The sequence below is a fragment of the Chondromyces apiculatus DSM 436 genome (assembly GCF_000601485.1).
Taxonomy (GTDB): Bacteria; Myxococcota_A; Polyangia; order Polyangiales; family Polyangiaceae; genus Chondromyces; species Chondromyces apiculatus.
Map to the genome: position 1 here is coordinate 1 of NZ_ASRX01000067.1, position 57,671 is coordinate 57,671.

At 70.0% G+C, this 57,671-nt stretch carries 46 protein-coding genes and 1 tRNA gene; 16 read left to right on the forward strand and 31 right to left on the reverse strand.

Features of this window, described 5'->3' with window-relative positions; genetic code table 11:
* On the forward strand, positions 1-2,415 hold a 2,415-nt coding region (locus CAP_RS55285; protein ID WP_044248174.1), incomplete at its 5' end, for a MopE-related protein.
* Complete coding sequence (locus tag CAP_RS33060; RefSeq protein ID WP_044248175.1) at positions 2,412-5,297, forward strand: MopE-related protein; 2,886 nt, start codon at positions 2,412-2,414, stop codon at positions 5,295-5,297. The genes CAP_RS55285 and CAP_RS33060, both read left to right, overlap by 4 nt.
* A 108-nt stretch (positions 5,298-5,405) precedes the next feature.
* Here CAP_RS33060 and CAP_RS54305 read toward each other — a convergent pair whose 3' ends face one another.
* The 5 genes from CAP_RS54305 to CAP_RS52795 all read right to left on the reverse strand — a co-directional run bounded on the left by CAP_RS54305 (position 5,406) and on the right by CAP_RS52795 (position 12,409).
* Entirely contained in the window at positions 5,406-6,101 is a 696-nt protein-coding gene (locus CAP_RS54305) for a hypothetical protein (RefSeq protein WP_231511828.1), read from the reverse strand.
* Between the two features lie 45 nt (positions 6,102-6,146).
* Positions 6,147-7,367 carry a choice-of-anchor L domain-containing protein gene (locus CAP_RS33070; protein WP_044248177.1) on the reverse strand — a complete coding sequence of 407 codons (1,221 nt, stop codon included), beginning with the start codon at positions 7,365-7,367 and terminating at the stop codon, positions 6,147-6,149.
* Between the two features lie 498 nt (positions 7,368-7,865).
* Positions 7,866-9,590: an OmpA family protein gene (locus CAP_RS33075; RefSeq protein WP_044248178.1), complete on the reverse strand. Its 1,725-nt coding sequence runs from the start codon at positions 9,588-9,590 to the stop codon at positions 7,866-7,868.
* 419 nt (positions 9,591-10,009) lie between these two features.
* A complete protein-coding gene (locus CAP_RS33080; RefSeq protein WP_156041361.1) occupies positions 10,010-11,824 on the reverse strand; it encodes an IgGFc-binding protein in 1,815 nt (604 codons plus the stop codon).
* A 339-nt stretch (positions 11,825-12,163) separates the two neighbouring features.
* Positions 12,164-12,409: a hypothetical protein gene (locus CAP_RS52795; RefSeq protein WP_197041459.1), complete on the reverse strand. Its 246-nt coding sequence runs from the start codon at positions 12,407-12,409 to the stop codon at positions 12,164-12,166.
* Between the two features lie 29 nt (positions 12,410-12,438).
* Between CAP_RS52795 and CAP_RS33085 the strand changes: the two genes are divergently transcribed.
* Genes CAP_RS33085 through CAP_RS33095 form a run of 3 tightly spaced genes read left to right on the forward strand, consistent with a single transcriptional unit; the run spans position 12,439 to position 15,522 of the window.
* Positions 12,439-13,749: a thymidine phosphorylase gene (locus tag CAP_RS33085; RefSeq protein WP_044248180.1), complete on the forward strand. Its 1,311-nt coding sequence runs from the start codon at positions 12,439-12,441 to the stop codon at positions 13,747-13,749.
* Between the two features lie 10 nt (positions 13,750-13,759).
* The gene (locus CAP_RS33090; RefSeq protein ID WP_044248181.1) at positions 13,760-14,719 is read left to right on the forward strand and encodes a sensor histidine kinase; all 960 of its coding nucleotides are present in this window, start codon (positions 13,760-13,762) and stop codon (positions 14,717-14,719) included.
* The gene (locus CAP_RS33095; RefSeq protein WP_081865522.1) at positions 14,716-15,522 is read left to right on the forward strand and encodes a response regulator transcription factor; all 807 of its coding nucleotides are present in this window, start codon (positions 14,716-14,718) and stop codon (positions 15,520-15,522) included. The genes CAP_RS33090 and CAP_RS33095 overlap by 4 nt, the downstream gene beginning before the upstream one ends.
* Before the next feature lie 169 nt (positions 15,523-15,691).
* Here the strand turns inward: CAP_RS33095 and CAP_RS33100 are convergent, their stop codons facing one another.
* Together CAP_RS33100 and CAP_RS33105 are read right to left on the reverse strand one after the other, a co-directional pair.
* Entirely contained in the window at positions 15,692-16,135 is a 444-nt protein-coding gene (locus CAP_RS33100; protein WP_044248182.1) for a hypothetical protein, read from the reverse strand.
* Between the two features lie 113 nt (positions 16,136-16,248).
* Positions 16,249-16,716, reverse strand: coding sequence for a DUF3293 domain-containing protein (locus tag CAP_RS33105; RefSeq protein WP_044248183.1), 468 nt, complete (start codon positions 16,714-16,716; stop codon positions 16,249-16,251).
* 225 nt (positions 16,717-16,941) lie between these two features.
* Here CAP_RS33105 and CAP_RS33110 point away from each other — a divergent pair, with 225 nt between their 5' ends.
* From CAP_RS33110 to CAP_RS33140, 7 genes are all read left to right on the forward strand, one after another.
* Complete coding sequence (locus tag CAP_RS33110; protein WP_044248185.1) at positions 16,942-17,985, forward strand: ABC transporter ATP-binding protein; 1,044 nt, start codon at positions 16,942-16,944, stop codon at positions 17,983-17,985.
* Complete coding sequence (locus CAP_RS33115; RefSeq protein ID WP_044248186.1) at positions 17,982-18,728, forward strand: ABC transporter permease; 747 nt, start codon at positions 17,982-17,984, stop codon at positions 18,726-18,728. The genes CAP_RS33110 and CAP_RS33115 overlap by 4 nt, the downstream gene beginning before the upstream one ends.
* The gene (locus tag CAP_RS55290) at positions 18,728-20,404 is read left to right on the forward strand and encodes a GldG family protein (RefSeq protein ID WP_044248189.1); all 1,677 of its coding nucleotides are present in this window, start codon (positions 18,728-18,730) and stop codon (positions 20,402-20,404) included. Before CAP_RS33115 ends, CAP_RS55290 begins: the two co-directional genes overlap by 1 nt.
* On the forward strand, positions 20,404-22,719 hold the full coding sequence (locus tag CAP_RS33125) for a DUF4340 domain-containing protein (protein ID WP_044248190.1): 2,316 nt from the start codon (positions 20,404-20,406) through the stop codon (positions 22,717-22,719). Before CAP_RS55290 ends, CAP_RS33125 begins: the two co-directional genes overlap by 1 nt.
* Before the next feature lie 146 nt (positions 22,720-22,865).
* Complete coding sequence (locus CAP_RS33130) at positions 22,866-23,765, forward strand: SH3 domain-containing protein (RefSeq protein WP_044248191.1); 900 nt, start codon at positions 22,866-22,868, stop codon at positions 23,763-23,765.
* A gap of 73 nt (positions 23,766-23,838) precedes the next feature.
* Positions 23,839-24,159 carry a hypothetical protein gene (locus tag CAP_RS33135; RefSeq protein WP_063748789.1) on the forward strand — a complete coding sequence of 107 codons (321 nt, stop codon included), beginning with the start codon at positions 23,839-23,841 and terminating at the stop codon, positions 24,157-24,159.
* A 72-nt stretch (positions 24,160-24,231) separates the two neighbouring features.
* The gene (locus CAP_RS33140) at positions 24,232-24,801 is read left to right on the forward strand and encodes a hypothetical protein (protein WP_044248192.1); all 570 of its coding nucleotides are present in this window, start codon (positions 24,232-24,234) and stop codon (positions 24,799-24,801) included.
* Between the two features lie 47 nt (positions 24,802-24,848).
* Here the strand turns inward: CAP_RS33140 and CAP_RS33145 are convergent, their stop codons facing one another.
* Together CAP_RS33145 and CAP_RS33150 are read right to left on the reverse strand one after the other, a co-directional pair.
* Positions 24,849-25,580 (reverse strand): alpha/beta hydrolase, encoded by a 732-nt coding sequence (locus CAP_RS33145; protein WP_063748790.1) that lies wholly within the window; start codon positions 25,578-25,580, stop codon positions 24,849-24,851.
* A gap of 290 nt (positions 25,581-25,870) precedes the next feature.
* Positions 25,871-26,287: a hypothetical protein gene (locus CAP_RS33150; protein WP_044248194.1), complete on the reverse strand. Its 417-nt coding sequence runs from the start codon at positions 26,285-26,287 to the stop codon at positions 25,871-25,873.
* A 918-nt stretch (positions 26,288-27,205) separates the two neighbouring features.
* Here CAP_RS33150 and CAP_RS33155 point away from each other — a divergent pair.
* Positions 27,206-28,282: a transposase gene (locus CAP_RS33155; RefSeq protein ID WP_044248262.1), complete on the forward strand. Its 1,077-nt coding sequence runs from the start codon at positions 27,206-27,208 to the stop codon at positions 28,280-28,282.
* A 549-nt stretch (positions 28,283-28,831) separates the two neighbouring features.
* Here the strand turns inward: CAP_RS33155 and CAP_RS46075 are convergent.
* From CAP_RS46075 to CAP_RS33250, 18 genes are all read right to left on the reverse strand, one after another.
* A complete protein-coding gene (locus CAP_RS46075) occupies positions 28,832-29,416 on the reverse strand; it encodes an RNA polymerase sigma factor (RefSeq protein WP_052376464.1) in 585 nt (194 codons plus the stop codon).
* Positions 29,413-29,757: a hypothetical protein gene (locus CAP_RS33165; protein WP_044248196.1), complete on the reverse strand. Its 345-nt coding sequence runs from the start codon at positions 29,755-29,757 to the stop codon at positions 29,413-29,415. Before CAP_RS33165 ends, CAP_RS46075 begins: the two co-directional genes overlap by 4 nt.
* The gene (locus tag CAP_RS33170; protein ID WP_081865524.1) at positions 29,754-29,996 is read right to left on the reverse strand and encodes a transcriptional regulator; all 243 of its coding nucleotides are present in this window, start codon (positions 29,994-29,996) and stop codon (positions 29,754-29,756) included. The genes CAP_RS33165 and CAP_RS33170 overlap by 4 nt, the downstream gene beginning before the upstream one ends.
* A gap of 446 nt (positions 29,997-30,442) precedes the next feature.
* Positions 30,443-31,309 carry a hypothetical protein gene (locus CAP_RS33175; RefSeq protein WP_081865526.1) on the reverse strand — a complete coding sequence of 289 codons (867 nt, stop codon included), beginning with the start codon at positions 31,307-31,309 and terminating at the stop codon, positions 30,443-30,445.
* Positions 31,310-31,531: 222 nt separating this feature from the next.
* On the reverse strand, positions 31,532-32,092 hold the full coding sequence (locus tag CAP_RS33180) for a tetratricopeptide repeat protein (protein ID WP_197041461.1): 561 nt from the start codon (positions 32,090-32,092) through the stop codon (positions 31,532-31,534).
* Positions 32,037-33,926, reverse strand: a complete 1,890-nt coding sequence (locus CAP_RS49050; protein WP_197041462.1) for a toll/interleukin-1 receptor domain-containing protein — start codon at positions 33,924-33,926, stop codon at positions 32,037-32,039. The genes CAP_RS33180 and CAP_RS49050 overlap by 56 nt, the downstream gene beginning before the upstream one ends.
* 374 nt (positions 33,927-34,300) lie before the next feature.
* Positions 34,301-35,596, reverse strand: coding sequence for an AAA family ATPase (locus CAP_RS33195; protein WP_044248201.1), 1,296 nt, complete (start codon positions 35,594-35,596; stop codon positions 34,301-34,303).
* Between the two features lie 82 nt (positions 35,597-35,678).
* Positions 35,679-36,809, reverse strand: a complete 1,131-nt coding sequence (locus CAP_RS33200) for a DUF1838 family protein (protein ID WP_052376466.1) — start codon at positions 36,807-36,809, stop codon at positions 35,679-35,681.
* Positions 36,810-36,903: 94 nt separating this feature from the next.
* Positions 36,904-38,109, reverse strand: coding sequence for a hypothetical protein (locus tag CAP_RS52805; RefSeq protein ID WP_197041463.1), 1,206 nt, complete (start codon positions 38,107-38,109; stop codon positions 36,904-36,906).
* A gap of 155 nt (positions 38,110-38,264) precedes the next feature.
* Positions 38,265-38,337, reverse strand: a tRNA-Phe gene (locus CAP_RS33210).
* A 196-nt stretch (positions 38,338-38,533) separates the two neighbouring features.
* On the reverse strand, positions 38,534-39,427 hold the full coding sequence (locus CAP_RS33215) for a hypothetical protein (protein WP_052376467.1): 894 nt from the start codon (positions 39,425-39,427) through the stop codon (positions 38,534-38,536).
* Entirely contained in the window at positions 39,424-41,448 is a 2,025-nt protein-coding gene (locus tag CAP_RS33220; protein WP_044248205.1) for a M1 family metallopeptidase, read from the reverse strand. Before CAP_RS33220 ends, CAP_RS33215 begins: the two co-directional genes overlap by 4 nt.
* A gap of 8 nt (positions 41,449-41,456) precedes the next feature.
* Positions 41,457-42,809: a hypothetical protein gene (locus tag CAP_RS46085; RefSeq protein WP_156041363.1), complete on the reverse strand. Its 1,353-nt coding sequence runs from the start codon at positions 42,807-42,809 to the stop codon at positions 41,457-41,459.
* Positions 42,810-42,836: 27 nt separating this feature from the next.
* Positions 42,837-44,666, reverse strand: a complete 1,830-nt coding sequence (gene dnaK, locus CAP_RS33230; protein ID WP_044248207.1) for a molecular chaperone DnaK — start codon at positions 44,664-44,666, stop codon at positions 42,837-42,839.
* Positions 44,667-45,039: 373 nt separating this feature from the next.
* Positions 45,040-46,920, reverse strand: coding sequence for a DnaJ domain-containing protein (locus tag CAP_RS33235; protein ID WP_044248209.1), 1,881 nt, complete (start codon positions 46,918-46,920; stop codon positions 45,040-45,042).
* A 172-nt stretch (positions 46,921-47,092) separates the two neighbouring features.
* On the reverse strand, positions 47,093-47,716 hold the full coding sequence (locus CAP_RS33240) for a YfgM family protein (RefSeq protein WP_231511829.1): 624 nt from the start codon (positions 47,714-47,716) through the stop codon (positions 47,093-47,095).
* Positions 47,713-48,600, reverse strand: a complete 888-nt coding sequence (locus CAP_RS33245; RefSeq protein WP_044248212.1) for a hypothetical protein — start codon at positions 48,598-48,600, stop codon at positions 47,713-47,715. Before CAP_RS33245 ends, CAP_RS33240 begins: the two co-directional genes overlap by 4 nt.
* Complete coding sequence (locus CAP_RS33250) at positions 48,597-49,235, reverse strand: RNA polymerase sigma factor (protein ID WP_231511830.1); 639 nt, start codon at positions 49,233-49,235, stop codon at positions 48,597-48,599. The genes CAP_RS33245 and CAP_RS33250 overlap by 4 nt, the downstream gene beginning before the upstream one ends.
* 341 nt (positions 49,236-49,576) lie before the next feature.
* Between CAP_RS33250 and CAP_RS33255 the strand changes: the two genes are divergently transcribed.
* The 3 genes from CAP_RS33255 to CAP_RS51270 all read left to right on the forward strand — a co-directional run bounded on the left by CAP_RS33255 (position 49,577) and on the right by CAP_RS51270 (position 53,033).
* Positions 49,577-50,527, forward strand: coding sequence for a rhomboid family intramembrane serine protease (locus tag CAP_RS33255; protein ID WP_052376470.1), 951 nt, complete (start codon positions 49,577-49,579; stop codon positions 50,525-50,527).
* Between the two features lie 175 nt (positions 50,528-50,702).
* A complete protein-coding gene (locus CAP_RS33260; RefSeq protein WP_231511831.1) occupies positions 50,703-51,407 on the forward strand; it encodes a PA14 domain-containing protein in 705 nt (234 codons plus the stop codon).
* A 93-nt stretch (positions 51,408-51,500) separates the two neighbouring features.
* Positions 51,501-53,033: an ADP-ribosylation factor-like protein gene (locus CAP_RS51270; protein WP_044248216.1), complete on the forward strand. Its 1,533-nt coding sequence runs from the start codon at positions 51,501-51,503 to the stop codon at positions 53,031-53,033.
* 10 nt (positions 53,034-53,043) lie between these two features.
* Here CAP_RS51270 and rodA read toward each other — a convergent pair whose 3' ends face one another.
* Genes rodA through mreC form a run of 4 tightly spaced genes read right to left on the reverse strand, consistent with a single transcriptional unit; the run spans position 53,044 to position 57,560 of the window.
* Complete coding sequence (gene rodA / locus CAP_RS33270; RefSeq protein WP_044248218.1) at positions 53,044-54,177, reverse strand: rod shape-determining protein RodA; 1,134 nt, start codon at positions 54,175-54,177, stop codon at positions 53,044-53,046.
* Entirely contained in the window at positions 54,174-56,171 is a 1,998-nt protein-coding gene (mrdA, locus tag CAP_RS33275) for a penicillin-binding protein 2 (protein ID WP_044248219.1), read from the reverse strand. Before mrdA ends, rodA begins: the two co-directional genes overlap by 4 nt.
* On the reverse strand, positions 56,168-56,671 hold the full coding sequence (locus tag CAP_RS33280; RefSeq protein ID WP_231511832.1) for a hypothetical protein: 504 nt from the start codon (positions 56,669-56,671) through the stop codon (positions 56,168-56,170). The genes mrdA and CAP_RS33280 overlap by 4 nt, the downstream gene beginning before the upstream one ends.
* 34 nt (positions 56,672-56,705) lie before the next feature.
* Positions 56,706-57,560 carry a rod shape-determining protein MreC gene (gene mreC, locus CAP_RS33285; RefSeq protein WP_044248222.1) on the reverse strand — a complete coding sequence of 285 codons (855 nt, stop codon included), beginning with the start codon at positions 57,558-57,560 and terminating at the stop codon, positions 56,706-56,708.
* Between the last annotated feature and the right edge of the window lie 111 nt (positions 57,561-57,671).

Genomic DNA, 57,671 nt, shown 5'->3' on the forward strand with positions numbered 1-57,671 from the left:
GCCTGTGGGCTGCCGAGCCCCGCGCACTGCGCCGGGACGGCGACGTGCACGGCGCAGCCGGTGGCGCAGCCTGGAGCGTGCGTGCAAGGCGGCTACGGAGCGTGCAGCAACACCCCGCAGCCCGAGGTGTGCGACGGCGTCGACAACAACTGTGACGGCATCGTCGACAACGAGGTGCCGCCCACCGCCTGCGTGCCGCCAGGGACGCCGCCGGGGCAGGTCTACGGGGGCACCAGCCAGTGCCAGCAGGGGCTGCAGCCTTGCAACGGCGTCTGCCAGGGCTACGTGGGGCCGAGCGTGGGGGAGATCTGCGACGGCATCGACAACGACTGCGACGGGCTGGTCGACGAGGGCCTGACGCTCGGGCAGCAGTGCGGCCTCGCCACGGGCTCCTGCGAGCCCGGCAACGTGGCCTGCGTCAACGGGGCGCTCGTGTGCCAGGGCGGCATCGGACCGCAGCCCGAGGTGTGCGACGGCGCCGACAACGACTGCGATGGCGCCGTCGATGAAGGTCCCCTGACCGATGGGCCGGCGCCGGGACAGGAGAGCTGCTGGGCGCTGCCCGGCAACTGCTGCTCCTGGCCCTCGGGCTCGCCGGTGGTGACCTGGTGCCCGCCGCAAGGAGCGGACTGCACGACCAACGGCACGCTGACCTCGCCCTGCAACCACGGCACCCTCACCTGCAGCGGCGGGGCCTGGCAGTGCCAGGGCGGGCTCGCGCCGTCGCCCGAGGTGTGCGACGGCGTCGACAACAACTGCAACGGCACCCTCGACGACGGCAACATTCCCCAGGTCGGCCTGCCGTGCGGCACCGACATCGGCGAGTGCTCCATGGGCCAGCTCGCGTGCGCCGGCGGGATGCTCGACTGCGTGGGCGATGTCGGGCCCACCAACGAGCTGTGCAACGGCCTCGACGACAACTGCAATGGCCAGGTCGACGACGGCGTGCAATCCGGCATGCCTTGCATGCCCGCCTACGACACCACCCTCTATCCGGGCGACCGCACCGCTTCGCCCTGCACGCTCGGGGTGCAGCTCTGCGATCCCTCCGGCACCACCTGCGTCGGCGGCGTCGGACCTCAGCCCGAGGTCTGCGACGGCATCGACAACGACTGCGACGGCTCCATCGACGAGGTGGGCGCGGCACCCGACGGCGTCTCTGGACAGGGGGTCATCGGTCAGCCCTGCGGCGACACCAGCGGCACCTGCATGCCGGGGACCTGGGCCTGCATCAACGGCAACGTCCAGTGCCTGGGTGGCCAGGTCGCCCAGCCCGAGCAGTGCGACTGCCAGGACAACAACTGCGACGGCTCGGTCGACAACCCGCCTGCGGGCGGCTCGCTCTGCAGCGCCGGCAAGGACTGCGTCCAGGGTGCCAACGGTTGTAGCTGCGCTCCCCAGTGCAGCGGCGAGTTCCCCTGCCCTCCGGGACAGCGCTGCGAGCCCGCCACCGTCAGCCCCTCGGGCGGCATGGCCTACTACTGCCTGCCTGACTACGACGCCATCTGCGGCGACTGCGCCGCAAAGACTGTCACCGGCACCGATGGTCAGGTCCTCTGCGCACCTGCGGGCTCCACCGAGGCCCAGTGCTCTCAGGTCCCAGAGTGCGTCTGCAAGAACCAGAACGGCTGCCGCGAGCCTTGCTTCGGCGTCACCTGCGCCGCTGGCCAGCAGTGCGCCCAGGTCGGCCCCTTCGCGGGCACCTGCACCGCCGACACCACCTGCTGGTCCATCCCCTGCGGCGCCGGCTGCGGCCAGGCCTGCCACAGCGGCACCTGCGTCGACAACCCCTGCGCCGTCACCCCGGCGCCTTGCGGGCCCGACGAGGTCTGCAAGCCCAGCGCCGACTTCACCGACGTCTCCTGCGTCCCCTCCTGCGCCGACGTCACCTGCCCCCAGGGCCAGGCGTGCCATGACGGCGTGTGCATCGACACCTGCACCCCGGCCTGCGACCCCGGTCAGGCCTGCAACACCGCGCAGACTCCCCCCACCTGCACCACCTGCCTGGGACAGTGCCCCAGCGGATGCTGCGATCCGGTCACCGGTCAGTGCGGCGACTGCCCCTGCACCGGCGTCGTCTGCCCCGAGGGACAGACCTGCTCCGACGGGAGCTGCTTTGACACCAGCTCAGGGCCGGGCACCGGCGGCGCCGGCGGCACCGGCGGCAGCGGCGGCAGCGGCACCACCTCCAGCAGCACCGGCACCCAGGGCGGCGTCGGTGGCGACGAAGGCGGCGTCTGGGGCCTGCCCACCGGTGGCGGCGGTTGCAGCTGCGAGGTCGGACCGGGCGCGCGCTCCAGCAACGCCTGGGGCGCCTTCGCAGGACTCGGCCTCGGCCTGCTCTTGATGCGCAGGAGACGCCGCGACCCCCGCAGCACGCACGACGTGCGGAACGCTCAGGAGGTGGCGCGATGAGCCGCACCGTCTTCTTCGCGCGGCTCGCAAGCCCTCGCTCCTGGCTTGCACTCACCTTCGCCGCTGCCGCCCTCGTCGCAGCCGCCTCGGGTTGCAGCAACCCCGCCTACTGCTTCGACGATTGCCCCGGCGACGCCACCACCGTCACCACCGGCACCCAGGGCTCCGGCGGCGACGGTGTCGGCGGATGCCTGCTCAACTGCGGCGGCTCCGGCGGCAACGGCGGCGCCGGCGGACAAGAGGTCTGCGTCCCCGACGACCCTCCCACCGAGCTGTGCGACAACCGCGACAACGACTGCAACGGCTTCGTCGATGACATCTTCGACATCGATTACGAAGCCCTCACCTCCTGCGGCACCTGCTCCAAGAACTGCCTGCAGGAGCTGCTCAACAACGACCCAGACTCCATCGCCTGCGTCCCCAGCACCAACCCAGGCGTCGAGCCCGGCACCTGCTCAGGCTCCTGCGCCGCCGACTACCACGACCTCGATGGCAACGGCTCCTGCGAGTACTACTGCCTCGGCAGCGCCCAGCCAGAGGCCCTCTGCAACGGCATCGACGACGACTGCGACGGCGCCATCGACGAGGACGTCAACCGCTGCGACAGCACCGCGGACTGCGGCGCCTGCGGCTACGCTTGCTCCGCACCCCACGCCACTCCCTCCTGCCTCAACAACGGGCAGACTCCATGCACCCTCCTCAACACACACTGCGTCATCGACGACCCCGCTGACCCCAGCGACGGCTGCGAGTGCTCCGGACCCGGAAACTGCTGGTGGGATCTCGACGGCGTCTACGCCACCGGCTGCGAGTACCAGTGCGACCCCACCAACAACGGCGTCGAGATCTGCGGCGACGGCATCGACAACGACTGCGATGGCCTCCTCGATGGCGCTGATGACCTCAGCGGCGACCCCAGCATCAACGTCCCCTGCTTCGGCGACCCCGATGGCGTCTGCGCTACCACCGCTCACGCCGGCATGACTGCCTGCATCAACGGTCAGGTCACCTGCGCCGGACCCAACGTCCTCATCGAGAACCAGAGCCAGGAACTCTGCAACGGCCTCGACGACGATTGCGACGGCCAGGTCGACGACAACCCCTCCGACATCGGCGGCTCCTGCGGCGTCAGCAACGTCTTCCCGTGCTCCTTCGGCACCTACCAGTGCCTCCCTCCCGGACCCTCCGATCCGCCCGGGCCTCCCGCGCCAAGGTGCGTCGGCGCCATCAATCCGGGCATCGAGATCTGCAACGGCATCGACGACGACTGCGACTCCGCCATCGACTTCACCGTCGCCACGAGCTCCCCTCCCACGGACATCGGCAACATCTGCGGGAACACCTTCCCTCCGCCTCCGCCTGGCGTACCCACCCACTGCTCACCTGGCACCAGCGCCTGCGTCGGTGGCGTCCTCGTCTGCCAGAACGCCGTCGGGCCCCTCAGCCTCGACACCTGCGGCGTCGACGCCGACTGCAACGGCTCCCTCACCAACCAGCCGAACTTCAACACCGACGTCGCCAACTGCGGTGCCTGCGGCAACAACTGCTACGCAACCTCCGTCCACTCCATCCAGGCTTGCGTCAACGGCTCCTGCCAGTCCCAGGGATGCCAGCCTGGATACTGGGACCTCGATAACGACGGCTCCTGCGAGTACGCATGCTCCTTCGTACAGGCTCAGGAGGTCTGCAACGGCGAGGATGACGACTGCGATGGGCAGATCGACGAAGGCGTCATCGCCCCCTCGCCCGTCCAGATCTGCGGCGTCAGCCCCTCCGCTACCTCCCCGGAGTGCACCACCGGCGTCACCGTCACCTGCAACACCGGCGCATGGCAGTGCTCCTTCCCACCCGGCGTTTGCTCCGGCAACACCTGCGCCGCAACCCCCGAGCTCTGCGACAACCTCGACAACAACTGCAACGGCATCAACAACGAGAACGTCCCGAGCTGGGGACAGCCGTGCAGCAGCGACGACGGACAGGGCATCAGCCACGGCGCTTGCCGCACCAGCGGCACCTACGTCTGCAGCAGCCCCACGGCGGTCACGTGCAACGCGGTCAAGGCGAACTGCGCCTCCTTGCCCGGCGGCTGCACCGAGGCCTGCGACGGCATCGACAACGACTGCGACGGCTCCGTCGACGAGACCTTCAACAGCAAGGGCTCCGATCCCGCCTACTTCGTGCGCCCCACGGTCACCCGCATCACGGGGAACACCTGGGTCTACACCTACGAGGCGAGCCGGGCCAACGCGCCCACCCTGGGGGCCACGGATCCGGGAGATCCCGGCAGCGGAAACGGCTACCACTGCTCGGGCTCCTCGTGCCCGGCCGGGATCCCTGCGGCGCCCGCGGGGGTGACGCTCGACAGGACGCGCTCCTGCTCGGTCCAGAACCGCATCCCCTGGTTCAACGTGACGCCGGTGGAGGCGGAGCAGACCTGCAACGCAGCCGGCGGGACGCTCTGCAGCACCAGCGTGTGGACCACGGCCTGCATGGCGACGAATAGCTGCACCTGGGGGTACAGCCCGGCGAATGCCGCCTGCACCAGCGTGGCGACGGCGACCAAGCGCTGCAACCTGGGCCCCACGTTCGACACGGACACGACCACGGCAGGTGACCAGGATGTGCTCCTGAGGACTGGCTCGTCGGCGCTCTCGAACTGCTGGGCCAACTGGGGCGCGGCCGGCAACCTCTTCGACATCACCGGCAACCTCCGGGAGATCACGAAGAGCGCGACGAACGTCTACCCGCTCATGGGCGGCGCCTACAACTCGGCGGCGGAGAACGGAGCGACCTGCTCCTTCCAGTTCTACAAGGTCGACACGAACTTCAAGCTGTTCGACACCGGCTTCCGGTGCTGCTTCACCTCGGACCCGACCCTCTGAACGACGGGAGGCGCGCCGCAGGACGTCCGCGTGGAGCGCTGACGTCCTGCAGCGAGGGCCTCCCTCACGCCGGGTGAGATCTCTCGCAGCACGGCCCCCGGTGCGGGTTCACCAGGGTCTGTCGCGCAGGGTGCGCTTGTACGTGTCCTTGTAGAGGTCGTGGCACTTCTTGCAGCTCACCTTCGCGCCCTCGATATCGCCCGCCTTGGCCCTCGCCACGCCGTCGTTCGAGATGGCCACCCACTCGCCCATGCCGGGCGGCGGCCTGGCTGCCACGTAGGCGAGCGCCTTCGCGAGCTTCGCGGGGTCTCCGCTCGAGGTGGCAGGACCCATCACCGTCTTCATCCAGCCCTGCATCGGGCAGGGTTTCTGGCCCTTGGCGCCGCAGGAGAACGTCTTCGGAGCGACGGCGTCGGCGGTCGCGCTGCTCGCGCTGCTCGCGCTGCTCGCGCTGCTCGCGCTGCTCGCGCTGCTCGTCAACGCAGACGCAGACGCGCTGCTCCCAGGTATCGCGGGGGAACCGACGGCTGCGGGAATGGCCTGTGCGCCCGTTGCTCCCGCCAGGGGCGCCGTGGACGTGGACGAAGCGGTCGCCGTCGCCGATGCCGAGGCCAGCGCGGTGGCGGCTGGTACCGCCTCGGGAGCGGCGGAGGGCGCAGCGGTGGCAGGAGGGGAGCTTGCGGAGGACGGTGAGCCCGACGCTGCAGCGCCTCCCGGCGGTCCTTCGCTGGGGGAGCTGCAGCCCTGGGCCAGGGGCGCGAGGCTGCCAAGAAGCAGGACGAGCGAGGTGATGGTGGTCCTCATGCCGTCTCCTGCAGGGGTACGCAGCAGCCTTTTCCGGTCAGCTCGTCACTCGGGCACGGGCACGGTGCCGACGGGAACGGTGCCGCCATTGGCCACCCACTTGAAGTTGTCGACCAGCACCGTCGAGTCGTACGCGGTGTCGCCCGTGTCCCAGATGGCGAACCGGATGGAGATGTCCTGTCCGCCGGTCACCGGCGCCGAGGTCACGAGCCACCCCGTACCGCCAGCGTTGTTCAGGGTGTTGAAGCCCGTCCCCTGCATGTCGGCCGTACCCAGCGGGCAGCCGTCGCACACATCGAAGAAGGCCACGTTCACGCTGACAGGGTTGTTCTGGCTGTCGAACGAGATGTTGCCATTGATGGAGCCCATGGGAGCCGGGTTCATCAGGGCGATGAACTGGTCATTGTACGAGGTGCACACGAACTCCGGGTACTCGAACGAGTAGAACTTGAAGTCGAACTGGAAGCCCGTGGCGTTCGAGGGCGCGCGGAGCTGTACCTGAAGGGCGACGTCATCGTTGATGTCGGGATCACCTGGGCAGTTCGGCACGTCCTGCGGGAAGCCGTTCGGAGCGTTGCCGGCGCCGAGCCCGGGGCAGCTCTGGCTCGTGCACGCTCCCGCCTGGTCAGGCGTCCTTGCACGACCGGTCGCCAGCGCGAGCATCCGGTCGCCGCCGCGCGGGGTGACGTTCGGACCGAAGGTGGTCTGGACGCCGAACTGGTTGGTGGGGGCCGTGAGGGCCGTGCCGCTCGCGCGAACCCAGGCCGCGCCCAGGAGACCCCAGGGCTGGGTGGCGCTCACCTGCTGGCAGATATCCATGGAGCGCGCGGCATTGATCGGATCCGGATCGGCGAGCTGGATGCCGCCGTCGCAGAGCGCCGCGATGTTGTCGACCTCGCCGTCGCAGTTCTCATCGACCGGCTCGCCATCCGCTTCGGTGCCGACCTCGATCGCAGCCGGGTTCACGTTGGGGTCGCAGTCGTTGCAGTCCGCGGGGTCGGCGAACCCATCACCGTCGTCGTCGACACCAGGGTTGTCCTGGCAGCCGGGCTGGGACGGGCTACCGCCCACGCCGCTTCCGCCTGCGAGCGAGATGCCCCCTTCACCGGTCCCCGAGCCGCCGGTGGCTCCCTGGCCTCCCTCCCCCCCCGAGGAATCATCGCCACCGAAACCAGAGGAGTCCCCGCCCACGCCGATGGCCGAGCAGGCAGCGAAGGCGCCAACGAGTCCAGCAACACCGAGCAGGTGGAAAGCGAGTCGCGACATCAAAAACTCCGATGAAGCAGTGCAGATCCGCGAGCCCGCCGGAGATCTGCGCACGCGAGCGAGGACAGGCACGGACGCACGGCTGTCGAGAGCGTGGTGGGAAGCGCTCTCGTGCGGGGTGAATGCGCCGTTCCTGCTGCTGGAACGTCTCCAGCAGCATCACACAACATACCACGCTTGCCCGGACCACCAAACATCGAAGCAACAGTCGGCTGCGGGGGCCTCCCCGGAACCGGGTGACGAGCCACTGCCGTCGCACGGCGAACGCGGCCTCCACGCAGCGATCATGGCCGTCACGCGGCCCCTGCAGGCCCCACTGCAACCAGCGCAGGAGCGCAGACCGAAGAGCGCCTCCACACCGTTCTTCGTGCCGGTTCTGCCGGTTCTGCGGGGTCTGAGGGGAGTCGAGGGAGGTGCCGGGCAGGGTGCCGGTGGGGGCACCCTCCCTGGAAGGTCACGGCGGGGTCACGGCCCCGGCAGCGCGGGGCGGCATCAGGCTCAGCGGCCCTCGATCGCCTGGGTGACGATGTGGAACTCGACGCGGCGGTTCCGCTGCCGTCCCTGCTCGGTGTCGTTGCTGTCCAGCGGCTTCGTCGAGCCGAAGCCCTTCGAGATCAGCCGCGGCCGCTCCACGCCCCTGTTGATGAGGTACAGCCTCACCGCATTGGTGCGGCTTTCCGAGAGCTTCTGGTTGTAGTCGACGGTGCCCTGGTTGTCGGTGTGGCCCTCGATGCTCACCAGCTTGATCTCAGGGTTGGCCTTGAGGAGCCGCACCACCTCGTCGAGGATCGGGAAGCTGCGCGGCAGGATGGTCCACTTGTCGAACTCGAACTCGACCTGCTTCAGGATCTGGATCTCTGCCGAACCGCTGATCCTGCGGATGTAGTACGGGCAGCCGTTCTTGCTCGGATCCTCGGCCACGGGCTGCCCCGGCTCCTTCGGGCACTTGTCCTCGGCGTCGGGGACCGTGTCCTGATCAGCGTCCGCCTCCGGGCAGCCGTCGCGATCGTCGATGCCGTCCATGTCCTCGGGCTCGTCGGGGCACTTGTCGACGACGTCCGGGATCCCGTCGTGATCACGATCGGGCATGTCCGGGCAGCCATCGCTCGACTTGGGCTCCTTGCCGTCCTCCTTGTCCTCCGGGCAGACGTCGATCACGTCGGGGTAACCGTCGCCGTCCCTGTCCTTCTCCTTCTCGATGACGAACCGGAAGTCGGGCGCGCGCGTCTCGACGTCGGCGATGTTGAAGGCGCCGCCGAACACCACGAGCCCCCGGAAGTCGGGCGCGTACCCGCCGGAGAGCCTGGAGCCGGCGCCGGCGCCCACGAAGAGCTGCCTGCCCTTCGTCAGGAAGTACTTCCCTGCGGCCATCCACTCGATGGGGGATGCATCGAGCTCGCCCAGCGTCTCCGGGCGGAGGCCGAAGGAGCCGAAGATCTCCGCGCCGACCCGGAGCCGGTTGTCGAGGAGCGGAACGTAGCCGGCAGCGCCATAGGTGAGCTCGCTGCCCACGTAGAGTTCATTGAGTTGCGCCGGCGGCCGGATGGCAGCGCCGACGTTCACCGTCACGAAGAAGCGGCGGAAGTCATACTCGGCAGCGGCACCGAAGGAGCCGCTCACGTTCTTGTCGCCCGCATACTCGAGATCGTTGCCAGTGGGCACGAAGACGGCGCCGGTGACCGCCAGCTTGAAGGCCTCGTCGGGCGTGCGGTACAGGATGACACGCGCATCGAGGCGGAGATCCATGGGCGAGACGGGCGCGGGGCCCACCCGCTCGGAGATCCCCGGGATCGTCGCGCCGGCCGCATTGAGCCCGGTCGTCGCCCCGGCCTGGTTGACGATCAGCGGGAACGACGCCTGAATCGCGACCCGATTGAAGAACTCCGCGCCGGCATTGAAGTAAGTGATGAGCTGCCGGTCGACGGGGTTGCCCGCGAGTTGCTCCTCGAGGCGCTCATCGTCCACGTAGTTGTCGGAGCGCAGGGGGTTCAGGCTGAAGCCCATCCCGAGCTGACCGAAAATGCGCGTCTGCTTGTCCATCTGCGGCCGCCACACCCCGAGGCCGTCCTCGGGGGCGCCGCCGATGCGCAGCCGGTCGAGGTAGAACGTCCTGTCCTGGGCCGTCGCCACTGCCGGTGCGAGCGCCGTCGCTGCCATCACCAGCGCGACGCCGCGCCGCACCCACCCCCGATTCTTGCGGCCCGGAAGCTGTCTCCGCTCCATCACGCTCTCTCCATCCTCCAAGCGATCACGTATTACGACCAGGCAGTATGGCTCGGCGCATCCAACATGGCCGAAGCCCTCGGTGCGGACTTTACCCAGCCACGGGCAGGAAAGCTCGTACTCCGAGCGTGAAAGCGAAAAGTCGAGGTGTAGGAGGACATGCTGGGGCGTCGCGGACAGGTGTGCCTCACCTCCGGACACGCGCCGACATCGAGGGCGGGACCTTCCGTTGCGATCGGAGATCGCCCAAGTTTTCCGGCAGACATGCGCGATCGCGCGGCAACCCGCCGCCCATTGGCGCAAGGGCACGCGGACACGAACGCACGGCCACCGCGCTGCCTCCTGGCAGGGGAGACCCAGGGTGGGCTGCCGCGATTGCAGCAGCCCTCCAGACCAACCCGTCCCCTGCTGGGGATCGGTTACTGGGGATCGGTCGGAATCTCGACCTCGTTGATGGGGAGGAACCCTGCCCCGGCGGGGTAGGCATAAGATACGAGTGTCGTCAGCGAGGTCTGGCCCCAACCCCACACCGTCACCCCGAACGGCAGGGTGCTCGACATCTCGTGGCGGCCATTGCTGCAGTTGCCCACGCTCTGGAAGTTGCCCGTGACGAGCTTGACCTGGGTGTACTCGTAATCGCCGATCTGCATCCAGCCCTCCAGCGGGCCCACGCAGTCCAGCTCGACGTCGGCAAAGCTCCCGTCGATCTTGGAAGGCGTCCGGACCACGACCAAGCTCGTCTCCGGGTACGTCGCGTCCGTGAAGAACGCGTAGTAGTCGAGGAACTGAGAGGGGGGGATCACCGTGACCCACTCCGGATCACCAACGCCGGACGTCGCTCCCGCGAACTGCGAGCCACCGGTCATGTACTGACCGATGTAGAAGGGATGGCTCGTGTCCTGGCTCCGGACCGTGAAGGCGTCACCCGCGGTGAACGACGCTAGCTGACCCAGGTTGAGGGTCGTCGGTGCGCCCGGCGGCGTCGACGGCGACCACTGGAGCTGGGTGCCGTCGACGGCGCCCACCATGCGGTAGAACGGCGCGTCGTCGTCTCCCCGCTTCACGTAAGGCGCTGCCACGAACTCACTGCCCATGGCGCGCACGGGGGCGAGCTGTTGCTGGGCAGAGTCACAGTCGGCGACGGTGTTGTCGGGGACCGTCATGCAGGAGTGCGCACCCCAGACGCCGATGGGATGGTTCGACGTGATCGGGCTGCCCGTGAGCTCCTCGGGCTGGGTAATCTGCAGGAAGTCACCCTTGTCGAGGGTGTACGTGGCCATGGTCCCCGCCACCGCGGGTTGAACGCCGCCGCCGCCCACGATGTCCACCCCGGGGAGCAGGTTGATCTCGGTATCGTCCTGCGACGCCACGATCGTCAGCGAGGGGTTGCCGTTCGGCACCTCGGGCTCCGCGGACGTGAACCCGTTGATCGCGATGTAGTTGTTGTCCCAGGCGCTCGTGGGGAGCAGCAGCGACGCGCCGGTGACGTTGGTCATTCCACCGCCATAAGGCACGAGCTGATAGGCGACGACCGGATAGTCCGTCTCGATGCGGAAGGCATCTCCCCTCCCGGTCCCCATCACGCCCGTCTCCGCGGACACGGCAGGACCGCCTGGGCAGCTCGGGGCCACGGGTCCACCGAAGTTGTTCCGTGACAGGAACAGAATGGCGACCTGCCCGATATCGAGCCCATTGGCGACGTCGTAGTCTTCGTACTCAATCGTCGCGCCCTGCACCACGGGGATCTTGGCGAAGTTGGCCACGTTGAGGGCCACGCCGTTGCGCTCGACGGCGATCTTCACGCGGCGGTCCCACGTGTTCGCGACGAACGCCGCGAAGCAGGCCCCTGTGGCGTTGATCGCGGTCTTCACCGCATAGAATTCACATCCCGATGAGCTCTTGGAGGCAATCGCGGCGTCGCAGGGGTTGGGGATGCATTCAGCATTCGCGCACCCTTCCTCGGGCGTGCATTGCTGGACCACGTTCCCGACGCAGTCGACGACCTTCTTCAGGTCATTGGAGCACGTATTGTTGCATACGCCCCCGTCGCCTGTGATCAGACCCCCACCTTCACCGCCGGTCCCGGGGCCCGCGCCTGAACCGCTGCCGCCGCCGCCGGCCTCACCAGACGTGTCGCTACGGTAAGAATCGGTGCACGACAGGAAGACACCTGCCGAGCCCAGGGCAGAGGCGAGGATGGCATGGATAAGTATGCGAGGATTGCTTCGGATCATCGGAATGGACTCCTCACCTTTCCCCTGAAAACCAAGAAGCAGACATGGCCGCAGCCTACCACGGCGGGGCACCGCGTGGGGAAACGACAGGGCTCGCATGGGTTTCATGCTCACGACACCAATCCAGCCGTCTTGAGCGCGTTTCCAAGGCGATCCGCAAGGGTCACGGCCGGGACGCCCCGACACTGCCCGATGCCGAGGTGAGATGACGTGGGGCGGCAGAACGGTGCCGACTTTCTTCTCTTCCTCGCTGCCATGCTCGCATCGCGGGCCACTTCGCGCCTTCGCACGCTGGTGCACGCACATCACCCCAGGCGCGCTCTCGCGCCTTCCTTCTCCTCATCCATCAGCCAGCTTTCGCCCAGCCTTTGCCGCCTGTCTGCCTCCTCTCCCTTTGTCTGCCTCCTCTCCCTTTGCCTTCCTCCTCTCCCTCTGCCTTCCTCTCGCCACCGGCCTTCCTGCCTTCATCAGCTTCCCCATCCGCCTCCTCCACGTGCTTCGCCTCCACCCGCCTCCCTTCACCGGCTTCTTTCCCTGGAGAGGACACGCCCTTGCGTCCCCCCTGTCCAGGACAGCGCCAGACACGGTCTGCGTGTACTAAGCTCCCGGAGCCTATGGAGACACTGGTCGAGATCATCGCCCGCAAGCGTGACGGAGGGGCTCTGACGGAGCCGCAGATCGCCCGGCTCATCCGCGCCTACACCGAGGGTGATCTCGCCGACTACCAGATGAGCGCCTGGCTCATGGCCGTCTTCCTCCGCGGCATGAACGACGACGAGACCGTCGCGCTCACCCGGGCCATGCTCCACTCCGGCGACGTGCTCGAGCTCTCTTCCGTGCCCGGCCTCAAGGTCGACAAGCACTCGACGGGCGGCGTCGGCGACAAGGTCTCCATCTGCCTCGCGCCCCTCGTCGCGGCCTGCGGCGTCCCCGTCCCCATGGTCTCCGGGCGCGGCCTCGGCCACAGCGGCGGCACCCTCGACAAGCTCGAAGCCATCCCTGGCTTCGACGTGCGCCTCGACGTCGACACCTTCGCCCGCATCGTGGGCGAGGTCGGCACCTGCATGATCGGCCAGACCGACCGCATCGCCCCCGCCGACCGCAAGATGTACGCCCTGCGCGACGTCACCGCCACGGTGGAGTGCATCCCCCTCATCGTCGCCAGCATCCTCTCGAAGAAGCTCGCCGAGGGTATTGACGCCCTCGTCCTCGACGTCAAGGTGGGCCGCGGCGCCTTCATGAAGACGGAGGCCGCCGCCCGCGCGCTCGCCCGCGCCCTGGTCCGCGTGGGAACCCTCTCCGGCAAGCGGGTGACCGCGCTGCTCACCGACATGAGCACCCCGCTCGGCCTCACCGTCGGCAACGCCCTGGAGACCCGCGAGGCCATCGAGGTGCTGCACGGCGGCGGCCCCGCCGATCTCGTCGCCTGCACCATGGCCCTCGGCGAGGAGATGCTCATCGCCGGTGGCGCCGCCGCGGACGCCACCGAAGCCCGCGCCAAGCTCGACCGCGCCATCGCGAGCGGCGCCGCGGCCGACGTGTTCCGGCGCATGATCACCGCCCAGCGCGGCGATCCTTCCGTCGTCGACCATCCGGATCGCCTCCCCCAGGCGCCCGAGGTGGTGGAGATCGCCGCCGCGGAAGCGGGCCACGTCGTCGCCGTGGATCCGCTCGAGATCGGCCTCTCCGCCGTGGCCCTCGGCGCCGGGCGCACCCGCGCCGACCAGGTGGTCGACCCCGCGGTGGGGCTCACCCTTCTCGCGCCCCTCGGCACTGCCGTCACCCGTGGCCAGCCCCTCTGCCGCATCCACGCGCGCAGCAAGGCCGACATCGAGGCCGTGCAGGACCGGATCCGCAACGCCTTCCAGGTGGGTCCCGAGCCCGCCCCCCGAGCGCCGTTGATCCTCGGGCGTGTGGACGCGTAGGAGGCATCGCATGGCGAGCGCGCCCCGGCGGGATCTCACCACGCTCGGCTACCGCCGGATCATCCAGCTCCTCGTCTACCTGGTCACCATCCCCGGCGTGCTCCTCAGCGCCGTGGGCTTCCTGCTCCTCGTGCTCGGGGAGGCCCAGTACAACCTGCTGATGGGCATCCTGGTGTTGACGTTCTGCGGAACGCTCGTCACCGGGGTCATCCTGGTCTGGGTCTTCCTCCGGCGGGAGCGGAACCTCTCGGAGCTGCAGGCCGACTTCGTCTCCAAGGTCTCCCACGAGCTGCGGACCCCGCTCACCTCGATCCGGATGTTCACCGAGACCCTGCAGATCCGGCGCGGGGACGTGCCCAGCGAGGACCGCTGCATCGAGGCGCTGAGCAAGGAGAGCGCCCGCCTGCAGGAGCTCATCGATCGGCTCCTCGACTGGGGCCGCATGGAGAGCGGCCGGCGCATCTACGAGCTCTCCGAGTACGACCTGGGCGCGATCGTCGACGAGGCGATCATGACCTTCGAGCCCACCCGCACCCGGCGCGACGTCGAGCTCACCATCACCATCGACCGCACCCTCCCGCGCGTCATGTGCGACCGGAACGCCATCATCGACTCCCTGGTCAACCTCCTCTCGAACGCCTACAAGTACGGCGGCAACCCACGGTGGATCGGCGTGACGGTCACGGCCGAGGACCGCGGCGTCGCGGTGGCGGTCCGCGACAACGGCAAGGGCCTCGCCCGCCGCGAGCACAAGCGCATCTTCGAGAAGTTCTACCGTGTCGACGATCTCCTCGCCCGCCAGCAGGAAGGCTCCGGGCTCGGACTCTCCATCGTGCGGCACGTCATGAAGGCGCACCGGGGCAAGATCATGGTCGACAGCGAGACGGGCAAGGGCAGCACCTTCACGCTGATCCTGCCGTTCAAGCCGTCGGCGCGGGCGCAGGCGGCCCGGGAGAGCGAACCGGAATGAAGCGAGCGAACCAGGAAGAAGACGACGACGCCGCGACCCCGAGCGCAGGCGCCGTGCGACGCATCACCGGTGCCGAGCGCGCCTCCCTCTTCGGCGCGGGCGCCTCGCGCGGCCAGCTACCGGCACGGCGCATCCTCGTGGTCGAGGACGACGACAGCATCGCCATGGGCCTGGAGATGAACCTCCAGGCCGAGGGCTACCAGGTGACCGTGGCCAGGGACGGCGAGCTGGGCCTCTCCCTCGCCCAGAGCCAGAGCTTCGACCTGCTGATCCTCGACCTGATGCTGCCGCGCCTGAACGGCTTCGAGCTGCTCCGCAACCTGCGCGCCGAGGGCTACATGGTCCCGGTCATCCTCCTCTCCGCACGCGGCGCCGAGATGGACAAGGTGATGGGCCTGGAGCTCGGCGCCGAGGACTACATCACCAAGCCCTTCGGCCTCGCCGAGATGCTCGCCCGGGTGAAGGCCGTGCTGCGCCGCGACGCCATCGCCCGGCCTGACGGCGCTGCCCTCCGCGCGGGCGAGCTGTCCATCAACCGCGACACCCGCGAGGTCCGCCGCGGCGGCGCCCTCGTCGAGCTGACCGCGACCGAGTTCGACGTCCTGATCTGCCTCGTGGAGGCTGCTGGCCGCGTGCTCTCCCGCGAGCAGATCCAGGGTCGCGTCTGGGGCCCGGCGCACCACGGCACCACCCGCACCATCGACAACTTCATCCTCCAGCTCCGCAGCAAGCTGGAGGACAACCCCGCCGCTCCCCGCCACATCGTGACGGTGCGCGGCGTCGGGTATCGTTTCGTCTCTTGATCTACACGGCAGGGGCTCGCGCCCCCGCCGCCCCGCCAAGCGAAGCTCGTCGGGGCCCCACCACCCCGCGATCCACCTCAGATCTCCAGTGCGCAGTGCCGCTTCGGGCCTGACGTTCCTCGCCTCCGGAAGCGAGCCGCACCCCGAGCTTGTGGCTCAGGCTGGGGAATCAGGGCGCCTGGCAGAACTTGTTGATGCCGTCGACGAGCGGGTCCTCCTGCTTGACGGCCTTCTCCATGGCGGCCTGCGCCACGTTGATCTTGTCGGAGTCCTTGGCCTCCGCCGCGGTCGCCATGTCGCGCGCCGCCCGGGAGACTTCCTTCGCCATGGCCTGGTACTCGCCCGAGAACTTCTGCAGCTCGGGGAGGGTCAGCTCCACCAGAGCCGCGTCCGCGGCGACCTTGTCCATCGCCTCGGCCATCGCCTTCAGATCGGCGGCTCCCGTCGGATCAGCGCCGGCCTTCTGGCCCTTCTCCAGGCTCTGGACGCCCTTGTTGATGACCTCGATGAGGGCATTGCACTCGGAGATCTTGCTCTTGCCACAGCCCGTGCCGAGGGCGAGGAGCCCGGCGCCGATGAGGAGGAGCGCCGCCTTGCTGACCTGTTCCCGCATTCTGCTTTCCTCTCCTGGAGTTGGGTCGCGCGCATCTTCGCTTAGCCGCGAAGCGCCGCGGGATGAAACGATTTTCGCGGGCAGGCCTGCGCCCGATCACGCAAGGCCCGTGGTCAGGCGCGAACCCGCCAGTTCCCTTGAAAAGTTCTTCCGACGTCATCGGCCGTTGGATCGGTGATGATCAGCTCGGGGCGGCCGTTCTGCGCGAACACCACCGTGTTCTGCCGGAACACCCGCCCGAACGAGACAGCTTCATCGCGATCCATCCCGTGCACGAGCCACGCCGGCTCGCGCCACACGCCTTCTGGCTCGGCCTCCGATCCCACGCAGGGCTCCACGCGGTAGCAGCCGAGGATCAGCAGATCGCGCAACACCATGTGGCGCTGATCGTTCACCCGCCTCGGGATGAGCATCGACCGCGGGTTGTACGCGGTCAGCACCGCGAACCTCCGGTTGAGCAGCTCGGGGAGCTGGGACTGGTCCTGCACGATCTCGCCGTCGAGCGAGGCCCGCAGCGGACCGTTCGACGTCGGGAACTCGTAGATGGTGGAGAAATACGAGCGAAGAAGCGCTTGATCCATCGGTTTTGCCCGATCGCCGGGCGAGGGTTACCAGAGAGTCAGGGTTCTGGCTAGCCGCCAGGCCGCGCCAGGGGAAGCCCGGAGGTGCGCCGGGCTGCATGCGTGAAGGACGCCAGACCCGCGGGGCCCTGCTTCCTTTGCCCTGGAGGGTGCGCTAAGCCCTCGCCTCGCGCCAGGGGGCTTTCGCAGGACGAGCCTGCCAGAGCCTCCGGCCCCCGAGCAGGCATGATCGAGGTCGAGCACCTCTCCAAGCAGTATGGCGCCCACCTCGCCGTGGACGACATCTCGTTCAAGGTCGACCGAGGAGAGATCGTGGGCTTCCTCGGCCCCAACGGCGCTGGCAAGAGCACCACCCTGCGCATCCTCGCCGGCTTCCTCGGCGCCACGCGCGGGCGGGTGCGCGTCGCCGGGTACGACCTCGCCGAGGAGCCCATGAAGGCCCGCGCCTCGCTCGGCTACATGCCCGAGACCTCGCCCCTCTACCCGGAGATGCGCGTCTCCGAGTACCTCACCTTCCGCGCCGAGCTGAAGCTCGTCCCCCGCGGAGAGCGCCGCGCCGCCGTGGCCCGCGCCATGCGCGACGCGGGCGTCGAGCACGTCGCCGCGACCCCCATCGGCCAGCTCTCCAAGGGCTACCGCCAGCGCGTCGGCCTCGCCGACGCCCTCGTCAGCGACCCGCCCTTGCTCATCCTCGACGAGCCCACCGCCGGCCTCGATCCCAACCAGATCCGCGAGGTTCGCGCCCTCGTCCAGCGCCTCGGCCAGGACCGCACCATCCTCCTCTCGACGCACATCCTCTCCGAGGTCGAGGCCACCTGCACCCGCGCCCTCGTCATCGCCCGCGGCCGCCTCGTCGCCGAGGGCACCATCGAGCAGATCCGCGCCATCCGCCGCCCCCCGGCCCTCCACGTCGCCGTGCGTGGCGACGCCGACCTCGCCCTCACCGCCGCCAGCGCCGCCCCCGGCGTCCACGCCGCGCGCACCGCTCCCGCGCCCGACCCCTCGCCCGACCCCTCGCCCGAGCCCCTCCTCGGCCTCGAGATCGACATCGACCCTGGCGCCGAGGCCGGCCAGGTCACCGAGGATGTCGTCCGCGCCCTCGTGGAGGCCGGCGTCGGCGTCCGCGCCATCACCCCCCGCACCGAGTCGCTGGAGCAGGTCTTCTCCGAGCTGACCGCCGGCGACCCCGCGCCCTCCGCGGCGGCATCCCCCCCATCCACCGCCGCGTCTCCCGCGGCGCCCCGCAAGAACCGCAAGGTGAAGCGATGAGAGGCTTCTGGCCGATCTTCAAGCGCGAGCTCTTCTCGCTCTTCGTCACCCCCCTCGCGTGGGTCCTCCTCACGGCCTTCCTGCTCGTGCAGGGCCTGCACTTCTTCCTCATCGTCACCCACTTCGCCAACCAGGCCGACCTCGCCGTCGACGCCGGCCCGGTGCAGAGCTTCTTCGGCCAGACCATCCTCCCGTACCTGCCCCTCCTGCTCATCTGCCCCTTGCTCACCATGCGCCTCTTCGCCGAGGAGCGCCGGAGCGGCACCATCGAGGCCCTGCTCACCGCCCCCGTCGGCACCACGGGCGTCGTCCTCGCCAAGTACATGGCCGCCCTCGTGACCTACGTGATCATGTGGGCCCCGACGCTGCTCTACCTCGTGCTCATCCAGCAGACCGGAGAGGTCGACTGGCGCGTCGTCGCCGCCTCCTACCTGGGCGTCACCCTCGTCGGCGCCGGCTACCTCGCCATCGGCACCATGACCAGCGCCATGACCCAGAGCCAGGTCCTCGCCGCCGTCCTCAGCGCCATGGCCCTCGTCGCCCTCTTCATGCTCGGCATCGGCGAGTTCATCTTCACCGATGGTCCCCTCAACGCCCTCTGCGCCCACGTCTCCGTGTGGACCCAGATGAACGACTTCTCCCGCGGCATCGTCGACCTGCGCCGCATCACCTTCGACGCCACCCTGATCCTGGTCCCCCTCTTCGTCGCCGTCCGCGCCGTCGACGCCTGGAGGTGGGGCTGATGGCCACCCCGAAGCGCACGCCACCCAGCAAGCCCGCGCAGCCCGCGCCCCCGCAGCCCGCGCAGCCCGCGCAGCCTTCGCCCGGCACCCCGGTCCTCACCAAGATCTCCGCGAGCGCCGGCATCATCGCCGCCATGGTCCTCGCGGTGCTCCTCAACGTCCTCGTCGCCCGGCACTACCGGCGCTGGGACTGGACCCGCGGCGGCCTCTACACCCTCAGCGACGCCACCGTGCAGACCCTCCGCAGCCTGGAGGAGCCGGTCAACGTCTACGTCCTCCTCTCTGCTGGAGACCCCCTCAACGTCTCCGTGCGCCACCTCCTCCAGGCCTACAGCGCCGAGACCACCCGCCTCCAGGTCCAGTACACCGACCCCGACGACCACCCCGCCGAGTTCCTCGCCGTCCAGCAGCGCTTCGGCGTCGTCGCCGGCAAGACCGACGACGGCCAGATCGTCACCGACGCCGTGATCATCGTCGCCCGCGGCGAGCGCCCCCACTACCTCACCGCCCGCGACCTGGTCGTCGTCGAGGACGAGGAGGACATGCGCTCCCGCCCCCAGCTCGAGCAGGCCCTCACCGGCGCCATCCGCAGCGTCCTCACCACCGACCGCCCCCGCGCCTGCTTCACCGGCGGCCACGGCGAGCGCCCCCTCGACGCCGGCGGCACCATGGGCCTCGCCCCCCTCCGGGACCGCCTCCACAAGAACAACTTCGACGTCGTCCAGCTCGGCGAGGAGACCGACCACGACGACGACCACGAGGCCGTCCTCCGCCCGAAAACCCCGACGGCCCAGGAGCTTGCCGCCTGCCGCCTCCTCGTCGTCGCCGCCCCCAGCGAGCCCGTCCCTCCCGCCGAGATCGCCGCCTACCGCCGCTACATCGAGCAGGGCGGCAGCGCCCTCGTCGTCGCCGGCCCTGTCCCCGACACCGACGACCGCCGCTACCTGGAACTCGGCCTCGACGACCTCCTCGCCCTCGCCGGCGTCCGCCTCGAAAAAGACTTCATCTTCGAGCTGGACCCCGGCCAGCGCAGCCCCCAGGGCCACGGCGAGACCTTCCTCCCCACCGTCCGCCCCCACCCCATCACCGAGGGCCTCATCCAGGCCCGCAAGCTCGGCCTCGAACCCGTCATCACCATCGGCAGCACCCTCCGTCCTGCTGGCGCGAGCGGCAACGCCAGCGCCGCCCCCGTCGCGCTCCTGGAGACCAGCGCCCAGGCCTTCGGCATGAAGGACTTCTTCGCCTGGGCCAAGGACCCCACCGCCCCCAAGCCCACCGAGGGCGACAACCGCGGCCCCCTCGCCGTCGCCTACGCCACCGAGCTTCCCAGGCCCGCCGGCGCCACTGCCGTCAATGGCCCCCGCCTGGTGGTGGTCAGCTCCCCGAGCGCCCTCTTCGGCGCCAACTGGCAGAACCCCGAGCTGCGCGGCACCGCCCTCTTCGTCGACAGCGCCATCTCCTGGCTCGCCGCCCGCCCTGCCCTGCTCGACATCCCCGACAAGCCGGCCATGGTCGCCGGCCTCCGCGTCAGCGAAGGCTCCCTCGCCTCCATCTTCCGCTACGTGGTGCTCTTCATGCCCCTCGCCGCCGCCCTGCTCGGCGCCGCCGTCTACCTCGCCCGCCGCCCGCGCGCGCGCGCAGACCGCGCCCCCGCCCCGCCCGAGGACGCCTCCTGATGCGCGCCCTCCGCCGCCACGCCACCACCCTCGTCCTGCTGCTCCTCGCCGTCGTCGCCGCGGTGGTGGTCCTCGTGCTCGACCGCGACGTCGTCACCACCGACGAGGCCGAGAGCCGCAAGCGCAACCTCCTCGAAACCTGGCGCCCCGACGACATCACCGAGGTCACCCTCACCACCGGCGGCCGCACCGCCGTCCTGCACCGCAGCGCCCCCGACGACGCCGGCCGCAAGCTCTGGACCGTCACCCTCGACGGCCAGACCTACCCCGCCGACGAACAGACCGCCGACCAGCTCCTCGGCACCCTGGAGTTCGCCGTCGCCGAGCGCCGCGTCTCCGAGGGCGCCCAGGATCCCGCCGCGCTCGGCCTCACCGCCCCGAAGATCACCCTCGATCTGGTGATGGGCACCCGCCGCGAGCACCTCGTCCTCGGCGGCAGCGCCCCCACCCCGCCTGGCGCCATGTACGCCGACGTCAAAGGCCGCGGCGTCTTCGTGGTCACCCGCCAGCTCGTCACCGCGCTCGACGTACCGGTGGACCGCTTCCGCTCCCGCAGCCTCGTCCCCTACCTCTCCACCGAGCTGCGCGCCCTCCACCTCGACGGCGAAGGCGGCCCCCGCAAGCTCGCCCGCGCCCCCTGGGGCGGCAGCCGCGGCGACGGCTTCCGCTTCGACGGCTCGACGCCCGAGGGCACCGCCCGCGTCCGCGCCGACCTCATCGACCGCATCCTCGTCTCCCTCGGCAAGATGCAGGCGGAGAGCTACCTCCCCGACGGCGAGGGCGGCGAGGCAGCGAGCGCCTCGAAGCCCCGGGTCACCCTCACCCTCCTCCCCCGCGACACCGTGCAGAAGACCGCCATCCTCGACGTCGGCGCCCCCTGCCCCACCTCCCCCGATCTGCTCCTCGTCGTGCGCCGCGAGCCCACCCGCGCCGCCGCCTGCGTCCCCGCCTCCGTGCTCGACCCGCTCATCCTCCCCGCCTCCGAGCTGGTCGACCTCTCCCCCATCGCTGCGCGCCTCGACGAGATCGTGGAGATGAGCTGGAACGGCGGCGGCAACGGCAGCCCCACCGACAAGCTCGATCTCGCCCGCGCCAACTACGGCTGGCACCTCCGGGCCCCCGAGGACCGCCAGCTCTCGCCGGACGCCGGCAAGGCCCTCGCCGAGGCGCTCCTCGCCGTCCGCGCCGCGCGCATCGTCCCCCCTGCCGAGGTCCGCGGCCTCGACGCCCCGCGCGCCACCTTGAAGGTCATCTCCACCCCACCTTCCCTCGGCACCCCCGAGGGCAACGACCGCGTGGAGACCCTCACCATCGGCACCCCCGAGGGCGACGTGGTCCACGTCCGCCGCGCCGAGGACGATCTCGTCCTCGAGATCCCGCGCGCCGACGCCGACGCCCTCACCCCGAGCGAGCTTGCCCTCCGCCCCCTCAAGGTCCTCGACTTCCGCGGCAGCCAGGTCCGCAAGCTCCGCATCCAGACCGCGGACCTCGTGCAGCGCCTCGAACGCACCGACACCGGCGCGTGGACCCTCCTCGAACCCGACACCGCGGGCCTGCAGGCCGACATCGGCCTCGCCACCGACGTCGCCGACCTCGCCGCCGGCCTCACCGCGCAGCGCTGGGTGAGCGCCGACGCCGGCAGCGGCTACGGTCTCGCCAGTCCCCGCCTGGTGATCACCCTCGCCGTCGAGGAAGAAGACGCGCCCGCCACGCCCAGAAAAGACGGCAGCTCCCCTCCCCTGCGCGAGGTGCGCATCGAGATCGGCGCCCCCGCCACCAAGGGCTCCTTCGCCCGCGCCAGCGGCAGCACCGCGGTCTTCATCGCCCCCGCCGCCCTGGAGGCCGCCGCCTCCCGCCTCCTCCTCGACCGCAGCGCCTTCCTGCCACCCATCGACCGCATCACCCAGGTCACCCTCACCCCCGAGCGCGGCAAGCCCGCCCTGGCCACCCCCGGCCCCGGCGGCTTCCGCCTCACCGGCGGCGCCGTCGGCAGCGACCCCGCCCGGTCCGCCACCCTCGCCGCCGCCGTCCGCGACGCCCTCACCAACCTCATGGCCGAGGAAGCCGTCTCCCTCGGCCCCCCGAAGCCCACCCAGGGCCTCGACCGCCCCCGCCTCCGCGTCGAGATCACCCTCGCCCCCGAAGACCCCCGCGCCCCCGCCGAGCCCCCCATGCGCTTCACCCTCGGCGCCGGCGACGTGGTCCGCGGCACCAGCGTCGTCTACGCCCGCCGCGAAGGCATCCCCGCCACCTACGTCATCGCCCAGTCCCGCATCCGCCCCCTCCTGGAAGCTGCCGAAGCTGGCGCTTTTTAAGCAGGGACCTGCGGCCCCTGCTCTGAAAAGGACTCCAAGGTCTCTGAATCAGAAGCCTTTTCCTCGGGCCCTTACGCTCCCGATGGTCGCTACCCCCGTGGCGGACTATTTCGGGCTCTGTCGCCATCTGTGCTAGGCGACGGGGGATGGCGACCGTCAAGAAAGAGCGCCCGCTCGTGGTGAGCATCCCTCGCCCCTCCGACGAGCAGCCGGTGTGGTCGAAGGTTGGCATCGTGGCCCTCATCGGCTTCGTCGTCGGCGTGGCCTGGCCCCGCGTCTTCGGCGTGCGCATCGGCCCTGGCGTCCCGGGCGAAGGCCGCAGCGAGGCCGAGGCCGCCGCCACGGCCGCTCCTGCCGCCCCTGCCCCCGTCGACACCGCGGCCCTGGCCGCCCCGGCCCCCGCGCCCGACGCCGCCGAGAAGAACACCCAGCTCGTCGTCATCGCCCCCGGCACCGTCACCCGCTGCGCCGACAAGAAGAACAAGAAGGTCGACGAGTGCGACGATCTGCGGTTCGACCCCATCGCCCTCCCCAAACTCAACGAGCTCTCCGAGTGCCCCTCCGCCGTGGGCCTGGAAGGCAAGCTGACCATCGGCATCGACCTCAACTTCGAGAAGAAGGAGCTGCAGGTCGTCGCCGGCAAGAAGAAGTCGAGCCTCCCCTCCTCGACCGTGAACGGCATCCTCCAGTGCGCCGCGCGCGAGCTCAACACCGTCTCGCTCGACGCCATCGCCCACAAGCACCCGCGCTACTCGCTCGCCTACAACGCCACCTTCTACCCGCCCGGCAAGCACCCTGGTGACGCCAAGACCGGCGAAGGCGGAGAGGGCAGCGAAGCCGGATCTCCTGGCAACGACGGCGCAAACGGCACCGCCGACATCGCCTGGGACACGGCCCTCGTGCGCAGCGAACCCAAGAGCGGCGACGTCGTCCTTCGCCTCGTGCGCGGCACCCGCGTGAAGCTCATCGAGAAGCGCGACGACTGGTACAAGATCGACCACCGCGGCAAGTCCGGCTGGGTCTTCCGGGGCGCCATCGGCCAGTAAAAAACGCACGTTCTGCCTGCACCCATCTGGCCTGGATGTCGCAGAGCAGCGGCACCCAGGAGGAATCAGAACAATGGGTACCTACGACACCACGGTGCAGAACAAGGACGAAGGCCGGATCACCACGCAGGTCGAGGAGCGCACCAGCCAGCTCCCGTCCATCGCGTACCTCGCCCTCTCCGTCGGCGCCATGGCTGCCTCCGCGGGCCTCATGCTCGCCGGCAAGAAGCAGGTCGCGAACTTCATCGGCCAGTGGGCCCCGAGCCTGCTCGTGATCGGCCTCTACAACAAGGTGGTCAAGCTCGAGCGCGAGCTGCTCACCCAGAACCAGACCACCCCGCGGACGACCTACGCCACCCAAGGCGGGAGCTTCACCGGCCAGCACTTCCGCTGAGCCGCCGCCGTACTCGGCCCCCGGCAGGGGCCCCTGTACCCGCGCGAGGAGCGTGCTTATGCTTGTGCTCTCATGGGCCGCAAGCTGCCTCTCCCGCTGTTCAACCTGGGTCGAGGGCTCACGTTCACCGCGAGCCCCCGCGCTCCCCAACCTGGCAAGAAGCCGAGCGCCGACGAGGTCCGCGCCCGCCTCGGGGGACGCGCCGCGACCGGCCCTGGCGCAGGCGAGCTGGTCACCCTGACCACCTCCACCGGCAGCGAACTCCCGGGCGTGGTGCTCTTCGTGGCCGGCGACGACCTCGACGTCTGGGTGGAGACCGCCCTCCCCCGCCCCCCCACGGCCGCGCTCCTCGCCCCCGCCAGCAACGCCGGCGTCGTCCACCGCGTCACCCGCGCCGCCGTGGTCCCCCTGCACGTCCCCGCCTCGAAGCAGCTCACCACCGTCGCCGCCGACGCCCGCATCTTCGCCGCCCTCGGCGAGGGCCAGCGCATCCACTACCAGACCGACGCCGGCCTCCGCGAAGGCACCCTCGTCGAGAAGTGCCGCTACGGCGCCCTCGTCGCCAGCGACGACGGTGTGCTCATCGCCGTCGGCTTCCGCCGCGTCTGGCCCGCCAACGCCGAGCAGCACTCCGAGAACTGAAGCGCTCGCTGACCGGCAGAGCTGCTGCGCGCCACCTGGCGCCCCTCCTACCTCTCGCCCGTCACGAAGCACTTGCGCGCGAACGCCGCGAGCCGCTGCACCACCACCGTCGGGATCTCGTGCTGCCCCCCGTGGGGCACCCACTCCACGTCCGCGCCTGCCTTGGTGAGCATGTTGCGGAGCGCATCGGCCCCGTGGAAAGGCAGGATCGGATCCGCCCGCCCGTGGCTCACCAGGACCTTCATCCCGGGCGCCCTCCGCTCCGCCGCCGGCTTCCAGCGGTCCTCGCACACCAGCGTCCCCGAGAGCACCGCGAGCCCCGCGAACGGCTTCTCCGCGTGCAGCGCCACCTCGGTGGTGATCATCCCCCCCTGCGAAAACCCCCCGATGACCAGCCGCTCCCGCACCACCCCGTGGTCCGCTTCGAGCGTCGCGATGCACCTCTCCAGCGCCTCCCGCGCCTCCGCCATCCCCGGCGGCGTCTCCTGCGAGAGGTCCCGCGCGTGCCCCTCCATCGCGAGCTGCTGCAGGAGCGCGAGATCGAGCTGCCACCACGCGCGCCCCGAGATCCCGTACCCCAGGCTCACCGTGAGCGGCGCCTCCGGAAAGAACCAGCGCACCCCGGCCCCCGCGTCGATCACCCGCGCGAGCGACACCAGATCATCCCCCGGCGCCCCGAACCCGTGACAGAGCAGGATGGCCGGCCCATCCCCTCCCCCTCGCCGGTCCGAGCCTCCCAGCGCATGAACCTTGAGCGGCCCCGTGGTCGCAGTCGTCATGCCCGGGACCATAGCGCAACTCCGCGCGGCGCGCGCCCTCCCCCCCTCGCGACGTGCCGTACCTCCGGGTGAGCCCGGAAGCGTGGCGGAGCGACCATGCGTGACGTGCGTCTCCGATTGAGGCGGCCGGTGACATCGCCCGGAGCAGCCCGGCCTGGGTCTCCCCTGCCGGACGTGGCCGCGTACCCTTGCGGGCCGCGCCATCCTGCCGGCTGACGCTCAGCGATCCTCGACCGATGAGCGGCAGCGATCCGCAGTGCCCTGCCGGGCGACGTTACCAGCCGCCCGAATCACGCCCCTCGCCGCATCGAACTCAGGTGGCGCGACCCTCGGGGAACCCGCGCCTCCCGCTCCTGCGGCTCGTAAAGCTCGGGACGCTCGTGCACGACCTCCGCCGTGTCGTCGTCGTCCCAGGCTGTGGTATCGGCCCAAGCCGCAGGGCCAGTGCCATTCACCTTCGTCTGCACCGTCTCCGGCTTCGGCGGCGGCACGCGGTTCGGCTGATCCTCCCTGGCGATCGGCGTCACCCGCGGCCTGGTGGTCGCAGTCTCTTCCTCCCTCTGCTCCCGCTGGCTCTGTTCCTGCCGCGAGCTGTCGAAGCGGCGCATCAACCGCCGCCCCAGCGTGCTGCCCCGCCGGTCCAGGCGGCTGGCGATCCCCTCGACGACGTTCATCACTCCGCGACGCAATGTCTGAGTCAGGTTCATGCAAACAACCTGGGGCGACCCTCGGGCAACCGGTAGCTCCGTCCTTCCGCTTCCCGGCCGTGCTTTGTGCCCAGGCGCGATCCGGGGTGGCGTACGTGCAGAGCCCTACGGCGGGGCTGGGCGGGCCGAGTGTGGAGGGGTGGGACGCAATTCCGGGGGTGCGAGGTGGAATGACACACGGCGGATGGTGGGGTCTGTGCGTCCAGGGTGAACCTTGGGGAGCATTTCAGGGGCGGCGACGTGGTGGAGGCACCTCGTCCGAGAGGTCGACGACCTGTCCGGAGAGGTCGATCCATCTCTCCCGAGAGGTCACCGACCTGTCCCGAGAGGTCGATCCATCTCTCCCGAGAGGTCGCCGACCTGTCCCGAGAGGTCGATCCATCTCTCCCGAGAGGTCAGCGTCCTGTCCGGAGAGGTCGATCCATCTCTCCCGAGGGTACTGGTCAATTTTGACCAACCAGACCTCGACGTGGATCTCTCGCCGATGGCCCCCGATGGTGTGGCGGCCACAACAGTTGATGATATCTTCAACTGACCATGACCACCGGACAAGATCGCGACACGACCACCCGTGCATGCAGCAAGTGCAACCAAGAGATGGAAATGAAGCAGAGCACCTATGTGCGAACAAACAAGGATGGCGGTAAAGAACGCGTGACCAACTTCACGTGTGCTAAGTGCGGCACAGAGCAGGAGAGCGTCGAACCCATTCCGTAGGGCTCAGGACATTCAGCGTCCTACCTGCCCCGTCTCTGCTGAAGCAGTTTTCGCGCGCTCGCGCTATGTTTGAGCCACAAAGCAAAGCGCCCCGCCCTCGGCTGGAACCCGGGAGCGGGGCGTAGACACGAGCGGGTAGGGCCCGCCAGCATCCGCAACCTGAGCATGGCCCGCCCCGCTCCGCAGAGCAAGGGGTTCACCATGGCGAACGTGCTCCCGATGGAGCAGCGCGTTGCCGTCGTGGCTCATCTCGTGGAAGGCGCCAGCGTCCGAGGGACGTCGCGCCTCACGGGGGTGAGTCAGCCGGCGATCTTGTCGCTGCTCCTCCGGATGGGTGAGGGCTGTGCGCGGCTGCATGACCGCATGGTCCGCGACATCGACGTGCGCGACGTGCAGGCCGACGAGATCTGGTCCTACGTGCAGAAGAAGCAGGCGCGCGTCACGCCCGAGGACCCTGCGGAGTGGGGCGACGCCTACGCCTTCGTGGCGATGGCGCGGACCTGCAAGCTGGTGATCAGCTACCGCGTCGGGAAGCGCGACGAGGCGAACACGCAAGCCTTCATCGCGGACCTGCGCGCGCGGCTCGTCACGGTGCCGCTGCTCTGCACCGATGGCTTCCAGCCGTACGCCGAAGCAGTCGGCGAGCACTTCCAGGGCGCCGTGGACTACGGCGTGGTGCACAAGGACTACCGCAAGGGGCGCCAGCACGACGGGCAGCCCAGCGATCATCGGTACGCCCCACCCCGCCACGCCTTCATCACGCGCATCCCCAGGATGGGATCTCCGGAGATGTCGCGCATCTCGACGTCCCACATCGAGCGGCAGAACCTCACGATGCGCATGCAGATCCGCAGGCTGACCCGGCTCTGCAACGGCTTCTCCAAGAAGCTCGACAACCACCGCGCGGCGATCTCGTTGCACATGGGGTTCTACAACCTGTGCCGCGTGCACGAAGCGCTCCGGGTCACGCCCGCCATGGAGGCCGGCATCACCCGCCACGTGTGGAGCATCCAGGAGCTGGTCCAGGCGGCCCTCAGCGAGCCTGCCGCGCCGCCCCCGGACCCCAGGCCGCTCAAGCTGCCAGAGCCCCCGGAAGGGGCGCAGACGCCCGCGGCGAGGCCCCTGCCGAACGGCCGCGGATGGCTGCGTGTGGTAGGCGAGGGGAAGGTGGGCTCGACATCGACGGCATCCACGAGGACAGCGCCGACGCCGAGCCCGAAGGCAGGGCCGCAGTCACCGAAGCCTAAGCCTACGCAACTGCGGCTGTTCGATGACTAGCGCGGGCGCCTTCGTGGATCGAAGCGCGGAAGCATGAAGGGCGGGGCGCCCGAGCCAGGGCCCTTGGGAGGAACCGGCTCACGGCGCTGGAACTTGAACTGGATGTTGGCGGGGGAATTACTGTTGTCGCTGCTCACCTATCCTCCTCGGATAGATGCCGCGATGAGTCAGCGCTTGACGGCGTCCAGAGCCTATGCTCGGATACACGTCCACAGAACGGTGCTAACCCACCGTGGCGTTTACGCCGGATTAGGCCGAGGTGGTGCAAACACCTCGGCTTTTTCTTTTCGACGTGGTGCCTGATGACGCCACGCCTCCGACGAGCAGCACTAAAGCTTTGTGCTGAACCGCTCGTCAACCGAGATCGCCCCGTGGGATGCGTTCAGTCAACTTGACTATACAACTCTTCGCGAGGATTTGTCCAGCATTCGCGCGCGCAGACAGTCAGTGGCCAACTGTACCAACCGGCGCCCACGCGCTTTGCGCAATTTTGATGGGTTGAACGTCAGGATCGGAGCTTGCGCCAGCGCGGGCTGTAGGCGGGATTCGCTACGATCGGACGCGCTGCCAGTTCTCGGCCGCCGCGATGAAACGCAGCCTGGCGGCGCGGAGGCGGGCGCGGGCGGTCTCGTACTTCACGTCGAGGACCTGGGCGATCTCAGTGATGTCGAGCCCCTCGCCGTAGCGCATGAGTAGGATCTCGGCCTGAGCCTCGGTGATTCGGTCCAGCGCCCGAAGGATGTCCCTGGCCTCGACCACGCCCGCGGTGGCGGGGAGGTGCGGCAGCCAGTCATCGGCGCCTGGCACGCCCCACGGCGCAGCGTCGGGGATCTCGCGGCGCCGATGGGCCTTCTCGCGGTAGTGGCTCGCCTGTCGCCACGTGATGCCCGTCAGCCAGAGCTTGATGGCATCGCCGAGCGGCTGCCCGGGCAAGGGCCGGAAGCGGCCCTCCGTCATCGCGACCCACGCCGCAGCCGTGACTTCTTGGACGACATCTTCCCAGTCCTGCGGAGGCACCTTCATGGCGCGCAGGAGCGCGCGCACGTAGGGAGCCATCCGGACGATGGGCATCTCGTCCATGTAGAAGCTGGCAGGGGCGTAGGCGGCACCATCGCGGCGCCGCCGGGGCGTCACGCCTTCGCCTCCGGCGGCGCGCCGGGCGTGGGCGTCTTGTGCGGGTCGGGCTGCGGGCGCTTGCAGTGGGCGCAGCGCCCGTTGCGGTCGCCGATGATCACGTCGTCGACGGTGTAGTTGGTGCGCTTGGAGACGCGATAGGCGATCTCGCAGGTGGCGGTGTAGGTGCCGTTCCAGATCTTCTCAGCGTCGCCCTTGCCGAGGAACAGCAGGTTATCCACGGCAGCCCACGAGCCGGTGATCTCCCGCATGGTGTAGAGGCACTCGCGCACGCCCTTGCTCTCCTGCTCGTCGAGCGACAGCTCCATGGAGGACTCCAGGAGGGGACCGCGGGTGATCATGACCGCACCTCCCACGCCGCCCCGCAGTGGGGGCAGGACGCGGCGACCTTCAGATCACCGAGGAGCGCCTCCACGGTGGTGCCTGCGGCCCGCGCGGCACGCACGGCCATCCCGGGCGACGAGTCCTTGCCGCTCACGATGCTGGCGAGCGTTCCTGGACTGACGCCCATGACCTCGGCGAGGCAGTCCCACGACCCGTACAGGGCGCGCAGGTTCCGCAGCGCGGCGCGGAGCCGCATCTGCTCGGTGTCGGTGAGCTGGATTGAGGATCGGCGGGGACCAGGCAGACCAGTCCCTTTGCCCTGATGAGGGCGTAGGCGTACAACGTTCATCGTCGGACTCCGCTCTGACGGGGTTCGGCCACGCAGCCCGGATGGTTGGCGCCATCGCGGGCTGCACTTGCTTGCGGGTCCGAACCTACGTGCCGAGATCAGCGTCCGCTACGCTCAAACCTCAAACTTGACCAGCTAGGGTCAAAGTTGACCAGTACCCTCCCGAGAGGTCACCGACCTGTCCCGAGAGGTCAGCGTCCTGTCCGGAGAGGTCGATCCATCTCTCCCGAGAGGTCGCCGACCTGTCCCGAGAGGTCGCCGTCCTGTCCCGAGAGGTCGATCCATCTCTCCCGAGAGGACGACGACCTGTCCCGAGAGGTCACCGACCTGTCCCGAGAGGTTGGTTGCCCTCCTCAGGAGGGGGTGGCCATGAACAGCTCGTGCGCATCGCGGACCACCGCGGCTCGCCGGATCCAGCGATCCAGTTCGGCCAGGTCCGTGCTGGCGAGGATGCGCTCCTGCACGCTGGCGGGCACCTCCAGCCCACGGGCCTCCAGGAAGGCAATCACGGCCTGCGCCTTGGCCTTCAGGGTTCCCTCCTGAACGCCCTTGGCCACGTAGGTGCGCGCGAACTCGCTCTGGAACTCGTACCCGCTCTTCATCATCGCCTCCAGGCTCCGCTTCGCCGCCTCGTTCAGCGACGAGAGTACCACGTCCACGTAGAGCTGCTGCCGCTCCGCATCGAGCCCGGCAGCCGCAGCCAGCGCCGCGAGCGCCACGGACAGCCCGGCCTCGCTCTGCCCGTGCGCCATCGCCGAGAGCACCGCCACCTCGGGCCTCATCCGCGCCTCGGCAGGCTCGGTGATCACCGGCACGGCGCTGGGCCCCAGCACGTAAGGCTCCAGCACCCAGCGCGGGGGACCGAGGTCGATCGGCTCGGCGCTCCAGGCGGCGATCGCCTCGTCGGTCGTCACCACCAGCAGGCACGCCCGGCAGCGGTAACGCGCCCGCACCGCCACCAGGTACGACGGCCAGGCATACGCCTTGTCCGGGTCGCGCCCGAGCTGCGCCTCGACGACGATGGCCAGCACCGGGCGGTCCTCCAGGAGGAGCACGACCAGGTCGGCGTGGTGCGCGGCGGGGACGATCTCGGTCAGCTCCGCAGGCTCGATGCGGGCCTCGGTGAAGCGCGGGACCGGCGCGCCGAGCGTGTCGCGCAGGAACTCGGCAGCGAGGGTGGGCCGGTTGCGGAAGAGGAGGAGCAGGGCTTCGTGGGTCAAGGAGGGCACGGGGTGGTTGCTCCGGTGGGGGGCCGCGGGGAGGCCGAGGTGCGCGTGGCATGTGGTTGCGCGCGCCAGTCAGGGGGGGCGTGCCGCGGCTCCTCCTATCTCTGTTCCGGACAGCGGGACGCTTTTGCCGGGTGCACGGTGGGAGGCGAGGAGCAGGACGAGAGCCGGAGGATGCAGCATGCAGGCGCGACATCGCCGGAAAAGCGCAAGGGCTCAGGCTGCGGGTGGACCGGCGGGGAACTCCTGGTCGAGGAGGGCTACGAGGTCATGGCGATCGATGCCGAGCCAGAAGCTGCGGGCTGCGTCGACGTGAACCCGGCGGGCCGCAGGATCGGTCTCCAGATGTGCCAGCAGGCGGTGGGTGTGGCCCAGGGAGTAAGGCTCGGGGATGCGGGCATAGAGCGCGAGGGCGGCTTGATAGTGCTCGCGGGCCCTGTGCGCAGCGCCCTCGGCTCGCGCGATGTTCTCCAGGCTCCGAATGCAGTTGGCCTGCCCCAGCACATCCCCCACCTGCTCGTACATAGGCAGCGCACGCTCGTACTGCTCTCTCGCCTCCTCGTGCTCCGAACGTGCAAGCGCGATGTCCCCCAGACTCTGAATGCACCGGGCAGCGTGCCAGGTGGCACAGAGCGCTGTCGAGGTCGCACCTGCCAGGTCAAGGGGCGAAGGGGTGACATGCCCGGAGAAGCGCGCGAAGTCCGTCAGCGCGATCGCCGCCTCAATCCAGGGCACAGGCTCCGCTGTTGTCAGGCCGCGCCGGATCATCGCATCCACGTTGGCCAGATCGGACACCAGCCGCGCAATGGCCTCCCGTCCGCCGGCGCCACCTACTTTCGGCCCCTCGGCGCGTGCCAGCTCCCGGTAGTGGGCCATGGCCCGAGCCAGATCTCCGGATTCGTCGTGGAGACCGGGAGCGTGGGCGCGCGCCATGTACTCGCGCACAGGCGCCAGCATGCGCAGGCGCGCTTTCTCGAAATAGGCGAGCTCGAGGTGCGCCAGCACGCGCGCTGCGCCCGGTCCAGCACCCGGCAACAATGCCCGGAGGTCCTCCTGGGCTACCGTCCGGAAGAACGCCCAGGAGGCTGGCGAGCCTTCGAGCGTGGGTGGTCATCCGGCGAGAGGCGAGCGATAGCTCCAGGGACGCGGCCCAGCTCCTCTCGCGATCGGGCATTCCGGCGCTCCGATCCAGCAATTCGGTGCGGCGCTGCTCCCATTCGTTCGCGAGATTCGTGAGGTCGTTCCCTTGCGCGGCGTGCGCGAGGAGCGTGATGGCCAGCGGAACACCGTGCATCTTTGCGAGGAGCGGCCCGAGCCGGGGGTCGTGCCGGTGCTCGTCACCGGCGATCGCACAGAAGATGTCCTGCGCATCTGTGTCTTCCAGGGGCTGGATCCGCAGCACGGGTTGCCAGGCAAGACCACCCGGTCGGCCCGCGCCGCGGATGGAGGCCATGACCGAGACACCGCGCAGTACGCCGAGGGCGTCGAGGAAGGCTTCCACGCCCTTCGCGTCGTTCTCCCAGGCCGTCTCCAGGTTGTCGAGCACCAGCAGCGCGGGCTCACGGCCCAGCTCGTTCAAAGCGCGGGCACGGTGCTCAGGACCTGGGGTGAGCCGCAGCGCCGCGGAGATGGCTGCCGCAACGGCCTCGGCATCGTGGGCCGCATCGAGGCGCACGAAGTAGCGCCGCGGGCCGTAACGGGCAGCGACGTCCGGATGGTGCAGCGCTGCGAGGCTGAGGGTGGTTTTGCCGATGCCACCCGAGCCGAGGAGCAGGATGCGGGCTGGAGACGGCGTGAGGAGCGATCTGGAGAGATCCGCGAGGATGGGCAGGCGCCCGAAGCAGGCACGCTCCGAGGGGAGGTTGTGCTCGGGAACGAAGGGGGCGCCTGGTGATTCCTGGTGTTCTGTGCGCTGCGCGGTGAAGCTGCGGATGGCTTCTTTGATTTCCTTGACGACCTCGGTCCACGCGTCGTCGCTGCTGGAAGCTCGGGCTACCGTGCCGCCACCGCGGGGCAGCACCAGCAAGTCATGGAGGGGTGTGTCCTCGATGGAGCAGTTCCGCACCAGAATGGGAATGACCGCAGCGTGTCCCGCCTGGCGACGCTCCAGGGCTCGTCCAAGCTCGGCGTCGTAACAGAAGTCAGAAGCCAGGAGATCCACGCTGACGAGGAGGATGACGACCTGCGCCTGCTCCAGGCGGGAGCGTGTTTCCTTCTCGAGTTCCTCGCCGGCAAGAAGCCTGAGCTTCGTCCAGGTGTCGATGACCCCCTGTCGCTTCAAGGGGCCGAGATGCTTCTCAAGCTCACGCAGGAACGCCTCGTCCTGCTCGGCGTAGGAGATGACTACCCTGAGAGGCGTGCTCATCTCATCGAGATGATGCGTGCACGGGGCCTGCGCTGACAACTGCTCCGGTGGGAGGAGGTCCCAGGCGTTGCGCACGTACTCCTCTCGCGCCTTGCAGCAGTCGCGCGTGTTGAGGACGGGCAGGGTCACGTCGATCCTGGCCAGATGCGCGGACGGTGCTGCGGGGCCGCGCACGACTTGGAACCCAACAAACTCGAGCGCGAACCAGCCCGGCGCCACCTCGAAGGGATCGACGAGCGTGAGCAAGGCACCCTTCTTTGCGTTGATCGCACCCGCGCAGAGCCGGTAGTTCGCCCACTCGTAGATGTGTTCCCATGCGCGCGACCTGGGCAGGACGTGATCGACGGTCGGGTTCCCCGTGGCGTGCTCGATGTACAAGGCCAGGTACGCGCACCGGCGCTCGTAGCGTTCGAGCATGTCAGGCAGCGCGTCACGCCAGAACGGTGGGAAGACCTCCGAGGGGATGTCCTCCTCGCGGCTATAGACGCCCTCCTGGTTCCGTGGCGGGCCAGGGCGACGACGTCGCGGTTCGCGACCGACAAGCTCGTCGATGGCGGCGAGGCCTTTCTGCCGAACAAGCCGCTCGAAGCTCGGCGGCTCCTTTGCCGGCGCGACGGGGATCATCGCTTGCCTCCCTTGGTACGTTTCGGCGTGACCTTCGGCGTGCCTTTCGGCGTGACCTTCGGCGCCGTCATCGTCTCGACGAAGTTGCCCCAGCGAACCCAGAACGGATCGATGTCAGGTAGGCCGGCGCTGCGGAGCTTCCGGTCTGCGGCGAGGATGGCGGCCTTCGTGGGCTTCGGCTGCCGCAGCAAGGCGAGTGCTTCTTCGATGGCCTCTTCTCCTTCGAGAGACCGCGGGCTCGCCAGGTCGAAGGCCTCGCTGGTGAGCCAGTTGGAGACCTCGCCGTGAGGCACGAAGTCGCGCTTGCGCAGCACGACAGTGCGCTCCTCCAGGTCGAGGTCGAACCAGGCATCTTGCTGGGCGTCGAAGAACGGCTCGGCGGAGGCGAGGACGAGAGGGGAGTGGGTGACGGCCACGAGCTGGACCCGCGAGCCGTGGTTGCCGGTGAGGGAATCCATGACCTTGAGGACCGCAGGGACGATGCGCCGCTGCCACTGCGGATGCTGGTGCGCCTCGATCTCGTCGATGAGGAAGACGACCTCGCGGGCCGGCGGCTCGCCGCGGACCTTCGCCGCCGCGAGGTGCTCCTGCCAGGTCCAGATGAGGAGGTAGGTCAGGGCGAGGATCCGGCGCATGCCCGCAGACGCATGCGTCACCGCGACGTCCTCTCCGTAGGGCATGCGCAGCGTGGGGTAACGCTTGGGGTCGTCGACGGTGAGCTTGCGAAGCTCGCCCGCGACGAGCTTCTCCGTGGGCGACGGGGAGAGGACCTCCAGGACCTGGCTCAGGAGGGCGAAGGCGTTGCCCTTCTCGCGCTGCCACGACGCCCAGTCGCGGATGAGGCCCTCGCAGTGGGCGTTGCCGTCCCAGACCTCGGACGGGGTGAAGAGGTATGCGGCAGGGCGCTCGGGCGCGCTGCTCTTCCAGTAGTTTCGGGCGGGATCCCAGACGGAGAAGCCGCCGTCGACCTGCGCGTACAGGATGAGGCCAGGGATTGCCGGTCGGCTGTTCTTGACCGACCACTGCTCCTCGTCACGGTTGAAGGTGCTCGCGTAAGCGTAGGAGCCCGCGGTCTTCTTGGTGTAGGCGAACTCGATCACCGGCTTTCCTGCTGGTGCGCTCGGGATCACCAGGTTCCGCGCCCAGGTCCGCGTCAGCGCCCACCAAGCCACGTCGAGGAGGAAGCTCTTCCCGAGGCCGTTATCGCCGGTGATGAGGTTGAGCCGCGGCGCGAGGTCCATGCGCATCTCGGCCGCGGGCCCCACGTTCTTCAGGTGCAAGGACTCAAGCATCGGCTCTGTCTTCGTTCTTCAGGTGCAAGGACTCAAGCACTGGCTGGGGGTGGCGCGGCTGGGTGTGGCGCGGCTAGCTCGCTCAGGGCGCGTTGCAGGTGTCGACGTACTGCCCGGCGTCCTTCAGTGCCTTGAAGGTGCGCCAGCTCGTGGCGTTCGGCGCCTGGTCTGTCGTCGGCGCGTGCTGGTACTCGGGGTGGTGGGCGAGGACGTAGTCGCGGACCTTCTGGGGGAGGGCGTTCCAGCCGCCGGGGAGCTTGCGGCCGCGGGTCTGGTAGACGAGGTGGCCAGGGGCCTGGGCCATCTGCATCCAGGGGAGGTACTGGCCGATGCGGGTCCAGGACAGCTCGGTGGGGACCGTGGTCTGGGTGGGGTCTTCGAGGTCGGCGCGGCTTGCGTAGAAGTTGAACAGCTCCGTGGTCTGGTAGGTGTTGCCGGCGGAGTACTGGGGGTAGGTGGCGATGGGGAGGACCGAGGGGTAGGCGAGGATCTGGTCGCTCGTGAAGACGATGCGGTCGGCCATCTCGGTGTAGGGGGTGGCGCCTGCGAAGGTGAAGTTCACGGGGTCGTTGAAGACGTGGAGGACGGTGACGTTTTGGGGGTTCTGAGGGTCGAGGAGGGGGTTCGGCCAGCAGTCGAGGATGGTGCCGTCGAGGGACTCGTAGAGGCTCATCTCGCGGGTGAGGAGGCGGTAGGTGCCCTCGGGGGTGAGGGTCATGCGGCTGATGTTGTAGCCCTCGAAGCGGAGGATGGGGGTGCCGGAGGAGAAGCCTGCGGGAGGGGCGGCAGGGTCGGCAGGGAGGAAGCGGTAAAGGCTGCCGCTCCAGTAGAAGACGACCTCCTCCGCAGGGTCGAGGGAGCCGCGGGTCTTGGCGAAGGCGAGGAGGTTGTCGGCAGGGTCGGTGAGGTCGAGGGGGACGGGAGGGGCAGCGCCGGTGCCGCCAGCGCCGCCGGAGGCTGAGGCGCCTGCACCTGCGCCGCCGACACCGGCGATGCCACCCGCGCCGCCTGCGTTTGCGCCGCCTGCGCTGATGGCCGAGATGACGTCGGTGCTGCTGGTGGTGCTGGTGGTGGGGGCGCCGCCGGTGCCGGGAGGGCAGGAGGTGCTGGCGCCCGTGCCTGCGCCGCCGTCGTCGCTGGAGCAGGCCAGGGAGGCGAGGACGAGGGCGGAGGCGAGGACGGGGGGGGAGAGGGCGCGGAGAGGGGTGTGCATGGAGGTCCTTGGCGAAGGGCGGTGGGTGCAGCGGTGGAGGCGAGAAGAGCGCTGGCCGGGGAGGACGCTGGCCGGGGAGGTCGCTGGCTGAGGCTTACTCTCCAAACGAGAGGGGCGCCGTCGCGTAGATGGCTCTCGTGGTGGTGCCGAGGCCCAGGCGGTAGGAGACGTGGAGGCGTCCTTTGGGGTCGATCAGGAAGTCGTCGATCTGGCGGGCGCCAGGGGCGATGAACGTCGAGCGGCTCCAGCCGTCCTTGCCGCGGAGGAGGAGGTAGGTGTTGTGCTCGTTGCCTGCGGGCAGGCAGAGGACGACGGCGCGGTCGAGGGACCAGTGCACGATGCCGGCGGCGGTGCATGCGGAGGGGAGCGGCTCTTCGTGCCAGGCGGTGCCGTCGTGGACCGCCCAGAAAAAGTGCTCGTCGTGGTCCTGGAGGACGAGGGCCACGGTGCCCCGGCGCGAGAGGCCCGGCACGCCGAAGTGGTTGCGCCGGGGAGGGAGGGTGGCCTTCGCGACGGTGCCCGCGCGTGACCAGAGGATCTGGTGCTGGCCCTCGGGAGGCGTGGCGCCGAGGTGCGCGGAGGCGGTGAAGGCCCAGCCGTGCTCGGAGGCGGTGGGTCTGCCGGCGGCGAAGCGTTCGAGGCGCAGCTCGGTCTCGAAGCCGGTGGCCTTGCGGGCGAGGACCACGGCTTCGTTGCCGCAGGTGGTGAGGATGCGGAGGATGCCGTCGTCGCCCACGGTGATGCGGTAGTGCTGCGCCATCAGGTCGCAGGGGATCTGGGTGGGCTGCTCAAGCTTGCCGTCGGGGGTGAGGCGGGCGGCGAGGTGGCGTGCCTGGAGCTTTGCGGGGGCGACCTCGGCGGAGGCCTCGAAGAGGACGAGGTGGGGGCGCTGCGCGGCGTCGAGTGCGAGGGCGGTGATCGTGGTGTTTGCGGCGCTGCTGGCGCCGGTGCGTTCGGCGACGAGCGGTGGGCCGAACTTCCAGGTGCCGCCGCGGCGAGAGGCGACGGCCCGATCGGAGGCAGCAACGAGGTGGTCGCCGCGGAGCGCGAGGGAGAGGTACGCGGTGAGGCCGGTGGCGACGATCTCCTCGGTCCAGTCCTCGGGGCGCAGGAGGACGTCTCGCGGAGGAGGGGCGTCGGGGGTGGGAGAGGTCGAGGCGGTGGCGGGGGTCGATGAGGCGGGAGACGCCGGGGAAGCCGCGGCTGGGGTGGGAGCGGAGCTTGGCGCTGGAAGCGGTGCGGAGGGAGCGCACGCTGCGAGCAGCGCCAGAGCGAGGGCGGAGGGGAGGAGGCGAGCCACGATGAGCGGCACTCTAGTCGTGGCGCTCACCGCTCGGGAGCTGAGCGACAGCGCTGTTGCGCGCCGCTTCTGGGTGGCGCTTTGGCGCTACGCCGGAGGAGGGTTGCTCCTCGCTACGCTGCGGAGGGGCAGCGTGGTTCAGCGAGGAAACTTCGTGCCCAGGGACGGAATCGAACCGCCGACACGGGGATTTTCAATCCCCTGCTCTACCAACTGAGCTACCTGGGCCTGCGTCACGCGCACGTCCGTGCTGCGCTACGGGCGGGCTAAATTAGGCAAATGACCTTTTCTGTCAAGATGGATTTGCCGCGCGTCTGAAACACGGAGGCGCATGGGCATGGGGCTGCGGTGAGGCGCACGGGGCGCGAGGTGGTCGCGGTGACGAGGCCACGGTGCCGCGGTGCCACAGTGCCACGGTCACCAGTCACGGCGCGGCGATCGCGGGTGAGGGCGGGGCGGGGGGCGGGGCGTGGTCGTCGGGGTCGTCGACGAGGCGGAGGGCGGCGGCGAGCCAGGTGGCGCGGAGCCAGGTGGCGGCGAAGAGGGCGGCCTGGTGGACCAGGAAGGCGAGGGCGATGCGCGGGCCGGTGGCGAGGCCGAGGCGCGCGCCGAGCCAGGCGGCGGCGACGAGGAGGGCGGCGGCAGGAGCGGCGCACGGGAGCCAGGCGCGGGTGACGCGGCCCGGGGAGGTGCGCACGAGGGCGAGGGCGCGGGTGGCGGCGTCGAGGAAGCCGAGGCCCTGGTGTACAGCGGCGACGCGGGCGAGGTCGTGGATGACGCCGACGGCGGTGGCGGCGAGGAGGGCGAGGGCGACGAGGGCGAGGTGGGTGAGGTCGTCGGCAGGGCCGGTGAGGGCGAAGGGGTCGAGGAGCTGGGCGCCGAGGAGGAGGGTGAGGGTGCCGGCGGCGAGCTGGGCGAGGAGGGAGACGCCCCAGAGGAGGACGAGGGGGCCGAGGGCACTGGCGATGCGGGAGGCGAGGAAGGGGGCGCGGAGGGGGCCGTCGTGGCCGAGGGCGACGAGGAGCGCAGCAAGGGGGAAGAGGCCAAGGGCGGCGGCGAGGAGGGCACCAAGGCCGAACTGGGCGGCGAGGGCGGGGAGGGCAAGCTCGGTGAGGCGGGCGAGGTCGGTGAGGAGGAGGGCGCCAGGGTCGAAGAGGGGGGCGTCGAGGCGGGGGTGATGGCCGAGGTAGGCGCCGGCGAGGAGCGAGGGCGGGAGGGCGAGGAGGAGGGAAGCGAGGGCGCGGTAGGCGAAGTAGAGGGCGACCATGCCGGGGCGGCGGCGCGCGGTGGGGTGGAGGGTGCGCGGGGGGTCGCTCATGGGGCGATGGCCCAGAGGGCTGCGCCGGCTGCGAAGGTGGCGCGTTCGAGGACGCGGGGGGCGAGCCGGGCAGGGTCGAGGTGGTGGGCGTTGTTGGTGAGGTCCTCGTCGAGGAGGACGCGGAAGTCGGGGTCGACGATGGCGGCGACGAGGGGGGCGTTGCCCGCGTAGGGGATGCGGGCGGCGCGTTCGCGGGCGTCCCAGCGGACGCGCTGGATCGTGCCGTCGGCGGCGTAGAGGTCGATGTCGACGGGGAGGACGAGATCGCCGCGGCGGCGGACGAGGACGAGGGCGCGGTAGGCAGGAGGGTCGGGGGGAGAGGCGGCAGGCGGTGATGGCGCGGTGGCGGGGAGAGGGTCGGGGGCGTCGGGCTGGATCTCGGTGACGGCGTAGTCGACGCGGGCGCCGCGGAGGCCGGCGTGGAGGGCTTCGGCAGCGGTGTCGCCGAGGGTTCTGCGCACGGAGGCGAGGAGGTCGTCGGGGGTGGGGTGGGCGAAGCGGTGGGCGCGGGCGTAGTGGCCGAGGGCGGCGCGGAGGTGGTCGTCGCCGTACACGCGGCCGAGGGTGGCGAGGAGGGTGGAGGCGCGGGAGTAGACCTGGTTGCCGTACTCGGCGCCGGACATGAAGGCGGGGGTGGGCTGGTCGAGGGGGCCGTCAGGGCCAGCGTAGAGGGCGGCGATGCGGTGGGTGGCGGTGACGTCGACGTCGAGGCCGAGGAGAGAGAGCTGGGAGCCGGCGCCGTAGCGGGCGTGGAGGGCGTCGGTTTCGGCCCAGGTGGTGAGGCCTTCGTCGAGGAAGGGGTGGCGGTGCTCGTCGGTGGCGAGGAGGCCGTAGAACCACTGGTGGGCGACTTCGTGGAGGGTGAGGCTGGCGAGGCCGCGCTCGCCGACGAAGAGGGTGTCCCAGGTGCCGCCGGTGGTGATGAGGGTGGGGTACTCCATGCCGCCGGCTTCCTCGGCGCCCGGTGGGGGGTGGACGAGGGTGAGGGTGGCGTAGGGGTAGCGGCCGAAGGCCTGGCCGAAGTGGGCGAGGCCGAAGGTGGCGAGGTCGAGCTGGAGGGCGGCGGCGTGGTCCTGGCCAGGGGGGTAGAGGCAGCGGAGGGCGATGCCGTCGGGGGTGGTGGCGGTGCGCTCCTGGAAGTGGTCCCAGGCGGCGAAGGCGAAGTCGTGGACGTCGTGCTGGAGGTAGCGGCGGACGACGCGGTCGGGGGCGCGGGTCTCGGTGGTGAGCTGGCCGGTGGCGCCGACGAGGTAGGCGGCAGGGACGTCGAGGGTGACGTCGTAGGTGCCGAAGTCGGCGTGGAACTCGGAGAGGGGGTGGAAGGGGAAGTGGCGCCAGCGGCCGTCAGGATCGAGGCGGGCGATCTTGGGGAACCACTGGGCGACCATGTGGAAGGTGCCGAGGTGGCCGGTGCGCGCGACGATGGGCGGGAGGTGGGCGTCCCAGGCAAGGTCGATGGTGATCTGTTCGCCAGGGGCGACGGGGCGCGGGAGGGGGACGCGGATGTCGGTCTGGTCGTGGGGGTCGTCGGGGGTGGTGGGCTGGGGAGAGGGCCAGACGTCGCGGGCGTCCATGTCGCGGATGGCGAAGCGGGTGACGTCGATCCAGCCGTGCTCGGAGGGGTGCGGGGTGCCGCGGAAGCCCTCGATGGGGGTGCGCTGGAAGAGGGTGTGACGGCTCTTGAAGGCGTTCAGGTAGAGGTGGACGTAGAGGGCCGGCTGGGGGTCGCGGGAGGTGTTGCGCCAGGTGAGGGTGCCCTCGCCGCGGACGAGGTGCGCGAGGGGTTCGAGGCGGGCGCGGAGGGTGTAGCTCGCGACGGGGGCGGCGTGCTCGGGGAGCGGGTCGGGCGGCGCTGAGAGGGCCGGAGCCGGGGACGAGGAGGGCGGCGGCGCGGTGGACGGCGGCGCGGTGGACGGCGGCGCGAGGGAGGGTGTGGCGCGGGAGCTGGAGAGCTGGAGAGCGGTGTGGTGCGCGAGGAGGGCGAGGAGCAGGCCTCCAGAGACCTGGAGCGCGGTGCGCATGGGGCCGGTCAGCGCAGGCCGTCGTCGATGGGGGCGACGATGTTCTCCTGCACCAGCTCGTACAGGATGCGGAGGGCGTCGAGCTCGCGCATGCCGCAGACGTCGAGCACGTCGTCGATGGAGCTCATGCCGTCGATGCACGACAGGAGGAAGCCGGCGCGGTGGTCGAGGTTGAGGGAGCGGATCTGCTCGTTGGAGATGAGGATGCGCAGGACCTGGGAGCCGTCGCCGATGCGGGCCTTGTAGGTCTGGCGGAGCATCTCGTTACAGCTCTCGGCGTAGCGGCGGATGGTGATGTCGTCGGGGGTCTCGTCGAGGATGGATTCGGCGAGGACGAGGGCGCCGCTGTAGTCGCCGCTCTCGAAGCGCTGGAGCATCTGGCGACGGCGGTCGTCAGCCGTGGGGGGCGTGTGGGGCGTCGGCGCTGGCGGGGTGGAGGGCACCACCGGGGGGAGCGGGGGGGGCGCCGGGGCGTGGACGGAGGGGCGCTTCTCGAAGGTGTGCGCGGCGGGCTGGGAGGGGCGCGGCGAGGGAGGCCAGGCGCCGGGGATGAGGGTGGGGGCGTGGGCGCCCTCGGTGCGCGAGAGGGGGGCGCGGCCGGAGACGCCGGAGACGACGGAAGGCGGGAGGCTGCGGTCGCCCAGCCAGTCCTTGGTGTTGAGGGGGTCGAACTCGTCGTCGATGAGGCCGAGCCGGAGGGTGCCCGGCGGCGGGGTCATGGGCGCGAAGGAGCCGGGGATGGGGGTGGGGACGGCCGTGGGGACAGGGTGCTCGTCCGGGGCGAGGTCGGGCATGTCGAAGCCCAGCTCGAAGTCGATGTCGACCTGGGGGGCGTCTTCGTCGGGCCTGGAGAGGCGCGCGCCGGAGCCAGGAGGAGGCTGCCGGGGGTCACCGAGGCGGCCTGGCGCGCTGCCTGGCGGGGCGACGCGCGGGTCTCCGGCGCTGGAGCCACGGGCGGTGACACTGGCGCCCGGTGCGGAGGGAACGCCAGGCTCATCACACTCGAGGTCGAAGCCGCGCTCCTGGAGCAAGGCGTCGAGGGTCTCTTCGTAGCTCTCGCCGACGGGGGGAGCGACGGAGGCCTTTGGGGTCTGCGGGGTGAGGTTCTCGTGGGCGCCCGAGGGGCGCGCCTTGCTCACGTGGGCGCTGTACTCCTCGCTGGGCGCGCGGGCGGTGATGCGGCCGCTGCGCGCGCGGACGGGGGGCTCGTCGCCGGTCGCTTCTTCCATGGTGAAGCCGGCGCGCTCGAAGAGCTCCTTGGAGTCGATGAGGCGCGTGGACTCGTCCTCGCGGGGCTCGTCCTCGTCCTCGTCGTCCCAGGCCGAGTCGAGGCCCTCGGGATCAGGCGGCAATGACTGCATGGCCGTCCTTCATACGTTCCCCCCTCCTCACCCGTTCGGTCTCGCCACGACGCCCTTGAACATGCGGTGGGTGCGGGAGAGGGCCTCCATCTGCTCCTTCACGGCCGCAGAGTCGCGGCGGCCGATGGCCTGCCGCGAGCGGTCGACGATGCCCCGCGCCTTGCCGATGGCGTCGCGCCCGAAGTCGCTGGAGGCGACGATCTGCTCGACCTGGGGGAACATGCGCTCGATCTCCGCGATGAGGCGCTCGGCCTCCTGGCGCACGCCCTCGAACTGGTCGTTGGCGCGGCGGTCGACCAGGTACTCCTGGGCGTCCTCCATCATCTGGTTGACCTCCTCCTTGGTCAGGCCGCTGGAGGCGGTGACCTGGATGGACTGGTGCTGGTTGGTCTCCAGATCGCGGGCGCTGACGGAGACGATGCCGTCGCTGTTGATCTCGAAGGTGACCTCGATCTCGACCTGGCCCTTCGGGGCGCGGCGGAGGCCGGTGAGGATGAACTCCCCGAGCAGCTCGTTGTCGGGGGCGTTCTGGCTCTCGCCCTGCATGACCAGGATCTTCACCGCGGTCTGGTTGTCGCGGCTGGTGGTGAAGATCTTGGACCGGCTGGTGGGCACGGTGGTGTTCTGAGGGATGAGCTCCTCGAACTGGGAGCCGAAGGTCATGATGCCGAGGGCGTGCGGCGTCACGTCGAGCAGGATCATCTGCTTGCTCTCGTCGACGAGGGCCGAGCCCTGCACGGCGGCGCCGAGCGCGACCACCTCGTCCGGGTGGACGCCCTTGCAGGGCTCGCGCTCGAAGAAGTCACGCACGGCGCGCTGGACCTTGGGCATGCGGGTCATGCCGCCGACGAGGATGACCTCCTCGACCTCGTTCTTCTCGAGGCGGGCGTCGTCCAGGGTCTGGGCGCAGATCTCGACGCAGCGCTCGATGAGGTCGTCGCAGAGCTCTTCGAGGGTGGCGCGGCTCAGGCTGCGCTGGAGGTGGAGGGCCTCGTTGCGGGCGTTGGAGATGATGAATGGGAGGTTGACCTCGGTCTCCGCGACGGCGCTGAGCTCGCACTTGGCCTTCTCGGCGGCGTCCTTGAGGCGCTGGAGCGCCATGCGGTCCTGGCGGAGGTCGACCTCGTGGGTCTCGCGGAAGCCCTGGACGAGCCAGTCGATGATGCGGGCGTCGAAGTCCTCGCCGCCGAGGAAGGTGTCGCCGGCGGTGGCGATGACCTTGAAGACGCCGCCGGAGCTGATCTCGAGGACGGAGATGTCGAAGGTGCCGCCGCCGAGATCGAAGACGGCAATGGTCTGGTCGACCTGCTTGCCGAAGCCGTAGGCGAGCGCCGCGGCGGTGGGCTCGTTGACGATGCGGATGACGTCGAGGCCGGCGATGGTGCCCGCGTCCTTGGTGGCCTGGCGCTGGTTGTCGTTGAAGTAGGCCGGGACGGTGACCACGGCCTTGGCGACGGTCTCGCTGAGGTAGTCCTCGGCGAAGAGCTTCATCTCCTGCAGGACCATGGCGCTGATCTCGGGGACGGAGTAGGTCTTGTCCCGGAGCTGGATGCGCACGTCGCCGTGGGGGCCCTCGACGATCTTGTAGGAGGCCGTGAGGATGGCGTTCTTGACCTGGGGGGACGAGAATTTGCGCCCGATGAGCCGCTTCGCCGCGTAGACGGTGTTCTCGGCGTTCGTGATCGCCTGGCGCTTGGCGATGTGCCCGACGAGGCGCTTACCGGCCTCGGTGATGGCAACCATGGATGGCGTGGTCTTGTACCCTCCCCGGTTGGGGATGACCGTGGGGACGCCATCCTCGACGATGGCAACGCACGAATTCGTGGTGCCGAGGTCGATGCCGATGACACGATCCATGAGGTTCGATGCTCCTGTCCTGGCTCCGCGGTCTGTTCAGAAGCCGCCGAAGCAACCCAATCTAGAACGTCCTCGGGTCCGAGCCCCAGCCATTCTTATCAGGCACGGGCAGAAAGGCGATGGGCGGTCGCCGTCAGGCCGTCGGGGCCTACCAGGTCCCCCAGGTTCCCAGGGTACGTCGGTCTCGTTTGTCCCGGGATCTCGGTCCGGCGTCCGGGCAATACAACGGGGGTAGCGACCCAAGCTCCCCGGTCTCCAGGACGTCAGCCTCGTTCGGCCCGCGATCTCGACGCCGCGTCCCGGTGAAGCAAAGGGGGGTAGCGACCATCGGGAGCGTAGGGACCGCAGGTCCCTGCTCCAGGGTACGCAGTACCTAGATGGGTTTGCCTTGGCGGATTTGGTCGCGGGTCTGGGAGATGAGTTCGCGGATCTTGGGGTCGGCCTTGGCCAGCTCGGCGGCGCGGGTGAGTTCACCGTTCGCGCTCCGTTCCAGGCCCACGATGGCGTAGGCGCGGGCGAGGGTGAGGCGCACCTCCGCGTTCTCGGGGGCGAGTTCCACGGCGCGTCGGGCGAACTCGACGGCCCTCCGGGTGTTGCTGCCGGCCTTGAGCATGGTGAAGGCGGCGCGCTCGTGGGGGGAGGCGTCGTCGGGACGGCCGGCGCAGACCTTGACGTAGCTGAGGGCGGCGTCTTCCCAGCGCTCGTGGTTCTCCTCGTACTGCGCTTGCTTCAGGTAGCCCTCGGCGAGGGCGGCGGCGGCGAGGCGCTGGATGTCGGTGCACGACTTCTGGAGCGTCTCGTCGTCGGGGGCGAGCGAGGCGGCGATGCGGTAGGCGTTGGCTGCGCTGGCGAAGTCCTTGCGTTCGAGGGCGCCGCGCCCGAGCGACACGTACCGCTCGATCTGGACGCGGGCGGCTTCCGCGCGGGCGGAGTCGTAGCGGGTCTTCAGCACCTCGGCCGCGCGCGCGGACTCGGGCGAGGGACCAGCGGGCGAGGGACCAGCGGGCGAGGGACCAGCGGGCGAGGGACCAGACTCGGAGGGACGGTCGGGAGGGATCTGCGGGGGGGACACCTGGCCGGGGGGCCGGACGGCCTGCATGGTCATCGAGGAGGGGCGACGCAGGGCGCCCCCGAGCTTGCGGGCGAGCAGCTCGCGGCGCTCCTTCTCGCTGATGGCCGGTACGTTCGGGGAGCTCTTCTTCGCGGGTGGCTGGCCAGGGCCCGCGCCAGGCGAGGCTGCGGGTGGGGGTGGCATCGGGGGAGGCGGCTCGGACGCGACGATGCGCGCCGTGGCGTCGACGACCGAGGCGACGCGTGCCAGGTCGGCAGGGGCGCCTTCGATGAGCGCCGACATCTGCTGGTTCACCCGGGACTGGATGAGGTACGCGTCGTACTCGGCGCGCTTGTCCTTCGTGGTGAGGACGTCGTGCGCGACGGTGATGCGGTTGAAGAGCGCCTCGATCTTGGGCTTGTAGGTGCCGAGCTGCTTGCGGAAGTAGGTGTCGGGGTGGAACTCGGGCGCGAGGGCGTAGTAGGCGGCCTTGATCTGCTTCTTCTCGGCGCCCTCGGGCACGCCGAGCAGCTCGTAGTGGCTGACGGTCTCGAGGCGGCCGTAGAGTTCCAGGATGCGGAGCCGCTTCTCCGGAGAAAGCTCGACCTGCTCGGCGAGATCGGCAGGGTCGTAGGTCGGCGCGGTCCGCTGCGGCGCGGGCGCTTGCACCGGAGGGGCCGCGGGGGCGCCCGACGGAGACGGAGAAGCAGAGGCGCCCGCGGCGGCGGGGCCTGGTGGGGGCGTGGCGCGGCGCGGCGGAGAGGTGGCGATGCTGGAGACGCCCGCGGCGGCGGGGCCTGGTGGGGGCGTCACGCGGCGCGGTGGGGACGAGGCGTCGGCGCTGGACGTGCCCGCGGGGGCGGGGCCCGGCGAGGGCGTCACGCGGCGCGGTGGAGAGGCGGCACCTGGAGAGGAGGGCGCGGCTTGCGGGGCAGCGGGGCGACGGAGCGCGCCGGCCGCTGGTGAGGTGGCTGCAGGGGTGGCCCGGGTGCCGTTGGCTGCGTCGTCGAACACGATCGCCCCGAGTTCGTGGAGGCGCTCCAGCGACTCCTCGACGGCGCTTCCCGGCAGGCCCGTGATCGCCTCCAGGTCCCGCTCGTTGAGCGTGCCGTCGATCCGAGAGAGGAGAAACGCCTGGGCGGGAGTTAGTGGGAGTGACCGCAGATCACACCCTGGCCTGGGTCTTGGTACACGAACACGCATCGAGGCAGGGCTGCTCCTCGGGCGGAGTCTAGCGGGGTAAGGGGCCGGCCCGGAAGGAGTTTTCAGGAGCTGAAGGCGAAAGAGCGACCGGTATCCGAGGTGAAGTGGGGTGCGGTTTCGTCGGCTTCATGACGCGGCAGGAGCCGTGACCAGCCGCGCCACGGGACCCGCGTCAGCGCCCCTTCCCGCCAGCGGCTTCGAGCGAGTCGGCGATGACCTTCTCCTGGATGGTGATTGCTTCTTCGTACGCGGCGACCGCGGCCTTCCGGGCGCGGTCGGCCGCTTCGGTGTTGCCCTGCGCGGCGAGCGCCTTGGCGCGCCGCTCCTCGACGAGCCCGCGGACCTCGATGAGGTGACCGCGGAAGTGAGAGGGCTCGCGGGCGAGGGCCAGGCCCGCGTCGAGATCACGCTGGGCGGCGTCGAAGTCGCCCTGGGCGCTGCGCAGGTCGGCGAGCCGCGCCCGGGTGTCGGCGGTCACCTCGGCGACCTCCGGGAGCGCGCCGGGTGGGGCTGCGCCGGCGACGAGGGCGTCGAGGGCGCGGATCGCGCTCGCAGCGTCGGCCGCCTCCATGGCGAGGTCGGCGCGGTGGTGCGCGGCGCGTGCCTTCGACAGGAAGGCGAGCAAGGTGGGGTCGACCACCGTGCGGGTGCCGTCGCAGGGCGCGCAGGTGCTGCCGGCAGCGGGGCCGCTCGTGGGATCGCCGGGGCGCTCCTTGCTGCATGCGCCGAGGCTGCACGCCGCGAGGGCGAACGCGAGCAGCGCCGCAGACGCGGCGGGGCGGGCGAGGCGCTTCACTGGACCCCCCACGCTGCGTAGCGGTTCGCGCGCAGGTCTGCCGCGCGGGCGGTGGCGATGCGATCGATGCGCGCCGACTCCCCGCCTTCACGGGGGAACGGGGTGGCCGGATCGAACAGCTCGGAGGTGGAGCGCGAGGGGATGAGCGCGGCCTGGGCTCCGGAGCCCGACAGGATGTGGGACGCGGTGGGGCTGTCCGCGGCCGGGTTGAGGAACAGGGCGACAGCGGCGGCGGCCGCAGCGAGGCCCGAGAGCGCGGCCATGGTGACGGGGACGAGGCGCCGCGGGGTGGCGGCGCGCTTCCGCCCGAGGGCGCGCACGATCAGCGCCTCGTTCCTGAGCATGGGAAGCTCTGGCAGGGAGGCAGGATGGTTCGCGGCGCGCAGGATCCCCGCGAGTTCGGCGGCGCTGGCCACCGAGGCATCGGGGGGAGCCGCGGGATCGTCGAGCCATGCGCGCAGCGCCTCGGAGGCGTGCTGTTCGGCCGGGGTGGGCTGCGCCTCGTCGCTGCTCAGGGCAGGGCCGCTCAGGGCAGGGCCGCTCAGGGCAGGGCTGCTCAGGGCAGGGCTGCTCAGGGCAGGGCCGCTCAGGGCAGGGCTGCTCAGGGCAGGGCTGCTCAGGGCGCGCGCGATCAGGGCGTCGTGATCAACGGCACCGAGGTCGGGCGGCGCCAGGGCCGACAGCAGCGCGGTGGCCAGCAGATCGTCGCCGTGCTCGAGCGCTTCGGCGAGGGCACGGGCCTGCAGGATCTCCTCGTCGGTGGCCGGTGGGTCGAGAGGCTCCCCCTCATCGCTGGAGGGGCTCTGCGCCGCTGCCTCCGCGTCCGACCGGGGCGCGTCCGACAGCGCGAGGCGCAGCAGCTCGTCTTGCGCGCGCTTCGTCATGTTGCCTCCCTGGGGGTGCCCTGGTGCTCTGCCCGGGCTGCGCCAAGGCCTTCACCGAGCGCCTTCTTCAGCGCCGTCATCGCGCGATGCAGGACCACGTCGAAGGTGGCCACGGTGACGCCGAGCTCTCGCGCGACCTCCTCCCGCGGCCGCTCTTCCAGCACCCGCATCCGGATCGCGCCAGCGTAACGGGGGTTCAGCCGTCCGAGCGCCGTGTCCACCCGGGCACGCGCCTCGGCGAGATCGCGCCGCTCGCACAGGGCGACGTCGGCACGCGTCGAGGGGTCCGATTCGGAGGCGTCGATCTCCCGCTGGAGATCGTCGGGCTCGAAGAGGGTCTCGCGCTTGCGGGCGCGGAGCATGTCGAGCGCAATGCGCAGCGCGACGACGCGCAGCCAGGGGTAGACCCCGCAGCTTTGCCACTGGAACTGGCCGAACTTCTCCACGACGCGGGCGTAGGTCTCGGCGAGCGCATCTTGCGCCAGGGCCTGGGAGCCGAGCCGCGGGAGGAGCACCGAGCGGTAGAGCACGGGGCCGTGGACCCGCAGGATCTGGCCGAGTGCCGCGCGGTCTCCCTGGGCGGCGCGCTCGCACAGCTTCTGCTCTGCCTCCAGATCTGGCCTCGGCGCCGTCACGGAGGCGACCATAGCCGGACGCAGGTGGTGCCGCCCAGCCCTCCGGCTGGAGAGGGCACGTGAGCTGCGGGCAGAGTCCCGCCGCACGGGAAAAGCTGGCCACTTCCGGACCCGACCCGGAGCGCGGCCACCGGCAGCAGCCGGGAGTCGGCAGGAGGTCGACGGCCAGACGGCCGGGTCGGACCGAGGCGTCGTTCGTTGGAGGACCACAGCATCCACGATGGGAGAACGGAGAAAAGCCGTGGACCTTACGGGCGGGTGCGATCAGAGTGAGCCGCGATGATCTTCTGGACCGGGCGGTCGTCCGGCAGCACCCGGGCCGTGGCCCCCGAAGGCGCCTCGTGAGCACCGGGGCCCCGGCCAGGTCGCGGCTCAAGCCCTGCGTGCGTTGCGGCACCCTGAATGGCGTCGACTTCGATCACTGCATCCGCTGCGGCACGCCCATCTCGGCAGTCGCCGTGGGCACGTCGCGCATCGGCGGGCGGGTGGGCGGTGAGCGGCTGCTGGCCACGAAGGTGCTGCTCGCCCTCACCACCCTGGTGTTCGCCGGTCAGCTCGCCGACTGGACCTCGCGCAAGGTGCTGCCTCTCTTCATGGGGGGCGGCCCGGGTGTCATCGTCGGTGCCACGCGCTTCGGTGCGCTGTGGCTCGGCCCGGAGGCGCTCTTCGAGGAGCCCTGGCGCATGCTCTCGGCCGTGTTCGTGCATTTCAGCGTGATGCACTTCGCGATGAACATGCTCAGCCTGCTCAACCTGGCGCGCCTCGCCGAACCCGCGGTGGGGCCGGCGCGGCTCATGGTCACCTACGTGACCACGGGCATCATCGGCTTCCTGGCGAGCATCGTGTGGAGCACGGTGGTCTTCCCGACCCGGTTCCCGATCCCGACTGCCGGCGCGAGCGGGGCCATCTTCGGGATCATGGGGCTCATCCTGGGGGTGCTGCTGCGCCTGCGCGATCCGCGCTGGAAGCAGTTTGCCATCCAGGCTGTGTTCTACAGCGTGCTCTTCGGGGTGGTGCTCCGGGCCAACAATGCCGCGCACATCGGGGGCCTCGTGGCGGGGGTGGGGTTCGGTCTGCTCTTCGCGGGAGAGCGGCGGGGCGGTGAGCACCTCGCCAACCTCCTGGCCGCCCTGGGGCTCGTGGTGAGCGTGGCCTCGCTGGTCCTGGCGCTGAGATCGCCGCAGTGGCGGGTCCTCGAAGAGATCATGGACGACCGTGGCGCCTCGGTGACGAAGTCCCCTGACCCGACGACGGCTGTCCTCCGGGATCCCGAGGCGCCTCCCCCGACGTGACAGTCCCCCTCGGGTACGGGACCGGTGCGCGTCCCCTCCCCTGATCCCGGCGGTTTTCGGGGCGCTTTCGAGAATTCGGAAGGCCTCCTGCATTCGCCGGTGATTGCTCCGGGGCACCCGACCGTCTAAGGCTGCATCACCGTCGCTTTCCAGGAGAGCCCTCATGCTTCGCACCATGGTCCGACCTGTCATCACCCTGCTGGCCGCGTCCCTCCTCGCCGGCTGCACGCTGGAGATCTCGACTGGCAGCGGCGCCCAGCAGCCCACGCAGGGGAAAACTGCAGGCCGCGGCCGGGCACCTGCCCCCCCGCCCCGTTCGGGCACGACCGCCAGCACCACTCCCGCGACCAACCCGGCCGCGACCCGGCAGCTCCCGAAGGTGCCGGCGACGGCCACCAAGGTCACCTCGGCCAACGTGTTCGGGAGCGGCACGACCGGCCCGTTCCAGGGGCTGGCCTACGTGGTCCCCGAGAGCACCGAGCGTCTGCCCACGAGCACCAGGAGTCTGGTGCCTTTTGCGACGGTGTATACCGACCGGTTCGCGATCCAGTCTCAAGAGTTCAGTAGTGGATTCCCGGGGGCGCTGGTCCAGAACGAGTATTTCTTCATCCAGTACGAGGGGCGGTTCGAGGTGCCCAAGGAAGGCAAGTACCAGCTCCAGCTCACCTCCGACGACGGCGCGAAGCTCTTCATCGACGACAGGCTCGTCGTGAACAACGACGGGGTTCACACCGAGAAGACGGCCGAGAAGGAGGTCACCCTGACGGCCGGCGCGCACTGGTTGAAGCTGGATTACTTCCAGGCGGCCCGGGGGAAGGTGGCCCTCCAGGTGCTCATCGGACAGAACGGGAAGCTCGCTTCCCTGGTGGGCGTCCGGTAACCCGCCCCCCCGAGAGCGCCTCGGCTCGCTCAGGCTCGCTTCGGGGCGCTCGCTTCCTGAGGGTTTGCTCGGCTATCGTCCCGGCCCGAGCCCATGGCCTCGGTTAACCCGCTCTCTCGCGAGCTCGTCTTCAAGGTCGTCTATTACGGCCCAGGCCTGGGCGGCAAGACCACCACCCTCGAATACCTGCACCGCACCACGAAGCCCGAGCACCGCGGCAAGCTGGTGTCACTGGCGACGCCGGTGGACCGGACGCTCTACTTCGACTTCCTGCCAGTGCGCCTGCCGCCCGTGCGCGGGATGAACGTGCGCCTCCAGCTCTTCACGGTGCCGGGGCAGGTCTACTTCAACGCCACGCGCAAGCTGGTGCTCACGGGCGCAGACGGCATCGTCTTCGTGAGCGATTCGCAGCGGGCCCGCGCCGACTCCAACCTGGAGAGCCTTGAGAACCTGCGCGACAACCTCGCCGAGCAGGGCCGCGAGCTGGGGCAGATCCCGCTCGTGTTCCAGCACAACAAGCGCGACCTGCCGGAGCTGCTCTCCATCGAGGAGCTCGACGAGATGCTGAACCCCTTCGACGCCATCTCGGTCCCCGCCTCGGCGCGGACAGGGCTCGGCGTCTTCGAGGGGCTGGAGGTCATCAGCGAGCGCGTCCTGCGCGCCTTCGAGCAGCGCCTGCCCGAAGAGGTGTCGGGGTTCGGGGCCACGTTCGACGCCATCGAGGGGGGGCTGGTCACGGCGCTGCGTGACGCTTCACCCCACCTCGCGTACGAGCCGGTGGTCTCGCGGGTGAGCGCCCCCAGCGCTGCGTGGCCGTCGATGCCGCCACACGCCACCCTCGAGGAGCCGACCTCCGAGGAGCTGAGCCACGAAGAACTCGGCATCGGGACGATCGGCACCGCGACGATGAGCCACGATGGCTTCGGTTCCGATGGGATCGGCTCCGACGGGCTCGGGTCCGAGGAACTCGGCTCCGAAGTGCCCAGCTCCGACGAGTTCGGCGCCGGGGCGCTCAGCTCGGAGGTGCTCAGCACGGAAGCCATGAGCTCGGAGGCCATGAGCGCGGAGGCCATGAGCGCGGAAGCCATGAGCTCGGCCCGCACCGTGATCCCCGATGGCGACGAGCTTCACGGCGGCGAGGACGGCGCACGCAACCCGCGGGGCGGGGGCGAAGGGGACGAGGCGGGGCACGGAATCCCGTCGAGCGCCATCGTCATGGGGCAGCCCTCGACCGATCAAGGCCCCCTGTCGCTCTCGTCACCGCGAGCGACGAGCGCGAGCTTGCGCAGAGGGCTCTCCTTCGCACTGCTGTGGCCTCCTGGGGAGCGAGAGCTGTGCGCCGAAGTCGAGGAGGCTTTCGCGGCGGGTCAGTACTCCCAGGCCGTGCTCCGCTGCGAGGCGCTGCTGGCACATCTGGTCGAACACGCTGCCGATCTGTTCGGGGCCTCGCCGGAGACCCGGGATCCAGCGGTGATTCCGCTCCTGCTCGGCCTCGACGGGCGACGTTACCTGGGGTTCCGCGCGATGACGCTCAAGGCGCGCACAGGCAACGAGCTGTCTGCGCGCGATGCCTTGTCGGCGTTCGGCTTCGTCATCGGGGCGCGCCTCGCGCAGCTCTCACTCTAGTCTGGTTCGGTCACAGGCGGTCCAGCGAGGGCACGCCGGAGTACCGCCGCACCGAGACACTCATCAGGAGCGCGAGCGCCACCATCACGGTGGTGACGCTCGACCCTCCGTAGGAGAACAGCGGCAAGGTGACGCCGACGACCGGCAGCACACCCGACGTCATCCCCATGTTGATGAGGGCGTGCCAGAAGAGGATCGCGGAGCAGCCGACGCCGAGCACGGCGCCGAACCGATCCTTGGCTTGCGAGGCGATGCGGATCCCCCAGAGCGAGAGGAACGCATAGATGCTCACGAGGAGCACGGTGCCGGCGAAGCCCCACTCCTCGGCGAAGACCGGGAAGGGAAAATCGGTGTACTGGTCGGGCAGGAAGAGGAACTGGTTCTGCGTCCCCTTCAAGTAGCCGCTGCCGAACACCCCGCCATCGCCGATGGCGACGCGCGAGTTGTAGGCATGCCAGCCGCGGCGCAGAAGGTCTCCCTCGGGATTGAGGAACACCGTCACCCGGTCTCGCTGGTACGGCAGGAGCACGTACGTCCAGACGATGGGGGCCGCCGCGACCACCGTACCCAGGAACAGCGCGATGCTCTTCCAGCGCAGCCGGGTCATCGCCGCGATGGTGAGGAACACCAGCGTGAGGATGCTGGCGGTCCCGAGGTCGGGCTGCTTGAGCACGAGGAGCGCTGGCACGCCCGTGAGCGCCGCAGGGATGGCGAGGTCGCGCAGCGTGCGCCCCTCGTTGCGCGGGTCGTCGTGCAGGTACTTCGCCAGCGCGATTACCAGGAAGACCTTCATGAACTCGCTGGGCTGAAAGCGAAACGAGCCGAACTCGATCCAGCGGGCGGAGCCGCGGACGTCCTTGGCGAGGACGAACACGAGCGCCAGCGAGAAGACCCCGAAGGTGTAGAGGATGTAGCCGAGGCGTTCGAGGTGGCGGTAGTCGATCGCGACCAGGATGCCGCCGAGGATACCGCCCACGAAGAGCCAGTAGACCTGGCTGATGTACAGCTCGGCGCGCGCGCCGGAGTAGACGCTCGTCGCGCTGTACAGGTTGATCACTCCGAGGACTCCGATGAGCACCGCTCCGATGAACAGAGGCCAATCGAAGTGGTCACGTTCGTGACCTGCGAGCCCGTCCCGGATCACGGCGAACCTCCTCGACCCCCAGGGCGTGGGCGCTGACGGGGACGGTCTCCCGAGGGCTTGCCTCCGGCGCTGGAGGGATTCCCCGGCGGCTTCGGGCCACCCTTGGCCTGCACCTCCCGGTGCTGGTGCTCGAGCTCCTGGTAGGCGCGGATCACCTCGAAGGCCACGGGCGCTGCGTGCTTACCGCCGGCGCCGCCGTGCTCGACCAGCACCACCACCGCGACCTCCGGGGAGCGCGTCGGCGCGTACCCCGAGAACCAGGCGTGCTCGCGGTTGAAGTACCACACCTTCTCCGCCTCCTGCCCGCGCGCGAGCTTGTGCGACACCTGGGCGGTGCCGGTCTTGCCGGCCATATCGACGCCGGCGACGCGAACCCGGTATGCGGTGCCGCCCTCCTCGTTGACGCCACCGACCATGGCGCGGTGCACAAGCTCCAGGTTCTCGGGCCGCAGCTCGATCTGGCGGCGCACCCGGGGCGTGAACTCCTGGACCACCGTCCCCGCCGACGTCTCCACCGCCCGTACGATCTGCGGCTGGTACAGCGTCCCGCCGTTCGCCAGCGCCGCATAGGCGAGCGCGAGCTGGAGCACCGTCACCGTGGTGGCGCCCTGGCCGATGGCGGCGTTCAGGCCGAAGCCCAGCCGGAACTGACCCTTGTTTCGGAGGGTCATCCACGCCTTGGTCGGCATCCGCCCCGGCGCCTCGGCGTTGATGCCGATGCCGGTGCGCGCCCCGAAGCCGAAGCGCTGCCCCATCTCCGCGATGAGGTCCATGCCGACGCCGTACTCCGCCGCCAGCCGGTAGAAGTAGACGTTGCAGGAGACGGTGATGGCGCGCTGCATCGCCACGGCTCCGTGCACGTGCGTGCAGCGGAAGGTGCGCTTGCCGAAGGTCAGCGAGCCGCGGCACTGGCTGCTCTGCCGCGGATCGATGAGCCCCTTCTCCAGCGCCGCCAGCGCGGTGAAGGGCTTGAAGGTGGAGCCTGGCGGGTAAGCGCCGGAGAGGGTCTTGTCGAGCGCCGGCTTCAGAGGGTCCGTGTACAGGCGCTTGAAGGCGTCGCGGATGACCTGCTTGCCCGAGCCGCCGGAGAGCGCGTTCGAGTCGTAGCCGGGCTTGGAGTAGAGGCCGAGGATGCGGCCCGTGCGCACGTCCACGAGCGCCACGCCGCCGGCCAGCTCGCCGCGCATGGCCTTGTCGATCGCCTTCTGGATGCCCGCGTCCAGCGTGAGCCGCAGATCGCGCCCTGGGATGGGATCGACGCGCCGGGGATCCTCGATGATCCCCTCCCCCCCCGGGCGCCGCCTCCCCCGCGCGTCCACGAGCACCTTCTCCCAGCCCCGGGTGCCGCGCAGGTAGCTTTCCCAGGCCCGCTCGATCCCGCTCACGCCGGTGCGGTCGCCCTCCACGTAGCCCTCGCTGCGCAGCGTGGCCAGGCGCTCGGCGTCCACCTCGGCCATGTAGCCGAGCACGTGCGCGCCCACCTCCTCGTGCGGGTAGTAGCGCACCGGCACGGGCACCACGTCCACGCCGGGCAGCTCCGCCTCATGCGTCTTCAGCCCGGCCACCGCGTCGCGGGAGATGTCCTCTTTGAGGAGGATCTGCTGGTTCTTGCGGGGGCCGTCACCGGCGCGGATGGTGGTGATCAGCGTCTGCAGGCGCGCCTGCTCGTCCACGCCGACGCCGAGGTATTCCATCAGCTTGGGCCAGACGGTCTCCATGTCGAGCCGGCGCGGCACCACGTACACGTTGTACGAAGGCCGGCTCGCCGCGAGCACTTCACCGTTGCGATCCCGGATGATGCCGCGCGTGGTGGCGAGCGTGATGCGCCGGACGATGTTCTCGCGCGCGATGGCGCTGTTCTCCTCCGACTCGAGGATCTGCAGGTAGAACAGCCTCACGATGAGGCCGAGGAACGCGAGCAGCATGAACAGCGCGATCCAGCGGAAGCGCCGCCGGAACTCGCTGACGTCCGAACGCTGAACGAGCAGGCTCACCGCGCGCCTCCTTCCCCGGGCCTCGGCACCGTGATGGTCACCTGATGCACCCGCTCGGCCAGCCGGAACACGAGCGGAGCGAGGATCGCCGTGGACACGGCGTGTGGCGCGACCAGCAAGGCCAGCGCCCGGGGCCTCGCCGCGTCGCCCCCGAAGATCGCCGTGAGGATCACCACCAGCACCCCTTCCACGAGCGCGAACACGAAGGCGAGCGCCAGCTTGGTCAGGAACGTCTGCGCGGCGAGCCGCACCCCTGCGGCGCGGGCCACGATGAAGGTCGTCACGGTGATGAACGTGAACAGACCAACGGGGGCCCCGGCGAACAGATCCAGGAGGTATCCCAGCAGAAACGCGAGCGCCGCCCCGCGGGCGATCGAGTACTCGTGCACCCCCATGAAGACGATGAGCGGCAGGAGCAAGCTCGGCGTCACCCCCGGGATGTCCAGCTTGCCGATCAACCGGAACAGGTTGGACTGCACCACGAGGAGTGCGATACCCACGGCGAGGAAGGCAGAGTTTCTCATCGCGCTGCCCTCACCGCCGGTTCTGCGCCGCCTGCTCCTCGGGCGGCGGCGTCGTGACGATCAGCACCTCTTCGAGCCGCGAGAAATCCACCGCTGGGGACGCGAACACCTGCTGGTAGATGCCGAAGTCCCGGCGCACCACCTGCGTCACCGTCCCCACCGGGATCCCCTTGGGAAAGCGCCTCCCCACGCCGCTCGTCACCAGCAGGTCACCGACCTCCACCTCGTCGGTGCGCTGCATGTACTCGACGCTGCAGGCGTACTTCGTCTCGTCGCCCGTCCCGCGGATGAACCCGCGCGCCCCCGTGCGCTCGACGACCACGTCGACGCCGCTGCCGGCGTCCACCACGAGCCTCACGTCGACGCTGTCCCCGGCGCTCTTCAGGGTGGTTCCCACCACGCCGTCTGCCGAGAGCACCGGCAGGTTCGGGCCGATGTCACGCGCCTCCCGGTCCAGCGTCACCCGCGCCACGCGGAAGAACTCGTTGGTGTTCTTCCCGATCACCTGGGCGCTCACCACGTCCGTGGGCAGGCTCTGACGCAAGTCGAGCAGCCGCTTGAGGCGCCGGTTTTCCTGCTCGAGCGCCTCCAGGCGCCGCACCCGCTCCCGTAGCCGCGCCATCTGTGACGCGAGGCGCGCGTTGTCTTCCTTGACGTCGACCAGGTAGATGTAGTCGCCCCAGATGTTCGAGATCCCCCGGGCCAGCGTCGCAGCCGCATACTGGACGGGCGCAGCGATGCGGATGAGCACCCGGTCTGGCCCCGAGTTCTGCCGGGGATCGCGCATGCTGGCGCGCAGGAACCAGAACGGCACTGCGAGCGCCAGGATCACGATCAGGAAGTCTCGGTAGCGTTTCAGGTTCAAAGCGCCCTCCCGAACATTCCCCTCATCTCAGCCCTGACCGGCCTCCTGCCTGCACACGGTGGGTGACCCTAGCACCGCCTCCCCCGAGATCCTCGTCCATCGTCAAGAACG

What these genes read in the sequence shown, in the direction of transcription:
- CAP_RS33060 (WP_044248175.1), top strand. Translation starts at nt 2,412, where the DNA reads ATGAGCCGCACCGTCTTCTTCGCGCGGCTCGCAAGCCCTCGCTCCTGG.
- CAP_RS54305 (WP_231511828.1), bottom strand. Translation starts at nt 6,101, where the DNA reads ATGAGGACCACCATCACCTCGCTCGTCCTGCTTCTTGGCAGCCTCGCG.
- CAP_RS33070 (WP_044248177.1), bottom strand. Translation starts at nt 7,367, where the DNA reads ATGTCGCGACTCGCTTTCCACCTGCTCGGTGTTGCTGGACTCGTTGGC.
- CAP_RS33075 (WP_044248178.1), bottom strand. Translation starts at nt 9,590, where the DNA reads ATGGAGCGGAGACAGCTTCCGGGCCGCAAGAATCGGGGGTGGGTGCGG.
- CAP_RS33080 (WP_156041361.1), bottom strand. Translation starts at nt 11,824, where the DNA reads ATGATCCGAAGCAATCCTCGCATACTTATCCATGCCATCCTCGCCTCT.
- CAP_RS33085 (WP_044248180.1), top strand. Translation starts at nt 12,439, where the DNA reads ATGGAGACACTGGTCGAGATCATCGCCCGCAAGCGTGACGGAGGGGCT.
- CAP_RS33090 (WP_044248181.1), top strand. Translation starts at nt 13,760, where the DNA reads ATGGCGAGCGCGCCCCGGCGGGATCTCACCACGCTCGGCTACCGCCGG.
- CAP_RS33095 (WP_081865522.1), top strand. Translation starts at nt 14,716, where the DNA reads ATGAAGCGAGCGAACCAGGAAGAAGACGACGACGCCGCGACCCCGAGC.
- CAP_RS33100 (WP_044248182.1), bottom strand. Translation starts at nt 16,135, where the DNA reads ATGCGGGAACAGGTCAGCAAGGCGGCGCTCCTCCTCATCGGCGCCGGG.
- CAP_RS33105 (WP_044248183.1), bottom strand. Translation starts at nt 16,716, where the DNA reads ATGGATCAAGCGCTTCTTCGCTCGTATTTCTCCACCATCTACGAGTTC.
- CAP_RS33110 (WP_044248185.1), top strand. Translation starts at nt 16,942, where the DNA reads ATGATCGAGGTCGAGCACCTCTCCAAGCAGTATGGCGCCCACCTCGCC.
- CAP_RS33115 (WP_044248186.1), top strand. Translation starts at nt 17,982, where the DNA reads ATGAGAGGCTTCTGGCCGATCTTCAAGCGCGAGCTCTTCTCGCTCTTC.
- CAP_RS55290 (WP_044248189.1), top strand. Translation starts at nt 18,728, where the DNA reads ATGGCCACCCCGAAGCGCACGCCACCCAGCAAGCCCGCGCAGCCCGCG.
- CAP_RS33125 (WP_044248190.1), top strand. Translation starts at nt 20,404, where the DNA reads ATGCGCGCCCTCCGCCGCCACGCCACCACCCTCGTCCTGCTGCTCCTC.
- CAP_RS33130 (WP_044248191.1), top strand. Translation starts at nt 22,866, where the DNA reads ATGGCGACCGTCAAGAAAGAGCGCCCGCTCGTGGTGAGCATCCCTCGC.
- CAP_RS33135 (WP_063748789.1), top strand. Translation starts at nt 23,839, where the DNA reads ATGGGTACCTACGACACCACGGTGCAGAACAAGGACGAAGGCCGGATC.
- CAP_RS33140 (WP_044248192.1), top strand. Translation starts at nt 24,232, where the DNA reads ATGGGCCGCAAGCTGCCTCTCCCGCTGTTCAACCTGGGTCGAGGGCTC.
- CAP_RS33145 (WP_063748790.1), bottom strand. Translation starts at nt 25,580, where the DNA reads ATGACGACTGCGACCACGGGGCCGCTCAAGGTTCATGCGCTGGGAGGC.
- CAP_RS33150 (WP_044248194.1), bottom strand. Translation starts at nt 26,287, where the DNA reads ATGAACCTGACTCAGACATTGCGTCGCGGAGTGATGAACGTCGTCGAG.
- CAP_RS33155 (WP_044248262.1), top strand. Translation starts at nt 27,206, where the DNA reads ATGGCGAACGTGCTCCCGATGGAGCAGCGCGTTGCCGTCGTGGCTCAT.
- CAP_RS33165 (WP_044248196.1), bottom strand. Translation starts at nt 29,757, where the DNA reads ATGATCACCCGCGGTCCCCTCCTGGAGTCCTCCATGGAGCTGTCGCTC.
- CAP_RS33170 (WP_081865524.1), bottom strand. Translation starts at nt 29,996, where the DNA reads ATGCGGCTCCGCGCCGCGCTGCGGAACCTGCGCGCCCTGTACGGGTCG.
- CAP_RS33195 (WP_044248201.1), bottom strand. Translation starts at nt 35,596, where the DNA reads ATGCTTGAGTCCTTGCACCTGAAGAACGTGGGGCCCGCGGCCGAGATG.
- CAP_RS33200 (WP_052376466.1), bottom strand. Translation starts at nt 36,809, where the DNA reads ATGCACACCCCTCTCCGCGCCCTCTCCCCCCCCGTCCTCGCCTCCGCC.
- CAP_RS33215 (WP_052376467.1), bottom strand. Translation starts at nt 39,427, where the DNA reads ATGAGCGACCCCCCGCGCACCCTCCACCCCACCGCGCGCCGCCGCCCC.
- CAP_RS33220 (WP_044248205.1), bottom strand. Translation starts at nt 41,448, where the DNA reads ATGCGCACCGCGCTCCAGGTCTCTGGAGGCCTGCTCCTCGCCCTCCTC.
- CAP_RS46085 (WP_156041363.1), bottom strand. Translation starts at nt 42,809, where the DNA reads ATGCAGTCATTGCCGCCTGATCCCGAGGGCCTCGACTCGGCCTGGGAC.
- dnaK (WP_044248207.1), bottom strand. Translation starts at nt 44,666, where the DNA reads ATGGATCGTGTCATCGGCATCGACCTCGGCACCACGAATTCGTGCGTT.
- CAP_RS33235 (WP_044248209.1), bottom strand. Translation starts at nt 46,920, where the DNA reads ATGCGTGTTCGTGTACCAAGACCCAGGCCAGGGTGTGATCTGCGGTCA.
- CAP_RS33245 (WP_044248212.1), bottom strand. Translation starts at nt 48,600, where the DNA reads ATGACGAAGCGCGCGCAAGACGAGCTGCTGCGCCTCGCGCTGTCGGAC.
- CAP_RS33260 (WP_231511831.1), top strand. Translation starts at nt 50,703, where the DNA reads ATGGTCCGACCTGTCATCACCCTGCTGGCCGCGTCCCTCCTCGCCGGC.
- CAP_RS51270 (WP_044248216.1), top strand. Translation starts at nt 51,501, where the DNA reads ATGGCCTCGGTTAACCCGCTCTCTCGCGAGCTCGTCTTCAAGGTCGTC.